Origin of the sequence: Pelagibius marinus (assembly GCF_014925385.1) — a bacterium.
Classification (GTDB): domain Bacteria; phylum Pseudomonadota; class Alphaproteobacteria; order Kiloniellales; family Kiloniellaceae; genus Pelagibius; species Pelagibius marinus.
In genome coordinates this window covers 54,627-112,297 of sequence record NZ_JACSDK010000011.1, presented here as the reverse complement: position 1 = coordinate 112,297, position 57,671 = coordinate 54,627, and the positions used below count along the sequence as shown (strand labels likewise).

Annotated in this window: 43 protein-coding genes and 2 pseudogenes (1 of these 45 only partly in view); 19 read left to right on the top strand and 26 right to left on the bottom strand. The window is 65.7% G+C overall.

Annotated elements, in window-relative coordinates:
• Positions 1-185: 185 nt before the first annotated feature.
• Positions 186-1,106, bottom strand: a complete 921-nt coding sequence (locus H7X47_RS14715; RefSeq protein ID WP_193369470.1) for a GntR family transcriptional regulator — start codon at positions 1,104-1,106, stop codon at positions 186-188.
• Positions 1,107-1,413: 307 nt separating this feature from the next.
• Between H7X47_RS14715 and H7X47_RS14710 the strand changes: the two genes are divergently transcribed.
• Positions 1,414-1,872, top strand: a complete 459-nt coding sequence (locus tag H7X47_RS14710; RefSeq protein ID WP_193369469.1) for an NAD-dependent epimerase/dehydratase family protein — start codon at positions 1,414-1,416, stop codon at positions 1,870-1,872.
• A gap of 256 nt (positions 1,873-2,128) precedes the next feature.
• Here the strand turns inward: H7X47_RS14710 and H7X47_RS26545 are convergent.
• From H7X47_RS26545 to H7X47_RS14695, 4 genes and pseudogenes are all read right to left on the bottom strand, one after another.
• Positions 2,129-2,281 (bottom strand): annotated as a pseudogene (locus H7X47_RS26545) (SDR family oxidoreductase); the annotation flags it as partial.
• Between the two features lie 34 nt (positions 2,282-2,315).
• Positions 2,316-2,600: pseudogene (locus H7X47_RS26540) on the bottom strand (SDR family NAD(P)-dependent oxidoreductase); the annotation flags it as partial.
• Between the two features lie 709 nt (positions 2,601-3,309).
• Positions 3,310-3,681, bottom strand: coding sequence for a PEP/pyruvate-binding domain-containing protein (locus H7X47_RS14700; protein ID WP_193369467.1), 372 nt, complete (start codon positions 3,679-3,681; stop codon positions 3,310-3,312).
• Positions 3,682-4,775: 1,094 nt separating this feature from the next.
• Positions 4,776-6,773, bottom strand: coding sequence for an ABC transporter ATP-binding protein/permease (locus H7X47_RS14695; RefSeq protein ID WP_193369466.1), 1,998 nt, complete (start codon positions 6,771-6,773; stop codon positions 4,776-4,778).
• 361 nt (positions 6,774-7,134) lie between these two features.
• Between H7X47_RS14695 and H7X47_RS14690 the strand changes: the two genes are divergently transcribed.
• Entirely contained in the window at positions 7,135-8,502 is a 1,368-nt protein-coding gene (locus H7X47_RS14690) for a glycoside hydrolase family 15 protein (protein ID WP_193369465.1), read from the top strand.
• Here H7X47_RS14690 and H7X47_RS14685 read toward each other — a convergent pair.
• The 3 genes from H7X47_RS14685 to H7X47_RS14675 form a co-directional block, all read right to left on the bottom strand.
• The gene (locus H7X47_RS14685; protein WP_193369464.1) at positions 8,453-9,742 is read right to left on the bottom strand and encodes a glucoamylase family protein; all 1,290 of its coding nucleotides are present in this window, start codon (positions 9,740-9,742) and stop codon (positions 8,453-8,455) included. The genes H7X47_RS14690 and H7X47_RS14685 overlap by 50 nt on opposite strands.
• Complete coding sequence (gene bglX, locus H7X47_RS14680) at positions 9,739-12,021, bottom strand: beta-glucosidase BglX (RefSeq protein WP_193369463.1); 2,283 nt, start codon at positions 12,019-12,021, stop codon at positions 9,739-9,741. Before bglX ends, H7X47_RS14685 begins: the two co-directional genes overlap by 4 nt.
• Before the next feature lie 764 nt (positions 12,022-12,785).
• The gene (locus H7X47_RS14675) at positions 12,786-12,947 is read right to left on the bottom strand and encodes a hypothetical protein (RefSeq protein WP_193369462.1); all 162 of its coding nucleotides are present in this window, start codon (positions 12,945-12,947) and stop codon (positions 12,786-12,788) included.
• A gap of 1,128 nt (positions 12,948-14,075) precedes the next feature.
• Here H7X47_RS14675 and H7X47_RS14670 point away from each other — a divergent pair.
• The gene (locus H7X47_RS14670; protein WP_193369461.1) at positions 14,076-14,651 is read left to right on the top strand and encodes a tyrosine-type recombinase/integrase; all 576 of its coding nucleotides are present in this window, start codon (positions 14,076-14,078) and stop codon (positions 14,649-14,651) included.
• A 121-nt stretch (positions 14,652-14,772) separates the two neighbouring features.
• Here H7X47_RS14670 and H7X47_RS14665 read toward each other — a convergent pair whose 3' ends face one another.
• Positions 14,773-16,065: an EAL domain-containing response regulator gene (locus H7X47_RS14665; protein ID WP_193369460.1), complete on the bottom strand. Its 1,293-nt coding sequence runs from the start codon at positions 16,063-16,065 to the stop codon at positions 14,773-14,775.
• 699 nt (positions 16,066-16,764) lie between these two features.
• Between H7X47_RS14665 and H7X47_RS14660 the strand changes: the two genes are divergently transcribed.
• The 5 genes from H7X47_RS14660 (at position 16,765) to H7X47_RS14640 (ending at position 23,007) form a co-directional block, all read left to right on the top strand.
• A complete protein-coding gene (locus tag H7X47_RS14660) occupies positions 16,765-18,258 on the top strand; it encodes a sensor histidine kinase (protein WP_193369459.1) in 1,494 nt (497 codons plus the stop codon).
• A 13-nt stretch (positions 18,259-18,271) separates the two neighbouring features.
• Positions 18,272-18,718, top strand: a complete 447-nt coding sequence (locus tag H7X47_RS14655; RefSeq protein WP_193369458.1) for a response regulator — start codon at positions 18,272-18,274, stop codon at positions 18,716-18,718.
• An 18-nt stretch (positions 18,719-18,736) separates the two neighbouring features.
• Positions 18,737-20,686: a hybrid sensor histidine kinase/response regulator gene (locus H7X47_RS14650; RefSeq protein WP_193369457.1), complete on the top strand. Its 1,950-nt coding sequence runs from the start codon at positions 18,737-18,739 to the stop codon at positions 20,684-20,686.
• The gene (locus H7X47_RS14645; protein ID WP_193369456.1) at positions 20,683-21,063 is read left to right on the top strand and encodes a response regulator; all 381 of its coding nucleotides are present in this window, start codon (positions 20,683-20,685) and stop codon (positions 21,061-21,063) included. Before H7X47_RS14650 ends, H7X47_RS14645 begins: the two co-directional genes overlap by 4 nt.
• A 438-nt stretch (positions 21,064-21,501) precedes the next feature.
• Positions 21,502-23,007: an aldehyde dehydrogenase gene (locus H7X47_RS14640; RefSeq protein WP_193369455.1), complete on the top strand. Its 1,506-nt coding sequence runs from the start codon at positions 21,502-21,504 to the stop codon at positions 23,005-23,007.
• Between the two features lie 28 nt (positions 23,008-23,035).
• Here H7X47_RS14640 and H7X47_RS14635 read toward each other — a convergent pair whose 3' ends face one another.
• From H7X47_RS14635 to znuC, 7 genes are all read right to left on the bottom strand, one after another.
• Positions 23,036-25,024: an adenylate/guanylate cyclase domain-containing protein gene (locus H7X47_RS14635; RefSeq protein WP_193369454.1), complete on the bottom strand. Its 1,989-nt coding sequence runs from the start codon at positions 25,022-25,024 to the stop codon at positions 23,036-23,038.
• 39 nt (positions 25,025-25,063) lie between these two features.
• Entirely contained in the window at positions 25,064-26,092 is a 1,029-nt protein-coding gene (locus tag H7X47_RS14630; RefSeq protein WP_193369453.1) for a type 2 periplasmic-binding domain-containing protein, read from the bottom strand.
• A 1,397-nt stretch (positions 26,093-27,489) separates the two neighbouring features.
• On the bottom strand, positions 27,490-27,786 hold the full coding sequence (locus tag H7X47_RS14625) for a hypothetical protein (protein WP_193369452.1): 297 nt from the start codon (positions 27,784-27,786) through the stop codon (positions 27,490-27,492).
• A gap of 94 nt (positions 27,787-27,880) precedes the next feature.
• A complete protein-coding gene (locus tag H7X47_RS14620; protein WP_193369451.1) occupies positions 27,881-28,672 on the bottom strand; it encodes an LCCL domain-containing protein in 792 nt (263 codons plus the stop codon).
• 295 nt (positions 28,673-28,967) lie between these two features.
• Positions 28,968-29,384, bottom strand: a complete 417-nt coding sequence (locus tag H7X47_RS14615; protein WP_193369450.1) for a Fur family transcriptional regulator — start codon at positions 29,382-29,384, stop codon at positions 28,968-28,970.
• Positions 29,381-30,220, bottom strand: a complete 840-nt coding sequence (locus H7X47_RS14610; RefSeq protein ID WP_322096491.1) for a metal ABC transporter permease — start codon at positions 30,218-30,220, stop codon at positions 29,381-29,383. The genes H7X47_RS14615 and H7X47_RS14610 overlap by 4 nt, the downstream gene beginning before the upstream one ends.
• Entirely contained in the window at positions 30,217-31,131 is a 915-nt protein-coding gene (gene znuC, locus H7X47_RS14605) for a zinc ABC transporter ATP-binding protein ZnuC (protein WP_322096490.1), read from the bottom strand. Before znuC ends, H7X47_RS14610 begins: the two co-directional genes overlap by 4 nt.
• Positions 31,132-31,271: 140 nt before the next feature.
• On the opposite strand from znuC, the gene H7X47_RS14600 reads away from it, so the two are divergent.
• Entirely contained in the window at positions 31,272-32,219 is a 948-nt protein-coding gene (locus H7X47_RS14600) for a zinc ABC transporter substrate-binding protein (RefSeq protein WP_193369449.1), read from the top strand.
• 16 nt (positions 32,220-32,235) lie between these two features.
• Here the strand turns inward: H7X47_RS14600 and gbd are convergent, their stop codons facing one another.
• Positions 32,236-33,348 (bottom strand): 4-hydroxybutyrate dehydrogenase, encoded by a 1,113-nt coding sequence (gene gbd / locus H7X47_RS14595; protein WP_193369448.1) that lies wholly within the window; start codon positions 33,346-33,348, stop codon positions 32,236-32,238.
• A gap of 128 nt (positions 33,349-33,476) precedes the next feature.
• On the opposite strand from gbd, the gene H7X47_RS14590 reads away from it, so the two are divergent.
• The gene (locus tag H7X47_RS14590) at positions 33,477-33,764 is read left to right on the top strand and encodes a GIY-YIG nuclease family protein (protein WP_193369447.1); all 288 of its coding nucleotides are present in this window, start codon (positions 33,477-33,479) and stop codon (positions 33,762-33,764) included.
• Between the two features lie 78 nt (positions 33,765-33,842).
• Here H7X47_RS14590 and H7X47_RS14585 read toward each other — a convergent pair whose 3' ends face one another.
• Entirely contained in the window at positions 33,843-35,162 is a 1,320-nt protein-coding gene (locus H7X47_RS14585) for an NAD(P)/FAD-dependent oxidoreductase (RefSeq protein ID WP_193369446.1), read from the bottom strand.
• A 93-nt stretch (positions 35,163-35,255) separates the two neighbouring features.
• A complete protein-coding gene (gene pcaQ / locus H7X47_RS14580; protein WP_193369445.1) occupies positions 35,256-36,176 on the bottom strand; it encodes a pca operon transcription factor PcaQ in 921 nt (306 codons plus the stop codon).
• 328 nt (positions 36,177-36,504) lie between these two features.
• On the opposite strand from pcaQ, the gene pcaD reads away from it, so the two are divergent.
• From pcaD to H7X47_RS14550, 6 genes are all read left to right on the top strand, one after another.
• Entirely contained in the window at positions 36,505-37,299 is a 795-nt protein-coding gene (pcaD, locus tag H7X47_RS14575) for a 3-oxoadipate enol-lactonase (protein ID WP_193369444.1), read from the top strand.
• Entirely contained in the window at positions 37,292-37,720 is a 429-nt protein-coding gene (gene pcaC / locus H7X47_RS14570) for a 4-carboxymuconolactone decarboxylase (RefSeq protein ID WP_193369443.1), read from the top strand. Before pcaD ends, pcaC begins: the two co-directional genes overlap by 8 nt.
• The gene (pcaH, locus tag H7X47_RS14565) at positions 37,717-38,430 is read left to right on the top strand and encodes a protocatechuate 3,4-dioxygenase subunit beta (protein ID WP_193369442.1); all 714 of its coding nucleotides are present in this window, start codon (positions 37,717-37,719) and stop codon (positions 38,428-38,430) included. Before pcaC ends, pcaH begins: the two co-directional genes overlap by 4 nt.
• A gap of 10 nt (positions 38,431-38,440) precedes the next feature.
• Entirely contained in the window at positions 38,441-39,043 is a 603-nt protein-coding gene (gene pcaG, locus H7X47_RS14560; RefSeq protein ID WP_193369441.1) for a protocatechuate 3,4-dioxygenase subunit alpha, read from the top strand.
• A gap of 10 nt (positions 39,044-39,053) precedes the next feature.
• The gene (gene pcaB / locus H7X47_RS14555) at positions 39,054-40,391 is read left to right on the top strand and encodes a 3-carboxy-cis,cis-muconate cycloisomerase (protein WP_193369440.1); all 1,338 of its coding nucleotides are present in this window, start codon (positions 39,054-39,056) and stop codon (positions 40,389-40,391) included.
• Positions 40,392-40,784: 393 nt separating this feature from the next.
• Positions 40,785-50,969, top strand: coding sequence for a Calx-beta domain-containing protein (locus H7X47_RS14550; RefSeq protein WP_193369439.1), 10,185 nt, complete (start codon positions 40,785-40,787; stop codon positions 50,967-50,969).
• Here H7X47_RS14550 and H7X47_RS14545 read toward each other — a convergent pair.
• The 5 genes from H7X47_RS14545 to H7X47_RS14525 form a co-directional block, all read right to left on the bottom strand.
• Positions 50,966-51,685 (bottom strand): hypothetical protein, encoded by a 720-nt coding sequence (locus H7X47_RS14545; RefSeq protein WP_193369438.1) that lies wholly within the window; start codon positions 51,683-51,685, stop codon positions 50,966-50,968. The two genes, H7X47_RS14550 and H7X47_RS14545, sit on opposite strands and share 4 nt — an antisense overlap.
• A gap of 77 nt (positions 51,686-51,762) precedes the next feature.
• The gene (locus tag H7X47_RS14540; RefSeq protein WP_193369437.1) at positions 51,763-52,374 is read right to left on the bottom strand and encodes a pyridoxamine 5'-phosphate oxidase family protein; all 612 of its coding nucleotides are present in this window, start codon (positions 52,372-52,374) and stop codon (positions 51,763-51,765) included.
• Positions 52,375-52,454: 80 nt separating this feature from the next.
• On the bottom strand, positions 52,455-53,012 hold the full coding sequence (locus H7X47_RS14535) for a putative pterin-binding protein (RefSeq protein WP_193369436.1): 558 nt from the start codon (positions 53,010-53,012) through the stop codon (positions 52,455-52,457).
• Positions 53,013-53,065: 53 nt separating this feature from the next.
• Complete coding sequence (locus H7X47_RS14530) at positions 53,066-54,112, bottom strand: L-idonate 5-dehydrogenase (protein WP_193369435.1); 1,047 nt, start codon at positions 54,110-54,112, stop codon at positions 53,066-53,068.
• A gap of 84 nt (positions 54,113-54,196) precedes the next feature.
• Positions 54,197-54,904, bottom strand: coding sequence for a DUF1194 domain-containing protein (locus H7X47_RS14525; protein WP_193369434.1), 708 nt, complete (start codon positions 54,902-54,904; stop codon positions 54,197-54,199).
• A gap of 136 nt (positions 54,905-55,040) precedes the next feature.
• Here H7X47_RS14525 and H7X47_RS14520 point away from each other — a divergent pair, with 136 nt between their 5' ends.
• From H7X47_RS14520 to H7X47_RS14510, 3 genes are all read left to right on the top strand, one after another.
• Positions 55,041-55,811, top strand: coding sequence for an SDR family oxidoreductase (locus tag H7X47_RS14520; RefSeq protein ID WP_193369433.1), 771 nt, complete (start codon positions 55,041-55,043; stop codon positions 55,809-55,811).
• Positions 55,812-55,945: 134 nt separating this feature from the next.
• Positions 55,946-56,428: a thiamine pyrophosphate-binding protein gene (locus H7X47_RS14515; RefSeq protein ID WP_227010505.1), complete on the top strand. Its 483-nt coding sequence runs from the start codon at positions 55,946-55,948 to the stop codon at positions 56,426-56,428.
• A complete protein-coding gene (locus H7X47_RS14510) occupies positions 56,425-57,027 on the top strand; it encodes a thiamine pyrophosphate-dependent enzyme (RefSeq protein ID WP_193369431.1) in 603 nt (200 codons plus the stop codon). The genes H7X47_RS14515 and H7X47_RS14510 overlap by 4 nt, the downstream gene beginning before the upstream one ends.
• A 7-nt stretch (positions 57,028-57,034) precedes the next feature.
• Here the strand turns inward: H7X47_RS14510 and H7X47_RS14505 are convergent, their stop codons facing one another.
• Positions 57,035-57,436, bottom strand: coding sequence for a RidA family protein (locus tag H7X47_RS14505; RefSeq protein ID WP_193369430.1), 402 nt, complete (start codon positions 57,434-57,436; stop codon positions 57,035-57,037).
• Between the two features lie 27 nt (positions 57,437-57,463).
• Positions 57,464-57,671, bottom strand: partial view of a LysR family transcriptional regulator gene (locus H7X47_RS14500; RefSeq protein ID WP_227010504.1) — the end only. 707 nt of this gene lie beyond the right edge of the window; only the last 208 of its 915 coding nucleotides appear in the window; its start codon lies beyond the right edge, outside the window — the gene reads right to left on this strand; it ends in the stop codon at positions 57,464-57,466.

Genomic DNA, 57,671 nt, shown 5'->3' with positions numbered 1-57,671 from the left:
CGTCCCTGTTGCCCCGCTGTTTTGCGGAGCCTTGCGGCGCCTCCGGCCGGTGAGCCCGGCTTCCCCGAGGGCGCCTCGCGAGATCACCATGCTGTATTGATTTGTGAAAAAGTACAATAGACATCAGGTGAAACGGCGGTGATTCTACCCTGGCGTGCAGTCGTGACGGCGGCACGCGCCTGTTGTCAAACCCGCGTCAGGCGGCGGTGTGCCAGGGCCCGAACCTTGTCGAAGTTGGGGCGGACCTCCTGCGAGACCTCGATGTGGCGGCGCAGCAGCTCGGCGGCGCGGGCTCGGTCGCCGGCCTCCAATGCGTCGAGGATGGCCAGGTGCTCGCGGCAGGAGTCGCGCAGGCGATCGCGGTCGTTGTAGTTCTCGTACTCGCTTAGCCGGCGCAGGCGGGTCTGCAGGCGGATGGCGTGGGCCAGGAAGCGGTTGCCGCAGAAATCGCCGACGGCCTCGTGAAAGTCGGCGTCGATCTCGAAGATCTCAGCCATGGGCGCGTTCTCGATGCCGCCGCTCAGAAGTTCCGCGTGCCGCGCGCGCAAGCGCTTCATGCGCTTGGGATCCGGGCGGAAACCCGGTTCCAGCACCGCCGCCGGCTCGACCAGCAGGCGGAACCTGTAACTCTCGTCGTAGGCGCGGGCGTCATTGAGCACCGGACCGAAGACATAGCCGCGCCCCGGCGCCCGCTCGATGACACCGTCCTCCGACATCTGCGCCAGCACGCGGTTGGCGGTGGCGCGGTCGCAGTCATAGCGGCGCATGACATCGCTGACCGCGACCTGCGGCGGGATGAGGTTGGCGAAGCGCGCGCGCACCAGGTCGCGGTAGATCGCCTCCTCGGCACTCTCGGGGAGGTCGATCGCAGCGAAATCGGAGCTGCCGGCATCCAGGGCGAGGAAATAGCCCTGCTTTGGCGCCGGCTCGACCACGCCGCGCTTGGCCAGCAGGGAAAGCGCCGCGCGCACCGGGGAGCGGGAAACGCCGAGGCGTTCCGACAGCTTCACCTCGGGCAGGTGAGTTCCCGCGGCCAGCCCTTCGCGCTGTGCAAACTGCATGATGCGCCGGGCCAAGGCCGCCGTCCTTGCACGAGGTGCCGTCATCGGCCGTTTCCAGACTCAGTTCCCGATTGAAGAAGGTCTTCCTGGCATGTGAACACATTAAGTCTGAAATTCAGCGGGGAACAAGTCCCGGGAGCACCGGGCCGGAACCCCGCCGGTTTCCGGGTTGAACCGAGGGACGCAGCGCCGGCCGGCAAAGGCCTGCCAGACCGGCCGGCCCGTTCGGGCCTGCGCTTTGCTAGCTGGCCTGTTCTTCGGCCTTCACCACCGCGCCCTGCTTGCGCTCGCGATAGGCGACGTAGCACGAACTGACGAAGAGATCGCACGGATCTACTGGCGCGATCATGGCGTGCCCTCCCTGGGTCTGCGTCCCTACATCGTCTACGGCGTCGGGCGCGACCAGGGAGAAACCTCGGCCTTCACGCGGGCGATGCACGCCGCCGCGCTGGGTGAAGCCTACGAGATTCCCTTCAGCGGCCGCTTTTGCTTTCAGTATACTAGCGACGTGGCGGAGATCTTCATCCGCTGCGCCGAGAACGCCATCGAAGGTGCCTTGACCAGCGACATCTCAACTAGACTGGAGAGCGTGGAAGACGTCGTCGCCGCCATCCGAACTGAGCTGCCGGAGGCGCGCATAAGCGTCGCCGACCGCTTCCGCCCGGGCCCGGAGGCGGGCTTTGACAACGGCCCGGTGGAGCGGTTGCTGGGAGAGGTGCCGGCAACGCCCCTGGCGTCAGGAGTCAAGGCCACCATCGACGGGTTCAGGAGAACCACGGCTGCTTCCGAGGCCGAGGCGCAAAGCCTCTGAGCGTCGGCAAGGATCATGGTGTTCCTCGAGCAGAATCAGGGGTTTCCCCGATTATATAGAATGTCGACCAGACACCTATGGAGATATCAGGTAGCTCCGCCGCCACTGGCGTTGATCATCTGACCCGTCACGAAGCGCCCGGCGGGCGAGGCGAGGAAGCAGACCACGGCGGCAATGCCCTCGGGTTCGGCCATGACACCGGCCGGGATCCCGGCCAAATGCTTGGGTCGTTGCCTGAGCGCCCTTCCTCCCGAGTCGAGCCGGGAGAGACGGCGTTGGCGGTGATGCCATGGCCGGCGAATTCCGTGGAGAGCGCTTTGGTCAGGCCCCAGAGGCCATGCTTGGCAGCGGAAATCGGCGCCCCTTCCGCATAGCCGCGAGTGGCCGTCATGCCGGCAATGTTGATCACCTACCCCCAACCGCGCGACCGTGCCCGGCAGATGGGCCCGGACAGTGATCAAGGCGGAGGTCAGGTCCAGATCTATGACCTTCTGCCGCTCGTCGTCGTCCAACTCCGGAAAGGGCTTGCGGGGACGGATGGCGGTGTTGTTGACCAGGAAATCGACTGTCTGAAAGCGGCCTAGCACTTCCTCTGCGATGACTTTTACCGACTCGACCGTGCTCAGGAGGAACGTTCCGGAGTCTTCCAGATAGTCGTGGCGGACCGCGAAGGGGCAGATGAGAGGTCGCCCTGGAAAATGCGGAGCTCTGTGCCATCGAGGTTCCATTGGTTACAGCACAAAGACCGCGCCGGGTCAGAAACAGCCCCTCTGCAGGCGAGGGACTATGGTCTGGTCACTACCAGTCAGTAGACATTTCAAGCGATGTGGGCCTGCAGTGTCGGCTAACCACTAAGAAGCAGAAACACCCACGAACCTTGCGGCACCGCCGCTTCGTGCCAATAGGAGAAGTTTACCAGCCGAAACGCCAGCGACGATGACAGGAAGGATCGCCCCTCTATCAGGGCAGGTCACTGGATAATGAGCCGCCAGGGTCGGCGGAAGACAACTTCTCCTGCCCCGCCTTCATCCCCGCGAGTTCGAACGAAGCCGCGAGAAACCCCAACGTCAGATTGGATGCGTTTTGCTCTCCCTGCAGAGGCGATACCTCTGCGGCCGACCTCAAAGCGACTGTCGAGTTGAAAAAACCATTACATCGCTGTCCCCGGCGGAAGAAGCGCCCCGCCAGCCGCCCGCGCCGCGGCCATATCCATACCCACAAAGCTGAAGCAGCCAGTGAAGACGCGGCCCAGTTGTCAGGACGAACCTGGAATCAGGGCTCGGAACGAATCGGGAAACTTGCGAAGTGTTCACCGAAGAAGTGGGAAGTAAAGACTTTCCAAACCCGTTCTCTTACTTGATTTTCAGGAAATTATGGCGCGCATGCAACGAGGGCCAACGTCCATAGCCTGATACCATTCGTCGTTGCCGGAAGCAGCTATTGAACTGCTGGCATGGCCAAGGTCCGCAGGTGCCATTCCGCCGCTTCTTCAACAGCATCCGACTTCTGCGCCTGAGGGCTTCGAAGCATCTCGGTCGTCGTCGAAGAGCAGACCTGCGCCCACTCTGCGTCCAGCGGATGGCCGTAATGCGCCTCGATCCTGGCGACCCAGCGGCTGAGTTGGCGGATATCCTCTGCGTCGAGGCAGAAGCGCGCAACCTGCTCCTTCGGCGTCTCGGCGACAAAGGACTGTCGGCAGCCGCTTTTTCCCTGCAGATCATCCTCTACTACTTGGCACCCAGATTCTTGGCGAAAATGCCACTTCATTGACTCTTCCGTTTGTCGGAAATCGCCGCTTAATTCGGCCATCGATGTATACAAGGCTGGATGGGCGATTGTATCAATCGCCTAGCAACACGGACTTGCGCGGTTCGAATAGAACTTTGCAATGTTTTCAGGGGTGAGAATTCTCATCGTTGAATATCTCCCCGCACCGCGTCAATGCAGGTCGTCAATTCGCCACATCGGCGAATTGCCGATCGGAATGCTCCTGAAATATGGCCATCGTGGAAGATTTGCCGGTTGCGAAGCAGGTGGCGGTGACACAGCCAGGGAGTTATGTCGTTTCGCTATCGAATTGGGCTGCGGCTACCTCCCGAGCCTTCTCGACAAGACGGCGTTGAAGGCGTGCCTACGACCTCCGACCGCAAGCTGTGCGAAGCTCGAAACCGGCGACCGGCATTCGGCTTGCCCTCATCGAACTGAATGCGGAGGCACCAAGGTACCGTCGAGCACAAAGCTGTCAGCAAGAACCCGACCTCGATCTGACGGAGACCCGGAACAACCTGTGGAAGCCTGCCAGATAGTGACTTGGCCGGACGCCGTCTCCCATCCAGGCGCAGGGAATGACGTCGTCATGCGGCCGCCGCTCCCTGCCGAGCCGACTCAGTGGGGGTTGGACGCCCGCATCGACCGCTATCTGCGAGCTGCCGGAACTTCCGATCAGGCCTTGCGGCGGCGCCTGACCGCCGTCGTCGTGCACGATCTGCTGAGCAGGGGCGCCGAAACAGATTGGGCAAAGATCGTAGCGGCCGTTGACCGCTGCCTAGCCAGCGAGTTCAACATGTCGGCCGGCAGCGAGGCGATGCCGAGTTCTCGTGGCCGCGTTGCCCTCGTCCTTGCCGGAACAACTACCGCCTGCGTGGCCGACGTCCTCGGCGCAGATTGGGGTACGCCACCACGCCGCCATCGAGATTTACGACCACAGGATCTCTCGCTTTGGCGTCCCAATGCCGACTGGCTTCTGCGCCTTCGGCCAAGCCGGTCGGTTCGGGGCATAGTCGCGTGTCTCTGCTCGCTCGCAGTGCTCATCTTCCTTTGAGCGAGCACCAACCAGAAGTCTAGCTGAGACGATCCGTGCCAAGGCGCGCTGCCGCGCGAGCCGGTTTCCGCGTGCTGATCGGTCAGCCGGCTGGCTCGGAGCGCCTCCATATGAAGTCCGGGAGTTCCTTCAGGATCGCGGAGCGCCATTCCACGCTCTCCTCTTGCGGTGCCTGCGGGTGTTTTTGGTGCAGCATTGCGCCGTCGGGCGTGCGCACCAAGTGAAGGGTTCGCGTGTGGAAGGCCTCCAGACCGGGGCGGTGTCCGATGCTCAGCACCGAAGCGTCGCTCAGTTCGTCGTCGAAAATGGACATTACGCGGCGCTGGCTTACCTCGTCCAATGCTGAGGTGGCTTCGTCCAGAAATACCCAACTCGGCTCGTGAAGCAGCAGCCGCGCGAAGCCGATAAGCTGCTGCTGGCCAAGCGAGAGGCTTTTGTCCAGCCGCGCCTGGACATCCAGCGCCTCCACGAAATCGGCCAGGCCGACCCGCTTCAGCACGTCTTCCATCTGTTCGGTCGTGAAATTGTCCGGCGACTCCGGGTAGGAGATCGCCGCACGCAGCGTGCCCAGCGGCAGGTAGGGCCGCTGCGGCATGAACATCATCTTGTCGGTACCAGGCAGCCGGATGGTGCCGCTGCCCCATTTCCAGAGGCCGGCGACCGCCCGGAACAGCGTGCTCTTGCCGGCACCGGACTCCCCAACGATCAGCACCCGCTCGCCGCGCCGAATCTCGACCGTCGCCTCGGCGATGACCACGCGCCCGTCGGACAGCAGCACGCTGACGTCCTCGAAGCCAAGCATTTCTTCCGAGCCCCGGGTCACGTGGATGCTCTCGATGCTGTCGTCGATCTCTTCCAGCTTCGCGACCGCCGCCTTGAAGGCACTGACACGCTGCAGCGTCGCGCGCCAGTCGGCGATCGGCGGAAAATGGTCGACGAACCAGCGCAGCGATGCTTGCACTTGATTGAACGCGCCGACCACCATCATCAGACCGCCCAGCGTGAGGCCGCCGCTGAAGTAGCCGGGCGCGGCCACCACGATCGGCACCACGATGGCGATCCAGCCGTAGCCCGAGGTGATCCAGGTCAGGCGTGCCAGCTTGCCCGAGAGCTGGCGCATCGACAGGATGACACGGTCCAGGTTGCCCTCCAACTGGCGCCGCTCGTCCGGCTCGCCGCCGAACAACGCGATACTCTCGGCGCTCTCGCTGACCCGCACCAGGGCGAAACGGAGGTCGGCTTCCCTGGCATAGCGCTCGGCATTGAGGTTAATCAGTGGGACTCCGACCCGCCAGGTCAGGAAGGAACCGATGAAGGCGTAGAGCAGGGCGCACCAGACCATGTAGCCCGGAATGGAGAAGCTGGTGCCCTCGTAAGTGAATACGACGTCGTCCGACAGCACCCAGAGGATGCTGATGAATGTGACGAGCAGCATGCCGGCCTGCAACAGACCGACGCCGAGTGTCGTCGAGAGTTCGGTCAGCTTGCGTGTGTCCTCTTCAATCCGCTGATCGGGATTGACGCCGATCTGCCCGGCGAGGCCGAGGCGGTAGGCACGTCCGGCGACCAGCCACTCGTCGAGCAGGTGGTGGGTCATCCACTGCCGCAGGCGGACCTTCAGCATCTCCTGCATCCAGGTCTGCCCCACGACGAGGGCCAGCAGCGCCCCAACGATCCCGAGGAAGATCAGGAGTTGGTTGCCGAAGACGCCGAGGTTCTGCTGCTCAAGTGCGTCGAAGAAGGCGCCATGCCACTCGTTGAGCTTGATCTGACCGATCATGTTGCCGACCAGCAGCACGATGATCCCCGCGGCCAGCAGCCCAATGCGGCCACGAAAGGCCGAGCGCCAAAGCGGGCGCAGCAGCGCCCAGCACTCGGCAAAAGCGCTCTTACCCCTGTATTCGTAGGCCGGTGGCTGATACTCGCCCGGTAAGGTGGAGCCCGAGACATCCGCCGATCCCGCCCCGGCATGCCCGTTCGCCGCGGCAGCCGCCGTCACCTTGCGCGACCGCCGAGGCGCAGGAGGCGCCTGCTCTGCTGCCGATGATTTTTCGATATCGACGTTCTCGCTCAGTGACACTTGCTCATCCCACTCAAAGTCTAGAGAGACCAACGGTGCGATGGAGGCTGCAGCGCCATCCGATCCATCCTGCACCGGGGAACCACCTGATCCCCGGCCTCGATTGTTAACCACCATCGGTTACGGATTTCTTAACGTGTGTTAAAATTGTGTCGCCATTTTGGCCGTCGTTAGTCAGCGCTAAACTTTCTCCGTGCTCTGTGACCGGACTCACAAAAATCTCCGATCTTTCAGGGAGTAAGATGAATGTCAGCGGGCCGCCAGGACCTGCCTGCGACTGGCCTGCACCGACCTGCAGCCCACCGTTGTTAAGAAAGCCCGATAACCATTTTCCTTAACTTTCCCGACTGATAGTTCAACCATGGATTACAGTGCCGATCTGGAAGCCTGGGTCGAAAAACAGGCGCACATCAGCGCCGCCGCCATGGAGCGCGCGATCTCCGCAACCGGGCTGATCCGGCGGCGCCGCGTCTTCGGCCAAGTGGTGGTGCCGGCGCCGGGATCGGTGCTGGCCTCGCCGGTCATCGCGGACTGGGATCCTGAGCCCGACTACTTCTTTCACTGGGTACGCGATTCGGCCATCGTCATGCGCACGGTCGCCGACCTGATGGCGGCCGCGACAAGCGGCAGCGAACGCGATCGCTGGCGCCGGCACTTCGAGAACTTCGTGCGGTTCAGCCTGCAGCTCTGCAGCCTGGACGGCGGCGCCTTCCTGGCCGCGAGCCATCATCGCCAGGCGACACAGCGGGACTGGAAGAAGCACCTGCGCCCCGACGCCGAGATCCGCCGGCTCTCGGGGGACAGCCTGCTGGGAGAGCCGCGATTCAATGCGGACGGCACGCTCGACGTCCTCCGCTGGTCACGGCCGCAGTACGACGGCCCGGCGCTGCGGGCCCTGGCCTGCCTGACCTACCTGGCGGCCGGCGCGCAGCCTGACGCGGATCTGCGGCGCCTGCTGGACATCGACCTGCGCTTCACCCTGCGCCACGCCGACCTCCCTTGCATCGGCCCCTGGGAGGAGTTTGGGCAACAGGCCCACCACTACTACGTGGCGCTGGTACAGCTCGCCGCGCTGGTGCACGGCGGTGACCGGGCGGGTGATGCGGCGGAGGAATGGGAAGCCGCCGAGGACCGCCTCCGCGCCGGACTCGCGCAGCACTGGTCGTCCCGCTGCAGCGTCTACGCCGCAATCCGGGATGCGCCCGGCGAGTCGGCCGAGGATCTCGTCGACGCCGCACAGCTGCTGGCCGTGCTCGATGCCGACCTGCCGGGCGGCCCGCACAGCGTGCAGGACCCGAGAGTTCAAGCAACCCAGGCCGCCCTCGAGCAGCTTTTCGCACGAGACTTCCCGATCAACCACGACCTTCCCCCGGGACGGGCGCCGGCTCTCGGCCGGTCACGCGCCGACCGCTACTTCGGCGGCGGCGCCTGGTACCCGACGACGCTTGCCGCGGCGGCGCTGAACTACCGCCTGGCTCTATGTCCCGGCCAGGACCGGGCGGCGTTGCTGGATCGCGGCGATGCCTTCATGGCGACTGTACGGCACCTCACTCCCGAAGATGGCGAGCTCTCCGAACAGGTCGACCGGGAGACGGGCAGTCAGACCTCGGCGCGGCACCTGACCTGGAGCTACGCGGCATTTCTCGGCGCCGCTCGGCTGCGCGACAAGGCGAAGGAAGCTAGGTCTCCGACCCTTCCAGCCGCGGGCTCTCGAAGCCCAGGCGGCTGAGCCCCGCGCGGACTTCGGGGCAGCTCATGAAAAGCTCCCAGAACAGCCCGGAACGGTGGTTCTCGATCATCACCACGATCGGCCCCTGATCGATGCCGATGTTGCCGTCGGCGACCCACCCCCGCGTGCGGTTGAAAGAGTCGACGAAACCATGCCGCCCCCAGATCTCCTCTCCCAGGTCCTCGTAGAAATGCCGCAGCGCCGCCATGGACTCCTGCGGCGTGTAGGGCATGGCCGACAGAGCCGCCGTGGGCGCGATGACGCCGTGGTCGTTCTGCGGAGAGAAGGCGCTGTAGCCGGCATCGCCGTCGCAGGCGGTGAGTCCCCAGCAATCCGGGCCGTAGCCGTCGTGGCCCTTCGGATTGGCGATGCAGTGCGCGCGGTTGATCCGTGTGTGGGCGACGTTCTGGGCCCAGTAGTCGGCATAGCGGTCACGCAGGCCGCGCGGGTCGAGCCCGAGGAAGGAATATTGGGAGAAGAACAGGGGCCCGCCGGCGGGCGGCCCCAGGGGCAGTTCGATGCCGTAGTAGCTGCGGCCGTTGCGGAACTCCGGACTGTCGGTCCAGCCGTTGTGATAGGCCGAGGGCGCGACCGGGTGGGTCGGCGAGGCCGCGGCCAGGACGTAGGTAATGAGACACTCGTTCCAGCCGCGGATTGCATGATCCATCGCCCAGCCGTGACGCGGGCTCCAGTGCCAGTAGAGGACGTCGCGGCCGCCGCGGGTGTGCCAGCCCCAGTCAACGGCCTGCCACAGCCGGTCGACCCCTTCGCGCAGCCGCCTCTCCCGCGGCGCCGGCCCGGCGAAGTACTGCCGCGCGCAGAGCAACCCCACGATGAGGAACGACGTCTCGACGAGGTCGGGACCGTCGTCCCTCGGGGCAAATGGCACGATCGCGCCGCTGCCGCCGTGCAGGAAATGCGAGAACACGCCGTGATGGCTTTCGGCGCGATCGAGGAAGCCGACGATGCCCTGGATACGGTCCAGCACTTCAGGGCGCGGCAGAATTCCGCGCTCGGCTCCCGCCAGCAGCGCCATGATCCCGAAGCCGGTGCCGCCGGTGGCGACTGTTTCCAGATAGTCATAGTCGTAAACTCGCACGCTGTTGCTGCGCTCGCGCGCCATGCCGCTGACCGGATGCGCGAAATCCCAGAAGTACCGCAGAGTCTGCTGCTGGACGATGTCGAGCAGTTCGTCATCAGGCAAGCCTCGCCGGATCGCCGGATCGGCCGCGTTGCTCATGCCTCCGCCTGCCACTCGATGGTCCCGGCGCAATGAGTCTGCGAGCTCGGCCCGACCTCGACAACGAATCTTCCCGGCTCCCATAGGGATTCAGGCGCACCCAGGCGCTCGGCGCGGAAGAAGCGCAGCTCGGCGACGGTGATCTCGAAGCGCACACGCTGAACCTCCCCCGGCTGGAGCGAGATTCTCTGGAAGCCCTTTAGTTCGCGCACAGGGCGCGACCGGCTGGCGACGGGATCCCCGATATAGAGCTGAACGATCTCCTCGCCGGCGAAGGACCCGCCATTGCGCAGCATGACGGTCGCCGTCAGCACATCACGCGCACCGCGCAACTTGGTCTTGTCCAGCTCCAGCGGGCCGTACTCGAAGGGGCTGTATCCGAGACCGTGGCCGAAATGATAGAGCGGCGTGTGCGGACCTTCCAGCCGGCAGGCCGTGGTGAACTTCCGGAAGACGTGCCCCCCCTCTTTATTGACCTCGCTGTCGCCGGCGACATCGATGCCGATCTTGTCGATGGGCCGGCCCGTCGGCGCCTCGGCATAGCTGAGCGGGCACTGCCCGACACTGCGAGGGAAGCTCATGGCGAGCTTGCCCGAAGGGTTGACGTCGCCGAAGAGGACATCGGCAATGCCGTTGCCGGCCTCGCTGCCGCCGAACCAGGCATGCAGGATCGCGTTGGCGTGCCGGTCCTCCCACTCCAGCGCCAGGGGCCGCCCGCTCATGGTCACCACCACCAGCGGCTTGCCGGTCCCCTGCAGCGCCCGCAGCAATTCTCGCTGGCTGCCGGGCAGGCCCAGTTCGCTGCGCGTCGACGATTCTCCGGAATGCTCCTTCGCTTCACCGACGCAGGCGATCACCACGTCGGCACCCGCGGCGATGGCGACGGCTTCTGCGATGAGGTCGGCCGGCGGCCGGGAGTCGATCGTGACGGTCTCCCCGAACACATTGAGGCGCGCGGCCAAGTCCGGGTCATCGACGATGTTCGCGCCGGGCGCGTGAAGAATGCGGCAACCTTCGCCCGCCACGGCTTGCAGGCCTTCCAGCAGGGTAATGCTGTCCTCCGGCCGCGCGGCCGGCGCCCAGGTCCCCTGCAGGTTCGAGCGGTCCTCGGCCAGCGGGCCGATCACGGCAAGGGTGCGGCCATCCCGAGCCAGCGGCAGGACGCCGTCATTCTTCAGCAGGACGCAGGCCTTGGCCGCGGCGTCACGCGCCAGGCGGCGGCTCTCGGCGGGCAGGCCCGCGGCATGGGACTGCCCTTCTTCGAGACGCTGGAAAGGGTAGTCGAAGAGGCCGAGCCGCTGCTTGGCCCGCAGCACGCGCCGGCAGGCCGCGTCGATCTCCGGCTCGGCGATGCGGCCTTCGGCCAGCAGTTCGGGCAGGAAGCGCAGATAGAGGCCGCTCATCAGGTCGATATCGACGCCGGCCGCGAAGGCGAGGCAGGCCGCCTCTTTTTCGTCCGCGGCCACGCCGTGGTGCATCAGTTCCAGGATCGCCGTGTAGTCGGAAACGATCAGTCCGTCGAAGCCCCAGAGGTCCCGCAGCAGCTCGCGCAACAGCTCGCGGTGCGCGGTGCAGGGGATGCCGGCAAGGTCGTGGAAACCGACCATGACGGCGCCGACGCCGGCATCGACGGCCGCCTTGAACGGTGGCAACACAATGTTGTGCAGGCGATAGGAACTGGCGTCCACGGCATTGTAGTCGCGCCCGGCCTCCGAAAGGCCGTAACCGGCAAAGTGCTTGGCCGTCGCCATGACGCTGCCCGGCCGGGACAGGTCACTCTCTTGGTAGCCTTCGACCATGGCCCGGGCGAAAGCGGCGGCGAGCAGAGGGTCTTCACCCGGGCTCTCGGCGCAGCGGCCCCAGCGGGCGTCGCGGGAGACATCCAGCATCGGGGCCCAAGCCAGCGATATACCCTCGGCCGCGGCCTCCGCGGCGGAAAGGCGCGCGGTACGACGCACCAGCGCCGGATCCCAACTACAGGCGAGAGCCAGCGGTAGCGGAAACACCGTGCGATGGCCGTGGATCACGTCGAAAGTGAACAGCAGCGGTATCCCCAGGGGCGACTCCTCGACTGCGATTCGTTGCAGTTCGCAGAGGTAGGCAAGGTCGCCGCCGCCGGCGAGGCTGCCGACCTCCCCGCGACGAATCCGGCTTTCGATATCGGCCACAGCGCCACCGGCGCCCGTGGTCACATTGCCCTGCGCCTGCGGATGATTAAGCTGCCCGACCTTATCGGCCAGACTCATGCGTTGCAGCAGATCCTCAACGAAGTCAGGCATTCCGTTCCATCGTCAATCGCGCCCGGAGCATAGTCTAGTGCGCTCACCGCGGCATCAAGGACTGTCAACAGATTGCCATCCGATAACACAAGGGCGTAGTCGAATGCTTCCCGATCGTAGCGGCGCACGTAATCCGCCCTTGTCGCGTTTCACGGGCCCTGCGGTTCTGGAGAAAATGGAAAGTGAAGACTCTTCTACCCTGTTATCTTTTCGACTGTCAGGGAGTTTGGCGCGCTCGGGAAGGTTCGAACTCCCAACCTCCCGCCGTAATCAGACACGGAAGAGCCGAATGTTCGATAATCTACAGTCTAAATCATGCGGTTATGAGAATTCAGTTTCTACTCCAGGCCTCTCATTCCCTCTTAATCATTCCAATCGGTTATCAGGCGTAGCGGAAACCACATGGGGCGCAATGCGCCCCTTGCCTGACAACTCCTCCGCATCAGAAGCGGGCACCCCAGTCCACTTGGCGACAACTCTGCCCCGCGGCGGGTGGTGGCCACGCGGTGCACCCTTTGTCTCAGCTGTGTCGGACAACCCATGACGTGCGTTCAGCCGCTATGCGCCAGTGACGGAAAAGCAAGCAGGCCGACCGCCCGGCCCTCACGGCAAACCTCGAAGTGCAGGTGGTGGCCGCAGCGCTCAAGGGCGCCGGGTGGCTATTCCTTGTGCGCTGAATAACCGGCTTCCTCCAGGCCGCCGGCCCCATCAACGAGAATGTCAATGAATACCAGCAAAGCTAGCGCGTGGTGCGGGAGGAAACCCTATAGCGTGACAACGATGAAGAATACGCCGATTGCGCCGAGAATGCCGAGCAGCACCCAAAGTGGCGCCTTATCGCCAGCCGGCAGCTCGGCATCATGGCGATACTGGTGCCTATAATCATCGGATAGTGGCCCCGGATTGAATGGATCGGGCATGGACATGAGCTTTCTCCTCCCCGCCGATTGTGAAGCGGGCTTGGACTTCTTGCCTTACCCGCTACGACGATTGACTCCGCGCTTTATTCCACGCCGCCACTGAGACCCTGCCTCCCCTTCTGGAAACCGCGGCTTGATCTGAAGAAAGGACCCCACCCAGTCCAACGTTCCTGCCTGCCCCCCGCCAGGCCGCAGAACCGAGGCTCAATGTCCAAAAGTCTCCTTTGGGTCAGCAGCGGACGTTTAGAAACGCAACATTCGGGGTCCGCTTCGTGCCGATACCGGCAGTCGGAGCGATCCATGAGATTGAGCTTCCTCAGCGTCCGTCTATCCCTTCCCGCACAATCACCCGGCTGCCTCAATCGTCTAACTCAACAACCGGACTTGGCTAAGGGGGTATAATCCAACCCAATTCTTTGGATCGCCAGAAGTTGGAGTTTCCGGCACTCGCACTCAATCGGCGGCCGGCGGTGGTTCGACAGCCGACAGGAACACGTAGCTAGCCCGTGTTGCTGATCAAGGCCGGAAAACGCTGACGCTCGACGTCGAGACTGTTACAAAGCTAAAACCAATGGATTCCCAGCAGTGGCAGCACCCGCTGAAGGATCGCCCCCAAACAGACCAGCACCACGAGCAATTTGAGAAGATTTCTCAGACGGCCATCATTGACGAACTTCTCGATAGCCCAAAAGCAAATTGCGCCGACGACGCAAATAATCAGAACTCCGATTAAGACATAAAGCATGGCAGATACCTATGTTGGTTTTGCAGCGCGCCTCAATCGGCAAAGTTACAACACTAACCATAGATTTTGCGCTTCGATAACTCAACTCCTCGATGGGCCTTCGACGCCGTGCCGCACAGACCACTCGGCCACAGGCCGCCGGCGCCGGCTGCAATCGTGGCCAATACCTTAAAACCTCCATACCCTGAAAACGTCCGGACTCTCTCACGGCAATCGGGCCACTGATCGGGCGCAGGTCAATGCAACGAAGGTCGCCTGCGGGTCAGGTTGTGACATTGGTCTATCACGACCTATCCCCGAGATGTCTGAAATGACTTGAAAGCCGACTTCTCGAGCCTCGGCAGTCAGCGCGACGTCATCCTTTCGCACTTCAAGAGAAGGAGGCAACCATGACTGAACTCAATGATTCAGGTGCAACAAGCGCGCCGACCAGCCCCTGGAACAAGGGCAAGCTCATAGGCCCAAAGCCGCTGCTCCAGCCGAAACACGTCTGGTCGATCCGCACGCGTCTGCAACTGGACGGCCGTGTCCGTGACCTGGCCCTCTTCAACCTCGCTGCAGACAGCAAGCTCCGCGCCTACGACCTGGTCCGGCTCCGCGTCGAGGACGTGGCACCTCACGGCTACGCCGCCCAACGAGCCACCGTCCAGCAGAGGAAGACCGGCAGGCCGGTTCGGTTTGAGATCACAGAGCAGACCCGAGACGCAGTAGATGCCTATCTGGCTTCGACCAAGAGGAAACCCGGGCTTTGGCTGTTTCCCGGGCGTCGCGGCCAGCCCATGAATACCCGCCAATATGCGCGCCTGTTGGATCACTGGCTCGCAGAGATCGGGCTGGAGCCGGCCCTCTTTGGCACACATTCCCTCAGAAGGACCAAGGCGACCTTGATCTACCGGCGCACGGGCAATCTCCGGGCCGTCCAGCTCCTGCTTGGTCATGCCAAAATTGAGGGCACCGTCCGCTAGCTAGGTGTGGAGGTTGATGACGCCCTCACCATTGCCGAGCAGGTCGACGTCTGATTCCTGGAGCAGAGCCGACATGCTCTGCCCTCCTCTCTAGCTCCGGGTCGTGCCAGAAGCAGCTCTTTCATTCGCCGCCTAAAACTCTTCCTTTGGCGCTCTTTGTATCGGCTATCCAGCCAGGAAGATCAGCTGCCGGCATTGGCCGCACGATGTAGTACCCTTGGACGGCATCGACTCTCCGCGCGGCAACAAGGCGCAGTTCGCTTTCGGTTTCAACCCCCTCGGCGACGATTCCCAGTTTGAGGTTTTTGGCAAGCCTGATGATCGACGCCTGCATCGTACGCGTCGCCTTGTCTTCCGGCGCGCCTGAGACGAATTCCCGGTCTATCTTCAGTTCTGTGAAAGGAATGCGCTTCAGCTGCTGCAACACCGAGGCCCCGGTTCCAAAATCGTCGATCGCCAGGGCGACGCCCTTCAATCGCAGGCGGCTCAGGGTCTCCAGGGGTCGTGCGATATCGGCCATAATCTGGGTCTCGGTGACTTCCAGGGTGATCAAAGAAGGCGGAACGCCGGCGCTTGAAGCGGTATCCAGAACGAACTCGGGAAAGTCATACTGGTAGAGATCGAGAAGAGAGACGTTGATGGCAAGGCTGAAGTTGTGACCATCGGCCAGCCAATTGCCATGCTGCGCGAGAGCCTTCCTGACAACAATCTCGGTCAGCTTATTCATGAGATTGTGCTGTTCCGCGACAGGAACCACCGACGCCGGGTTGACTAGGTCTCCGCTGCGATCCCGCCATCGCAACAGAGTTTCCACGCCCGTTACTTCGTTGGCGCCGATCGACACCTTTGGCTGGAACGCCAGTTCGACCGCATCGTTATCCAGGCCATAGTGCAGGGCGTCGGGCGTGAGCGGCTGAAAACTGAGGCGTGGACCGCTGTTGGAAGCGGGAGCCGACTGGGCCAGCAATTCCCTCAGCGCCGCAAACGTGAATGGCTTGGAAAGGGAGCCGACAATCCGCAGCCCATGCGCCCGGCCCAAGCGGACCGCGGTGCTCAGGATACTCATGTCGTGCCCGCTCAGCAGGACAACGGTTGGCGACGCCTCCCGCTCTGCGAGGTGACGGAGGAACTCGATGCCATCCATCCCCGGCATCTCGAGATCGCAGAGCACGCAGTCAATCGCATTGGAGTCGAGGATCTCGAGGGCCTGCTCGCCGTCGTGAGCCTCGAAAACATCCGCAGCATCTAGCTTCTCGGAGTAGCGCCTCAACAAACCGATAAGGGGCTCATTGTCGTCGACAATGAGAATCCTGGCATATCCGAAGTCGGACTGCCGGTCACCTTGCCGTGGGCGCCCCCGTCGGCCGGATCCGTTTCGCCGCTGCGCGTTCTTGCCATCCGTTGGCCTATCCATCACCGGCTTTCTCCTTGGATTCCTCACTCAGGAGAACTGCCCCTCACTTCCCAGTCTACGACCCTGCCGCCCCACAATCTACTGGTGTGCAAGCCTTTCTATTACTACCGGCTTGGCGGCTGTCAGCGCCTGCTTCGTCTCGCCATGGCACCCCCCGGGCCAGCAATCCCGTGCTGCCGCGAGGGTGTGCAGCAGTCGGCGCTTGCCGGTCGTGCCCGGCTGTTCCGGCATCTGCCACAGCGATTACACAGCTCTCCATGCGCTCCAGCGTGCCGAGGCCGGCGCTGCCGTGCCAGCCGTCCGTTCGGCGAAGCAGTAGCGCGCTTCAGGCTGCCCGTGGCCCTCTTGGCGCGGACCATCGGCCAACTAGCGATAGCGTCAGCTTTGATCAGAAAAATGATTGACGAGCAGGGATGAATTCCTCCAAAAATAGTAAAATTGACCCTGCCTCTCCAAGAGGTTGCTGCCGGTGGGAGCTGTGAAAACATAGGGTGACGACGCCAAGTCGGAGTTGCTGGGTAACCGACCTGGAGTGTGTATGTTCGACGACCAAAGACCGCGCGGCAGTCCGATGGCTTTTCCGGCGCCGCGGCATTGGACGATTTCACTTTCGGCTGCTCCGCGCCTACGCGGAAGCCGGTCCTTTCTGTGGGCAGGGGTCGTCCGCCGCCCTGCTGCGCTTGCTGAGAGCCAGGCTTCATGACCCAGGCACCGAGTCGGGAGGCGTACTTCCGTGCCTTGCTGGAGTCCGCGCCCGATGCCGTGGTGATCGCCGACGTCGCCGGCCGCATCGTTCTGGTGAACGCTCAGACGGAGCGTCTCTTCGGGTATCCGCGGGCGAACCTCATCGGCGAGCCCGTCGAAGTCCTGGTGCCGCAATCCCTGCGCAAGCGCCACGTCAACTACCGCGACACTTTCATCGCCGCGCCGCGCGTGCGTCCGATGGGTGAAGGCCTCGAGCTTTCCGGACGCAGGGCCGACGGCAGCGAATTCCCGATCGCCATCAGCCTCAGCCCCGCGGAGACGAGTGACGGCGCTCTCATTATCGCCGCTATCCGCGACGTGACGCATACCAAAGAGGCGGAAAAGGCGCTGCGCGACCGCGAGACGCGCTTCCGGGCACTGCTCGAGGCGGCGCCGGATGCCATCGCGATCGCCGACACCGAGGGGCATATTGAGCTGGTGAACGCGCAGACCGAGCGTCTGTTCGGCTATTCGCGCGACCAGTTGATCGGCCAGAAGGTCGAGGTTCTCGTGCCCGAGCGCTTTCGCGAACGCCACGTCTTCCATCGCACCGGCTACGTCGATGAGCCGCATGTCCGTTCCATGGGCGAAGGACTGGACCTGCACGGCAGGCGCGCGGACGGCAGCGAGTTTCCGGTGGCGATCAGCCTCAGCCCGCTGGAGACCGCCAAGGGCATGCTCGTCATTGCGGCCATCCGCGACGTTACAGAGCGCGACAGGATTGAGCGCGAAGTGCAGAAGCTGAACGAGCAGCTAACGCGCGACAACAGGGAGTTGGCCGCCGTCAATCGCGAGCTCGAGTCTTTCAGTTATTCGGTTTCCCACGACTTGCGGGCGCCGCTGCGCGCCATCGACGGCTTCAGCCAGGCGCTGATGGAAGATTGCGCCGACGCGCTCGACAATACCGGCCGGGATTATCTCAACCGGGTCCGGCGGGCAGCCCAGCGCATGGGAGGGTTGATCGACGACCTCATCATGCTCTCCCGCGTCACCCGCGCCGACACCCACATGCAGGACGTCGACCTCAGCGCCCTGGCTGAGCGCATTGCCCAGAATCTGCGGGAAACCGAGCCGAACCGCCAGGCGGACTTCGCCATCGCACCCGCCCTCCTGGCGCACGGCGATGCGCGTCTGCTGCAGATCGTCCTGGAGAATTTGATGGGCAACGCCTGGAAGTTCACCGCCGGGCGGGTGCCGACCCGCATCGAGATTGGTCGCTGCCGGCACGACGGAGCAGATGCCTTTTTCATCCGGGACAACGGCGCCGGTTTCGACATTGCCCATGCCGATCAGCTCTTCCGCGCTTTCCAGCGCCTGCACGACGCGCAGAGCTTCCCGGGCACTGGAATCGGCCTCGCCACGGTGCAGCGCATCATCCACAAGCACGGCGGCCGCATCTGGGCCACCGGAGAGGTCGACAGGGGCGCGACCTTCTACTTCACCCTGTAGCGGAGCAACGCGCATGTCGGAAAAGACAATTCTGTTGGTGGAGGACAATGCGGACGACGAAGCGCTCACCTTGCGCGCCTTCGCCAAGAACAACATCAAGAACGAGGTCGTGGTGACCCGCGACGGCGCTGAGGCGCTGGATTATCTCTTCGCGCAAGGCGCCTATGAGGGCCGCGATGTCTCGATATTGCCGCAGCTCGTGCTGCTCGATCTCAAGCTGCCGAAGATCGACGGCCTGGAAGTCCTGCGCCGGATCCGCGGCGCTGAGCGGACGAAGTTCCTGCCGGTGGTGATCCTTACCTCCTCGCGCGAGGATCAGGACCTCGTGGAGGGATACCGGCTTGGCGCCAACAGCTACGTGCGCAAGCCGGTCAACTTCGACGAGTTCCTCGAGGCGGCCCGTCAACTCGGCCTCTACTGGCTGCTGCTGAACGAGGTTCCGCAGCGGACGTCGGGATAGAACCACGAAGGCGGGCGCATGGGTAGGGACATAAGCGTTCTCCTTGTTGAGGATTCGCAGGATGATGCCGATCTGCTGATCTGGGAGCTCAAGCGAGGTGGCTACAACCCGCAGAGCCGGCGCGTCGCCTCGGCGGCGGAGTTCACCGCCGCGCTCGACGGTCAGGCCTGGGACGTCATCCTCTGCGACTACACGATGCCGGGATTTAGCGGCGCCGACGCGCTGCGGCTGCTACATGAGCGCGGCCTCGACATTCCCTTTATCTTCGTGTCCGGCACGCTTACCGAGGAGATGGCGGTGGCGGCAATGCGGGCCGGCGCCCACGACTACATCGTGAAGGATCGCATAAAGCGGCTGGTGCCGGCGGTCGAGCGTGAGCTGCGTGACGTCGCGGCTCGCCGCGAGCAGAGGCGCGACAGAGCCGAGCGGGAGGCCGCAGAAAGGCGCTTCCGCGAGGTGCTCGCCATGGCACCGGATGCCATCGTGGCCACGGACGAGAGCTTTCGCATCACCATCTACAACCGTGCGGCCGAGACGCTCTTCGGCTACGCCAGCGAGGAAGTCTTCGGCCAGCCGCTCGACCTCCTGGTGCCCGCGCGCTACCTCGACGCCCATCGAGGCCACATGGCCGATATCGCCGCTGCACAGGGGGCGACGCGCCGCATGAACGAGCGCATCGACATCGTCGGCAAGTGCAAGGACGGCAGAGAGTTCCCCGCCGAGGCGGCCATCTCGAAATTCGCGGAGGCCGGCAGTTCGACCTTCATGACCGTGATCCGTGACGTCAGCGAGCGCCGGGCCATGGAGGCGCAGCTGCGCCAGTCGCAGCGGATGGAGGCGGTGGGACAGCTTACCGGCGGCCTGGCACACGACTTCAACAATCTACTCACCATTGTGATCGGGAACCTCGACCTGGTGACCGAGAGCCTCGACAAGCCGGAGGAAGCCGCCAATCTTGCCCGCACGGCGCTTGATGCCGCCCTGCGGGGCGCCACGCTCACCCGCCAACTCCTCGCCTTCGCGCGCCGTCAGCCGCTCGAGCCCAAGGCCTTCGACATGAACAGGCTGGTCGAGGAGACCCTGGCGCTGCTGCGCCGCACGCTGGGCGAGCAGGTGGAAATCGAAACGAAGTTCTCGCCGGACCTTCACCCCGTACTTGCCGATCGGGCGCAGATCGAGTCGGCCCTGGCCAATCTGGCCATAAACGCGCGCGACGCCATGCCGAACGGCGGATGTCTTTGCATGGAGACGGCCAACAAGATGCTCGACGAAGACTATGCGGCCGTCAATCCGGGCGTGGAGCCGGGCAGCTACGTGATGCTGGCTGTCTCCGACAGCGGCACGGGAATAGATCCGGACGTCGTGGAACGGGTTTTCGACCCCTTCTTCACGACCAAGGCTGCCGGACAGGGGACCGGCCTCGGGCTCAGCATGGTCTATGGCTTCGCCAAGCAGTCCGGCGGCCATGTGAAGATCTACAGCGAACTGGGGCACGGTACGACAGTGCGCCTCTACCTGCCCCGCGCCGATGCGTCGGCATCCCCGTCCGACACTCCCGAGCCGGCGGAACCCGCGGTAAGAGCGACCGGCATCAAGGTTCTCGTGGTCGAGGACAGCGAGCAGGTGCGCAAGGTGGCAGTCAACAACTTGGCCGGGCTCGGCTACATCGTCACCGAGGCGTCCGGTGGCCAAGAGGCCCTGAATTGCCTCGAAGCCGACGAGACAATCGACCTTTTGTTCACCGACGTGGTGATGCCCGGAGGCATGTCGGGACCGGAGCTCGCAGAAAAGGCCCGCGTGCTGCGCCCTGGCCTGAAGGTGCTCTTCACATCCGGCTATGCAGAGATCGCAATCGAGAACGGATCGGCCTTCGGCTTGAAAGGTCACCTGTTGAGCAAACCATACCGAAAGAGAGACTTGGCGCTAAAGCTGCGGGAGGTAATCGAAGCCGAGGACGATTTAGCATGACAGAACGCCAGCTCCTGATGTGTGACGACGAACCGGAAATCGGCGCTTTCGTGCGGCGCATCGCCGAGGATCTTGGCTACCGAATGCACTTCACATCACGAGCGGACGACTTCGGCGCGCTCTATCGCGAAATCCGCCCCGATGTCGTTATCCTCGACCTGGTGATGCCTGGAATCGACGGCATCGAGCTGCTGCATTTTCTGGCGGCGGAGCAATGTCGCGCGCGCATTCTGCTGATGAGCGGCTTCAACCCAAAGATGCTCGAGGCCGCCCAGCTTCTGGGCGAGGCACATGCCTTGGAAATGGTGGGCGTGGTATCGAAACCCGTGCGCGTCAGCGAGCTGCGCGCCCTGTTGCAGGATATAAGAAGCTCATAGCTATGGGTTAGCCGAAGGTACAGCAGTTCACAGGATTCTGCCGGGCCGGGAACTCCGGTTCGCTGGTCCGCATTCAGCACTCGGACAATCGACCGCTTTACCGGCAGATTTGTTAGAGAGTTTCCGCACCGGGTCACTCAGCGACCTGGACGCTGGCGTCGGTGACGTCCGCTGCCGGTGAAAACCCGGAAGTCAGTCGCCGGTGCTGAAGCTGCCGGAGTGAATGTTTGAGAGAAATGCCCAGGTACGCCTTCTTAGGCAATCGACCCCGCCGGAGCGATCTGCCTCCGCTTGGGGCGGAGAAAAGGGGGGATGAGCTACTTCTTGACCTCCTCCGCTCCGGGTGTTCGGATTTGAGGCAGAGAAACGGTCGTTTTACGGGAGCCTCGGCACCATCGAGGCCCACGGCGAAAACGGCGCCTTGACGGGGAGGAAATCATGACGGCGACGGGTGTGGCGGCGGCGGACCAGGAGGCGACCCTTTATCGCCATTACATCGACGGGGACTACGTCGATCCGGCCGGGGGGGCCTGGCTGGACAGCGTCGACCCCTACCGCAACGAGGTCTGGGCGCGCATTCCCCGCGGCAGCGCCGAGGATGTGGACCGGGCGGTAGCCGCCGCCAAGCGCGCCATGACGACCGGGCCCTGGGCCGGGATGTCCGCTTCGGCGCGCGGCAAGGTCATGCGCCGGATCGGCGACCTGGTGGCCGAGAACGCCGAGCGGCTGGCCGAAATCGAGGTGCGCGACAACGGCAAGCTGATGACCGAGATGCTGGGGCAGCTGCGCTATCATCCGGAGTGGTGGTATTACTTCGCGGGCCTCGCCGACAAGATCGAGGGCGGGGTCGTGCCGATCGACAAGCCCGACCATTTCGCCTTCACCGATCACGAGCCGGTGGGCGTCGTCGGCGCCCTGACGGCCTGGAACTCGCCGCTGATGTTCATCGCCTGGAAATGCGCGCCGGCCCTGGCCGCGGGCTGTTCGGTGGTGGTCAAGCCATCGGAATTCACCTCGGCCTCGACGCTGGAGTTCGCCGCGCTGACGCGCGAGGCGGGGCTGCCGGACGGGGTCTTCAACGTGGTGACCGGGCTGGGCCAGGAGGCCGGCGCGGCCCTGGTCGAGCATCCCGACGTCTCCAAGATCACCTTCACCGGATCGGACGCGACGGGGAAGAGGATCTATGAGGCGGCGGCCAGGACCATGAAGCGGGTGAGCCTGGAGCTCGGCGGCAAATCGCCGAACATCATCTTCGCCGACGCCAATCTCGACGCCGCCGCCGCCGGGGCGGTGTCCGGAATCTTCGCCGCCACAGGGCAGACCTGCATTGCCGGATCGCGGCTCCTGGTCCAGAACTCGATCAAGGAGGAAGTGACCGAGCGCCTTGTCGCCATGGCGCAGACCGCGAGGATCGGCGACCCGATGCAGCCCGACACCAACATCGGGCCGGTGACGACGCCGCCGCAGTACCGCAAGATCCTCGACTATATCGAGATCGCCAAGGGCGAAGGCGCGCGGCTGATCGCCGGCGGCGGGCCATCGGATGCGGGCCCGCAATTCGTCCAGCCGACGATCTTCACCGACGTGACCAACGACATGCGGATCGCGCAGGAGGAGGTCTTCGGGCCGGTGCTGTCGATCATCGGGTTCGACGACGAGGAAGAGGCCATCCGCCTCGGCAACGACGTCATCTACGGTCTCGCCGCCGGTGTCTGGACCAAGGACATCGGCCGGGCCCACCGCATGGTGAAGGCGCTGAAGGCCGGCACGGTCTGGGTCAACACCTACCGGGCGATCAGCTACATGATGCCGTTTGGCGGCATGAAGCATTCCGGGCTGGGACGCGAAAGCGGGATCGAGGCGATCCGCGAGTATCTCGAGACCAAGTCGGTTTGGATCAACACCTCCGACGAGGCCCCCGGCAACCCCTTCGTGATGCGCTGAGCCCCCGCCGGGACGCCGCGCCGGGACGTCAATCCTCCGCGCTGCCGTCTTCGGCTTCCGATCGCCGCCCGCTCTCGGGTTGGCTGTCGAGAAGCCGCAACGCCTGGGTCAGGCTTTTCCGGGCGGCCTCGCGATCCGCGGCGGTCATCGCCGCCAAATCTATGTCCAGCCGGAGATGGCTGTGCATCTCGTGGACGCCGCGCCGGGCGCCTTCCGGCCCGTCTTGCGAATCGAGTACGGAGTAGGTCGCGACGGGATAGGCAATGCCCTTGACTTCGACCTCGCCGCGCTCCTCGCAGGCGATCTGCGCATTCACATGCGCGAAGGTTTCGTAGGAGATCAGTAGTTCGCCCGGCGCCGCCAGGGTCTGGAGTCGCGAGGCGATATTCACCGCGCCGCCGATGATCGTGTAATCCAGCCGGTCCTCGCTGCCGAAGTTGCCGACGGTGCAGTAGCCCGTATGGATGCCCATGCGGACCTGCAGGGGGTTCTCGATCCCGGCCTCGCGCCACAGGTCGTGAAGCTCCCGCATCCGCCGCCTCATATCGATCGCCATTTGCAGGCACGCCAGGGCATCCTCCCGGACGCCGCGCGTCTCGGGGTCTCCGAAGAAGGCCAGGATGGCGTCGCCGATATACTTGTCGATGGTGGCGCCATGCTTCAGCGCGATTCGCGACATCTCGGTGAGGTAGTGGTTCAGGAGCTGCGTCAGCTCCTCGGATTCCAGCCGGTCCGCCGTCTCGGTGAAGCCCACGATATCGGAAAAGAAGACGGTCAGCTTTTTGCGGCTGCTGGCGACCTTGACTTCCTGGCGGCCGGCAAAGATGGAATCGTAGACTTGGGGCGAAAGGTATTTCGCCAACTGCTTGGACAGGCGTTCGAGCGCCGTTGTCTTCTCCGCCAGTTCGGCTTCGCGCTGATCGATGACGCCCATGTAGTGCGCCATCGCACCGGCGATCTCGCCGATTTCGTCGGGGTAGGGATCGGAAAGTCCGTGCTGCCGGTCTTCGGCATAGTGCAGGAGAGACTGCCGCATCCTGTCGAGCCGCCGGAACACCCGCTTCCGCAGGACTTCCCAAACCAGGAGGGCGCCTGCGCCCAGCACGATGACGATACCCAGGATAACGAAGAGCGTGATCCTGGTGGTCTCGTTGACCAGCCGGACCTGGGCCTCCAGCTCCGAGCCCGCACGCCAGAACTCGTTGCTGGCACTGCTGAGCAGCCGGTTGGCGATCAGCGAGTTCTCTTCGGCCAGCGCTTTGATCTGAAAGGCGTTCGACAGCTGGGCGGATTTCTCTTCCAGGATCTTCTGACGCGATGCCTGCCACAGCTCGGTGATCGCGCGCGCCGCTGCCGCAGGCCCGGAGGGGTCGGTCATGGCGTCCGCCGGAAGCGCCTCCAGCCGCCGCGTCAGGGCTTCAATGCCGGCCTCCACCTCACGCCGGTTGCGCGCGAAGCGGGCCCGGTTCACGTCCAGCAGCAGGGCGCTGACCTGCGAGATCGCCTGGGTCGCCAGGGCCGCGGTTTCCGCGTCCTTGGCGTTGTCGCCGTCACGCAGGGAATTGAGGATCTGCGTGAACTTCTCGCCCTGCGCTTCGAGGCGCCTCCCGACGGCAATCTGATTGTCCACCGCAGCGGTCAGGCCCGCCAGGTTGGAGATGAGCAGATCGGCGCTCCGCCGCAGGGCCTCGACGCGCTCCGGCCGGGTGAAGAGCCTGTCCAGCTCCTCGATCAGCGCCCGCTGCGAGCTCTCCTTGTCGCGGATGCGCGCCAGCAGCGTATCGAACTCCGAGCGCGTCGGGTTCATGCTGAGCGCCGGCGCGATGGAGCTGGTGGCCGAGGCGTCCTGCGAGAGCTGGGCGAGCTTGACCAGCCGCGGCAGGGATTCCTCGCGCAGGCGGTCGAGTTCCCGTTGAATCTCGAAGAGCCGGAGGCCGATCAGAATCAGGCCCAGCGCGAAGACCACGACGATGCCGGTCAGGATGGCGAACAGCAGGGTGGAGATCCGCTGACGCATTTTGATCGGCACTCTTACCGGATCTTCCACCGGCCCGGCCTATCGGAACGGCGGTGCGTAGATCAGGCCTCCGTCGCGCCACAGCCGGTTGAGCCCGCGATCGATCTTCATCTGGCTGCCTGCCCCGAGATAGCGGTCGAATATCTCGCCGTAATTCCCGGCCCCGGCGATGACCTGCCGGGCCCAGTCCGGCGCCAGGCCCGCCGCGGCGGTGCCCTCCACCTCGTCCACGCCGAGAAGCCGGCGGACTTCCGGGTCGGGACTGTCCAGGTGATCCTTGTAGTTGGTCCGGGTGATGCCCTTCTCCTCCGCCACGACGGTGGCGAAGATCGCCCAGCGCACGATATTCGCCCAGGTCATGTCACGGGTCGACACATAGGCGACCAGGGGCTCTTTCGAGATGATCTCGTCATGCAGGACATAGCTGTCCGGGTTGTCGAAGGCCGAAGAACGCATCGTCGCCAGCGCGAAGCGGTCGGTCGTCAGCAGATCGCAGTGGCGGGAAAAGAAGGCATCGTTGCGCCCCTGCGATGACTCGAACGGCAGGACCTCCCAAGCGAGACCGTGCCGCGCGATGAAGTCGTTCAGGTTGCCGATGGTCGTCGTCGCCCGGGACACGCAGACCGACGCGTCTGTGAGCTCGCTCAAGGCCCCATCGACGGCGCCGCGATGAGACATGAAGCCCTGGCCGTCGTAATACAACACGGCCGCCGGCGTCAGCCCGAGCGAGAGATCCCGGGAGAAGGTCCAGGTCACGTTCGAGACGTAGATATCGGCGTCGCCTTCGGCGACGCTCTGCAATCCGACGCGGATCAAGGTCGGCGACATTTCGACGGTTGTCCTGTCGCCGAAAACCGCGAGCGCAACCACTCTGCAGAATTCCGGAAAGAAGCCCTCGTAGCCTTCCGGGCCGATGCGGGTATCGCCCACCAGCCGGTTGCCGATCGAGCACTTGACGTAGCCCCGCGCGCGCACCGCGTCGAGAACGCTTTCGGCAGCAGGCGCGTGGTTTGCGCCGAGCGAGACAGCCAAAGCGGTCAGGGCGATGAAAACTGCAGGCGTTTTCATGGCGGTTCCCCTCGATGCAGCGACGATATCATGAGCCGCCATGCCTGCGAACCGGGCAAACCGCCGCTGCCCGGATCACGCGAGTCCGGGACCGGCTTGCGACCCTGTATCAGACCTGCGTGCGAGGCCGGCCGGACCCCGAAAGCACTGCGCCGGCACGGGGGGCCGGCGCCGGACCCCAAAAGCGAAGCGCCGGCAAAGATGCCGGCGCTGAAGCTGTCGGAATGAAAGTCTGAGAGAAGTGCCCGGGCGCGTCTTGGCTTGGGGTCGGCGCCCGGGGCGGCTCTTCGGACTAAACGATGGCGTAGACCACCATCAGCACGCCCCACACCGCGAAACCGGCGATGAACTGCTCGACTGTGGTCCGTGTGCTCGTCTCGTATGTTTCGCTGGTCATTGTCTTCTTCCCGTTTCGGCGGGGGCCCTGGCCTGCGAGGATTTCTCTCCTCGGGGGGCGCGGCCCACCGGATGGCTCGCTGTCCTGACTATGAATATAGGCAGCGGCCGCCCGAGCCGGTGTGCGGAACCCCACACTCCGCGGAGATTGCCGGGGAAGCCATTGATTCGGCGGAAGATTTTTCGGGATCTTTAATGCCGATTGCGCGCAGAAAGTGATGTGCGCCCCGAGGCAGGAAGCCGGAGGTTTTGAAGAAGCCCGTGGCCGCTGCTCGCGCCAGCCGGCACGATCTGCGGGTCGCTTCGACGAAAGCGGGACGTCTCGTTGCGGTGGGCCTGGTCTGATGGACTTCAGTCCAGCGGATGCGATGCTGACCTGCCCCGGGTCTGGCCCCGCTCGTTCGTTCAGATCGCGGTTGTTCCGAAAACGACCTGGCGCCAGGTGCCAAAAGCGAAGCGCCGGCATTTCCTGCCGGCGCTGAAGCTTTCGGATTGAAATTTCGAAGAGGTGCCCGGGCGCGTCTTGGCTTGGGGTCGGCGCCCGGGCGGCTCTTCGGACTAAACGATGGCGTAGACCACCATCAGCACGCCCCACACGGCCAGGCCGGCGATGAAGTGCTCGACTGTGATCCGTGTGTGCGTCTCGTGTGATTCGCTGGTCATTGTCTTCTTCCCGTTTTCGGTGGGGGCTCTCGGTCCTGGAGGATTTTCATCCTCGGGAGGGGCTCGGCCCACCGGATTGCTCGCTCTCCTGATGATGAATATAGGGAGGGGCCGCCCCTGACGATGTGCGGAACCCCACACTCCGCGGAGATTGCCGGGGAAGCCATTGATTCGACGGAAGATTTTTCGGGATCTTTAATGCCGATTGCGCGCCAAATCTGTTGTCCGCCGGGGCCGATGAACCGCCGGTAGCGGCGCCCTGCCGTCCCCGCGCCCGCTAAAGTGGCGCCGCGGCCGGGCCGGTCCACCGGGCCGCAAGCCCGGCCGGGCCGGGCGCCTCAACGCACCGAACTGAGGAGGCCGCGGTCCGCGAAGGGGAACAGCACCGCCAGGGCGACCAGGCAGACCAGGCCGAAGGCGATCGCCGCCCTGGCGCCGGGGCCGCGGCTGCCCAGCCGGTAGACCACCAGCAGCAGGACCACCGCCAGCAGCGCCACGGCCAGGCTGACCGCGTTGGCGAGGGGCACGCCCAGGGCGGTGGCGGCGCTGGGCTCCATCTGGTTATGGACGATGGCGGCGGCCGTGATGCCGAGCGCCCCCAACAGCAGAACCACGCCGACGACCACGCCGATCATGGCGCGCTTCCTTGTCCCAAGTCGCCCGGGCGTTGAGATCTTGAAGCGGCTTGCCCGGCCGGCGCTCCGCGCCGGCCGGATAACGTCCCTTCGATCACTGCGCCACCGGCGCGTCGACGAAGGAGATCGTGGTGTGGCCGCCCGGGCCGTCCTTGCTCTCCACGCCGTTGCGGATGCTGCCGACCAGCTTGTCCTTGCCGGGATCCATCTGCACGGTGACCAGGCCGCCGTCGGTGGTGATCTTGCCGGCATGCAGCGCCGCCACGCAGACGAAGCTGGCGAAGGCGTAGGAATCCGTGCCGGAGATGCGGCGCAGCTTCTTGCCCGCCGGGGCCGAGGCGCAGTTGAAGGTGAACTGCTGGCCGACCAGGTCCTTGTTGGCGAGACCGGTGGAGGTGAACTTGGTGTTCCAGTCGATCCGCTGGATGTAGGGCTGCTGGGCCGCGTCGGCGGCAGCCGCCGTCTTCGCGTTCACGAAGACGATGCTGCGCTTCGTGCCCGGCAGATCGGCGCTGGCGATGCCGTTGCGTTCGGAGCCCTGGTAGGACTCGAGACCGGGATTAAGCTGCAGGGTGATAAGGCCGCCGTCCGTGGTGATCTCGCCGGCGTGCAGCGCCGCGACGCAGATCGGGTTGGTGCTGGGATAGGCGTCGGTGCCCTGGATCGCCTCGTCCTCGTCGCGCAGGCTGCGCGGCGGGCACTTGGCGGTGAAGCGCTGGCCGACGAACTTGTCGCTGTCCATCTGGAAGTGCTTCAGCGGGGTATTCCATTCCAGTTCCGGAACCATCGGCGACTGGCTCTGCGCGGCGGCGCCGTTCGCAAAGCTGAGCGCCAGGGTCAGACCGACCGTGGAAGCGGCGGCAAGGGCGGTGAATTTCCTGTTCATTGGACTCGGATCTCCTTTTGGATTTCGGCAATTGGGCCGGCGGAGCCTGAGTGCCATCCGGAAAGTCGCCCTGAAACCTCGTCACCGACGGCCGACCGGCGGCCGCGCTGGCGCGCCGCCTTAGGCTGGTCGTATCGGCGAAGGATTCGGTTCAAAGAAACTTTCTGGACGGACGCACCAATTGCACGTTCATCCACCCCTGCGCGCGAAGATAGCGATCCCCGCGGCGATGACTATGGGAAAAGTCACACGACGCTGTTGGGAAAATGCAGGAAGCGATTTCGGGGTAGCGGCGCTAATCCCGCCCGGCGCAGTGTGCGCAGCGGCCGTGCAGTTCAACCGTCATGCGGCGGGTCTGGAAACCGTTGCGCCCGACCTCGGCGGAAAGCCTTTCTTCCGAGGGCAGCGAGAATTCGGCCACCTCGCCGCAGTCGTCGCAGATCGCGAAGCCGGCCGCCGCGTCCGCCTCGTGGGCGCGGTCGTGGTGGCAGCAGGCGACGAAGGCGTTGAGGCTCTCGATGCGGTGCACCAGCTCGCGCTGGCCCAGCGTCTCCAGGGCCCGATAGACCTGGACGGGCGCGCGCAGGCCCTCGCCGCGCAGGGCATCCAGCAGCTCGTAGGCGGTCATGGCCTTGCCGGAAGCCTGCAGGCGCTCCAGCACCAGTTGCTGGTTGCGGGTCAGCTTGCGGCCCGGGCTCTGCGCCGCCGTCATCGCGCGCCCTCCCGCCCGCCGCCGCGCCGGCCGCCGGAGCGGTTCAGGGCCAGCGGCAGCAGGCCGCCCAGGAACAGCAGCAGCGCCGCCACCACCACCGAGGGGCCCGAGGGCGTGTCGAACTGCAGCGAGCCGAAGAGGCCGAGCGCCACCGCGAGGGCGCCGAAGCCCGCGGCCAGCAGGGCCATCCGTTCCGGGCCGCCGGCAAAGCGCCGCGCCGTCGCCGCCGGGATGACCAGCAGCGAGGTGATGAGCAGGATGCCGACGATCTTCATGGCGATGGCGATGACCGCCGCCATGAGCACCATGAAGGCGAGGCGCGTGCGCTCGGGATGCAGCGCCTCGGCGGCGGCCAGCTCCTCGCTGACCGTGCCGGCGAGCAACGGCCGCCAGATCAGCGCCAATATGCCCAGCACCGCGGCGCCGCCGCCGTAGATCAGCGCGATGTCGAAGCGCGAGACCGCCAGCAGGTCGCCGAAGAGATAGCTCAAGAGGTCGATGCGCAGCCAGGCCATGAAGGCGACCAGCACCAGGCCCAGCGCCAGCGTCGAGTGCGAGAGAATGCCCAGCAGCGCGTCGGTGGGCAGGGCCACCTGGCGCTGCAGCAGCACCAGCGCGAAGGCCACCGTGGCGGTGATGGCGAAGACGCCGAGGGTGATGTGGATGTCGAAGAGGAAGGCCAGGGCGACGCCGAGCAGGGCCGAGTGCGCCATGGTGTCGCCGAAGTAGGCCATGCGCCGCCAGACGATGAAGCAGCCCAGCGGGCCCGCCACCAGCGCCACCCCGATGCCGCCGATCAGGGCGCGGGTGAAGAAATCGTCAAGCATGGGCGTCATCCGGCATCGCCGCCGCTCCCCTGCCCCTGCCCGTGGCTGTGCCCATGGTCGTGATCTTGGCCGCAGGACCCGTGATCATGATCGTGTTCGGGCACGACGCGGCCCCCGTCCGCTGTGCGGACCACACGCCCATCTTCCAGGTGGACGTGGTCATGGTGGTGGCGGTAGATGGCCAGGGCCGAGGCCGCCTGGGCGCCGAATAGCGCGCGGTACTCGGGGCTCTCGGTCACCACCTGGGGCGTGCCGGAGCAGCAGACGTGGCCGTTGAGACAGACCACGGTATCGGTCTGCCCCATGACGATGTGCAGGTCGTGGGAGATCATCAGGATGCCGCAGCCCAGGCGCTCGCGGATGTCGTGGATCAGCTGGTAGAGCGCGATCTCGCCGGCGAAGTCGACGCCCTGCACCGGCTCGTCCAGCACCAGCAGCGCCGGGCGGCGGATGATGGCGCGGGCCAGGAGGGCGCGTTGGAACTCGCCGCCGGAGAGCTGCTGCACCGGCGCCTCGGCCAGGTGCTCGATGCCCACCTCCTGCAGCGCCGCCCGGATCTCCGCCGCGCCGTGGCGCCCGGTGAGCGTCATCAGCCGGCGCACTGTCAGCGGCATGGTCCAGTCGATGGTGAGGCGCTGCGGCACGTAGCCGATGTTGAGGCCGGGCCGGCGGATCACCTCCCCGGCGCTGGGCTCCAGGATGCCCAGCAGGGCGCGCACGGTGGTGCTCTTGCCGCTGCCGTTGGGGCCGATGAGGGTGACGATCTCGCCGGGGCGGATCGCCAGGTCGACGCCGCGCACCAGCCAGCGGCCGCCGCGCTGCACACCGAGCCCTCTCACCTCGATCAGAGGCGCAGCCGGCGCGGCGGCAGGCTGCGGGACGGTCTGGCCCGGCGTTTCATTGCTTGCGGTCAGCGACACGGTTTGAACCTCTGGCACGGGTGCCGACGACCCAGAGGGATCCAACAGGTATTGGCCCAATAGGTCATTGTCAGGCTGGACTCCGAACGTTATATCATTACATTTTCTGTCCGCCCAGAACTTTATCGAGAAGGGTTCCCATGCGTCGACCCCGCCTTTGGTCCTGCTTCCCCGCCGCCCTCGCCGCCCTGGCCCTGGCCTCCGTCCTGCCCGCGTCCGCCGCGCCGGTCACGGTGGTCACCTCGATCAAGCCGGTGCATTCCCTAGTGGCCGCGGCCATGCAGGGCGCGGGCACGCCCCACCTGATCGTCGAGGGCGGCGCCTCGCCGCACAGCTACAGCCTGAAGCCCTCCGACGCCGCGGCGCTGGAAGAGGCCAAGGTCGTGGTCTGGGTCGGCGAGAGCCTGGAGACCTTCCTCGCCTCCTCCATCGCCACCCTGGCCCAGGACGCCGAGGTGGTGGAACTGTCCGGGATCCCCGGCCTGAAGCTCCTGCCCTACCGCGCCGGCGGCGCCTGGGAGGCCCACGAGGAGGAGGAAGAACACGACGAATCGCACGGCGACGGTGAGCACGGCGAGACCGACATGCACCTCTGGCTCGACCCGGACAACGCCAAGGCCATCGTCGCCGCCGTCGCCGAAGCCCTGACCCGCGCCGATCCCGACAACAGCGGCATCTACCTCGCCAATACCAGGATCATGTCCTACCGCCTCGACCAGCTGGTCCAGGAGGTCGAATACGACCTGGCGCCGGTGAAGGACGCACCCTTCGTCGTCTTCCACGACGCCTTCCAGTATTTCGATACCCGCTTCGCCCTCAACAATGTCGGCTCGGTCACCGTCGACCCGGACCGCCAGCCGGGCGCCGCGCGCCTGAAGCAGATCCGCGCCAAGGTCGCCGAACTGGGCGCGCGCTGCGTCTTCGCCGAACCGCAGTTCGAGCCGCGGCTGCTGGAAGTGGTGACCGAAGGCACGCAGGCGAAGGTCGGCCTGCTCGACCCCCTGGGCGCCGACATCCCCGACGGCCCGGAACTCTATTTCGAACTGCTGCGCCGCAACGCCGCCGCCCTGAAGGACTGCCTCGGCTGAGCCGGATGAAGGGGGGCTAGAACGCTTCCTGCAGCAGGGCGAAGTAGTCCGCCTCGCTGGCCAGGCGCGGGTTGGTGGCGTGGCAGTGGTCCTTCAGCGCCGCCTTGGCGATCGCCGGCAAGACGGCCTCGCCGACGCCCATGGCCGAGAGCGTCGCCGGCAGGCCGATCTCGGCGTTGAGCCGCGCGATCACCTCGTCCGGCGCGCCGCCCAGCAGCACCGCCAGCTTGTCCCACTTGGCGCCGATGGCCGCGCGGTTGAAGCGCAGCACCGCCGGCAGCAGCACGGCGTTCAGGGTGCCGTGGTGCAGCGACAGGCCGGGCAGCGCGCCCAGCGGGTGCGACAGCGCGTGCACCGCGCCGAGACCCTTCTGGAAAGCCATGGCGCCTTCCATGGCCGCCATCATCATGTCCCAGCGCGCCTCCTTGTCGCGGCCGTCGGCGACGGCGCGGCGCAGGGCGCCGAATCCGCGCGCGAGACCTTCCAGCGCGATGGCCTCGGCCGGCGGATTCACCGCCGGCGACATGTAGGTCTCCAGGCAGTGCGCCAGGGCGTCCATGCCGGTAGCCGCGGTCAGCTGCGGCGGCAGGCCGTAGGTCAGCTCCGGATCGCATACGGCAATGCTGGGCAGCAGCAGCGGCGAGAGCACGCCGAGCTTGCGGCCGTCCTCCATGATGATGACCGCGCCGCGGCCGACCTCCGAGCCCGTGCCCGCCGTGGTCGGCGCCGCGATCATCGGCGGCAGCGGCCCCTTGATCTTCGCCACGCCGCCTTCGACGGCCGCGTAGTCCGCCAGCGGCGGGGCGTGCACCGCCAGCAGACGCAAGCCCTTGGCGAGGTCGATCGACGAGCCGCCGCCCAACGCGACGATGCCGTCACACTTTTCCGCCTTGTAGCGCTCCAGCGCCTCCAGCACCGCCGCCTCGGTGGGATTGGCCGGCGTGCCGTCGTAGACCGCCGGCATCGTGGCGAAATACCCGCCGATCTGCGCGGTCAGACCCAGGGCGGTCAGGCCCGCGTCGGTCACCAGCAGCGGGCGCGTCATGCCCAGCTCGGCGCAGAAGTCCGGCAGCTTCTTCGCCAGACCTTCGTCGAACTCGATGCGCGTCAGGTAGGAGATGGTCGCCATTACATGGTCTCCGGTTGGCGTTCTCGTGGCTTCGTGCTTCTCGCGTAGCGGCACTGCGAAGGTTATACCTATACATCTTCGTCGTCCCGGGGCTTGTCCCCGGGACCCATTGGCAGCTACGCGTGGCAATGCCCTACTATGTTTACATCCTTGCAAGCCGCAAGAACGGAACGCTCTATATTGGCGTAACCAACGACATCGCCCGAAGGGTGCGGGAACACCGACAGGGCCGAGGTTCGCGCTTCGTCCAGAAATACAATGTCACGCGACTTGTCCATGTCGAGACACACGAAGCGATCGAGCGGGCGATTCAGCGCGAAAAGACAATGAAGGAGTGGCCTCGCGCCTGGAAAGCCCGGCTAATCGAACGTGGCAACCCCGAGTGGGAAGACCTTTACGACCATCTGAACGGATAGGGCAATGGGTCCCGGCAACAAGTGCCGGGACGACAGCTGTACAGGTGAGAAGGTCGTGCATCAATTGCTCGGCCAGACCTACCCCAGCACCGAGAAGCTGCTGTCGGGGTTGATCTCGCGGCGGCGCGAGAAGGTCGCGGTGTCGATGGTGCGGTCCAGGTGCTTCAGCTGGAAGGCCAGGGGCTTGCCGTCCTGGTCGCCGCCGCCTTCGACGTAGCCGATGAGCGCGGTCATCAGCCGCCCGGCGACGCCGGCGTTCTTGAACTGATTGCCGCTGGTGCCGATGGCCATGTAGAAGCCGTCGATGCAGGAGCGGTCGTAGATCGGGATCCAGTCCTCGGTCACGTCGTAGAGATCGACCACGCCCTTGGGGCTCTGCGACACCGGCACATTGGGCAGGCGCTGGGCGTAGCGGTAGGCCTGGGTCACCGCCTGGTCGGTGAGGTCGCGGTTGTAGTCGTCCGGGTCCACCACCTCGCGCGGGTCGCACTCCGGGTCCTCGCTGCCGACCAGGATGTGGTTGCCGGTCTCCGGGCGGATGTAGCAGGCGATGTCGCTGTCGGAGACGACGATACCGTCCTTCTCGAAATTCAGGCCGTCGGGCGAGTCCAGGTGCACCACCTCCTGGCGCAGCGGCTTGGTGGTGATGCGCATGTCGGCGTCGGCGCCGACGAGTTTGTTGATCTGGGAGGAGTGCGGCCCGGCGACGTTCACGACGACGGGCGCGGCGATGCGCGTGCCGTCGTCCAGCACCACGCCTTGCACCCTGCCGTTCTCGACCGGGATCTCCACCACCTTCCTGTTGAAGAGGAAGCTGCCGCCGGCGGCTTCCGCGGCGCGCTGCAGGTTGTGGCTGGCGAGCTGCGGGTCGCTGATGTAGCCGGCGGTGGGAAAGAACACGCCGCCGTCAATGGCGCCGCCGCTGGGCTCGCCGAAGTTCGGGTCCTCCATGCGCCGCGCCGGCCAGAAGGTCTTGAGATCGTAGCCGGGAATGGCCTGGCGGATGCGGTCGGCGTCCCAGTGCTCGTGCGGGATGTCCAGCGCCTCGACGTGCTTCAACACCGCGGCCAGGCCCTTGTTCTGCTCGGTCTTCATGATCAGGCAGCCGCAGTGATGGAAGATGGCGTGGCCGCGCTCGTCCGCCACGCCCAGGTAGCCGGGCCAGTCCTTCCAGTCAAAATAGCCGTCGTAGGCCATGGCCGTGCCGTCCAACGTGGAGTAATGCACGCGGATGATGGCGCAGGAGTTGGAGGTCGGGCCGTAGCCCGCCGCCGGCAGGGCGTCGACGTTCAGCGTCTTGTACCCGGCGCGGGCCATTTCCATCCCGATGGCGGCGCCGATCACCCCGGCGCCGATGATGACGGCATCGTAACTCCTAGATTCGCTACTCGCTGGCATGTGCATCCCTGCTTTTTCTGACGCGGCTCTATCTCACCCTGCCACTAGCCACGGCGGCCGGGAGCGGTCAAGCGCAGGAGCGACGTGATTTTCTCACCCCTGCTCCGCCGCGACCTCGCGGATCGCCTTCATGAGGATCTGCAGGCTTACCGAGGCGGGCATCTCCGCGCGCTGGGTGAGGCCGACGGGGCCTTGCGCCGGGGTGGCGTTGACCGGCAGGCGGGCCAGCAGGCCCTCGGCCAGGTCATCGGCGACCACCCCGTAGGAAATGATCCAGACCGCCTCGGTGGTTCGGGTGTAGCGCCGCGAGAAGTCCGGCGAGACCGACTCGATGACCTCGGGCAGGCGCGCCACCCCTTGGCTGACCAGCAAGCGGTCGACCTCCGGGCGGATGATCGAGCGCAGGGTTGGCAGGATCACCGTGAAATCGGCGAGCTGGCCCAGTTCCACCGTCTCGTGCGCCAGCAGCGGGTGGCCGGGACGGACGACGAAGACCACCTCCTCCGAATAGAGGTATTCGAAGGCCAGGGCCTGCATGGCGCGCGGCGCGGCCAGGCGGCCGACCACCAGGTCCAGGTCGCCCTGGCGCAGCTCGTTCAGCAGCAGCTCATTGGGGCCGGTTATGATGCGCACCGTGGCGCCCAGGCCCTCGGCCTTCGCGCGCAGCACCGCCTGGGGCATGATGCGGTTGGCGCTGGTCGGCAGGGCGCCGATCGCCAGGGTATGGCCGCCGCGCGCCTGGGCCTGGGAGACCGAGTCGACGCCCTGGCGCAGGGCGGTCAGCGAGGCCCCGGCATAGCGCTGGAAAGCCTCGCCGTAGCCGGTCAGGAAGACGCCGCGCCGTGAGCGCTCGAAGAGCGCCACGCCCAAAATGTCCTCAAGATCGGCGATGGCCTTGGAGACCGCCGGCTGGGTGATGGCCAGGGCCTCCGCCGCGCCGCCGAAGCTGCGCCGGGCCGCGACCTCCAGGAAGCAGGCCAGGTGGCGGATCTTGATGCGGCTGTCGGGCGCCACTTTTCATATCCATTTGGTTATGAATGAATGAGAACATAGCATTTTAAATATGGAAATAGGTATGGAATGATCGCGTTCAGGAATGGACGAGCGGTGTTCCCCCTCACCCTCCCGCCCCAGGGGGTTCGTTGGGCGGGGCCCTCCCTCTCCCACCAGGGGAGAGGGCACTCTCAAGCGGCCTCGCCTTACTTTCCCTCTCCCCTTCGTGGGAGAGGGTTGCGAAGCCTTAGCGAGATCGAAGATCGAGCTTAGGCGAAGCTGGGTGAGGGGGATCTTCAGCCCGCAAGCCCCCTAAGAGGGACTGCAGGCATATGCGGAGGAGATAAGTATGGATTTCAGGGTGCTGAACGGTGTCGTCCTGCACGTGGAGGACCTGGGCCCGGCCGACCGGCCGGCGCTGGTCTTCGCCAACTCGCTGGGCACCGACTTCCGCATCTGGGACGACGTGGTGGCGCGGCTGATCGAGCGCTTCCGCATCGTGCTCTACGACAAGCGCGGCCACGGCCTGTCGGAGACCGGCGACAGCCCCTACAGCATCGACGACCACGTGGCCGACCTGGCGGCCCTGTTGGACGACCTGGCGGTGGAAAACGCCATCATCTGCGGCCTCTCCGTCGGCGGGCTCATCGCCCAGGGGCTCTACGCCAGCCGCCCGGACCTGGTCGCCGCCCTCATCCTCTGCGACACCGCCCATAAGGTCGGCACCGCCGAGGCCTGGGCCGAACGCATGGCCGCCGTCGAGGACGGCGGCATCGCGAGCATCGCCGATGCGATCCTTGAGCGCTGGTTCACGGAGGAATTCCGCGAGAGCGATCCGATCGCGCTGCAGGGCTGGCACGCCATGCTGACGCGCACGCCGGTGGAAGGCTACCTGGGCACCTGCGCGGCGCTGCGCGACGCCGACTTCACCGAAGAGGCGAAACAGATCGCGGTGCCGACGCTCTGCGTCGTCGGCGAGGAGGACGGCGCGACGCCGCCGGAGCTGGTGCGCCAGACGGCGGACCTCATCCCCGGCGCGCGCTACGAGGTGATCGCGGGGTCCGGGCACCTGCCCTGCATCGAGCGGCCCGCACAGCTGACCGAACTGATCCTCGACTTCACAGAGGGCAACAATCTTGTCTAAGAGCACAGGTTCTGACGACACGCGCAGGAGCGCCGGCCGCAAGACCCGCAGCGAGGTGCTGGGCGAGGCCTACGTCGCCGCCTCCGACGCCAAACGCAGCGGCTTCAACGCCGACTTCCTGGACTTCATCACCGAAGGCGCCTGGGGCTCGGTCTGGTCGCGCCCCGGCCTGACCCGGCGCGAGCGCAGCATGATCACCATCGCGCTGCTGGCCGCCGGTGGCCACTTCGAGGAAGTCGCCATGCACGTGCGCGCCAGCGCCAACACCGGGGCCAGCCCCGAGGACATCAAGGAAGCGCTGCTGCACGTCGCCGTCTATGCCGGCGTGCCGGCGGCCAACCAGGCCTTCAAAGTGGCACAGCAGACGCTCGAAGAAATGGGTGGGGACAACAAACAAGGCAAGCAGGAGACCCGGAAATGACCACGCCCCCCAAACCCTACTCACCACGCGATTGGAGTTCGCACCCTCCGATCATCGCCCCCGACTACAAGTCCACGCCCCTGCGCGGCGCCACCAAGCCGCTGATTCCGATCCGGCAGAGCCTGTCCGAGCTGACCGGCCCGGTCTTCGGCCAGGATTCCCTCGGCGAGCTGGACAATGACCTGACCAAGAACGGCCGCAAGGACGGCGAGCCGCTGGGCGAGCGCATCATCGTCTCCGGCAAGGTGGTCGACGAGCTCGGCCGGCCGCAGCCCAACATGCTGGTCGAGGTCTGGCAGGCAAACGCCGCCGGGCGCTACGTCCACAAGGTGGACCAGCACAACGCGCCGCTGGATCCCAACTTCTTCGGCGGCGGGCGCTGCGTCACCGACGACCAGGGCGTCTACCGCTTCTACTCCGTCAAGCCCGGCGCCTATCCCTGGGGCAACCACCCCAACGCCTGGCGGCCCAACCACATCCACTTCTCGCTCTTCGGCCCCAGCATCGCGACGCGGCTGGTGACGCAGATGTACTTCCCGGGCGACCCGCTGCTGGACCTCGACCCGATCTTCCTGTCCTCGCCGGAGAAAGCGCGCGACCGCCTGATCTCGGAGTTCGACCTGTCGCTGACGGAGGAGGAGTTCGCGCTGGGCTACCGCTTCGACATCGTGCTGCGCGGGCCCTGGGAAACCCCGATGGAAACGGCGTGAGGCAAGACCAATGACCAAAGGACAAACCCCTTCGCAGACCGTCGGCCCCTACTTCGCCTACGGCCTGACCCCGGAACAGTACGGCTACCCGCTGGCCTCCATCGCCTCGCCGGACCTGCGCACCCCCGATGTCGAGGGCCGGCAGATCCGCATCGAGGGCCGCGTGCTGGACGGCAAGGGCGAGGCGATCGACGACGCCATGATCGAGATCTGGCAGGCCGATCCGCAGGGGCGCTACGCCCACCCGGCCGATCCAAGCTACAACAAGGGGCGCGGCAACATCGCCTTCAAGGGCTTCGGGCGCTGCGGCACCGGCACCGACCCGGAAAATCGCTTCATCTTCGACAGCGTGAAGCCCGGCGCGGTCGATGACTCCCAGGCTCCGCACATCAACGTCATCGTCTTCATGCGCGGACTCTTGAGCCACCTCTACACCCGCATCTACTTCGCCGACGAAGCCGATGCCAATGCGAAGGATCCAGTGCTGCTAAGCGTGCCCGAAGACCGCCGCGACACCCTGGTCGCCGCACGGGAAGAGTCGGGCGGCACCGTGGTCTACCGCTTCGACATCCACATGCAGGGCGAAAACGAAACTGTCTTCTTCGACGTGTGACGAGCCCTCGATGAGCCTCCTGCCTTTCGACAGCGCCTTCCTGGCCCCGCTGCTCTCCGACGCGGAGACGGCGGAGCTGCTGGACGACCGCGCGCAGCTTCGCGCCATGCTGGTCTTTGAAGCGGCGCTGGCGCAGGCCGAAGGGCGCAGCGGGATCATCCCGGAAGACGCCGCCGCGCGCATCGCGGCGGTGGCCGAAAAGCTGGAGATCGACCCGGCCGCCCTGGCCGAGGACTCGGCCCGCGACGGCATCCCGGTACCGGCCCTGGTCGCCGAACTGCGAAAGGCGGTCGCCGAACAAGAGGGGGGCGGAGAGGCGGCACACTACGTGCACTGGGGGACGACTACTCAGGACGTCATGGACACGGGGCTCGTCCTGCGCCTGCGCCGCATCCTAGACATCTTCGACAAACGGCTCCTGGAGCTGGGCGACAGCCTGGCCAAGCTGGCCGACGCCGAGCGCACCACCGTCATGCTGGCGCGCACCCGCGGCCAGCAGGCGACGCCGACGTCCTTCGGCCTCAAGGTCGCTGGCTGGCTGGCGCCGCTCGACCGTCACCGCGCGCGTCTGGCCGAACTGCGCCCACGCCTGGAAGTGCTGAGCTTCGGCGGCGCGGCCGGCAATCTCTCCGCGCTCGGCGAGCGCGGCACAACCGTGGAAGCAGCGCTCGCCAAGGAACTGGGCCTGGCGCTGCCGCCCCTGCCCTGGCACAGCCAGCGCGACGGCCTGGTGGAACTCGGCAACTGGCTGGGCCTGGTCAGCGGCAGCCTCGGCAAGCTGGCCGGCGATATCCTGCTGCTGTGCCAGAACGAGGTGGGCGAGCTGCGCGAAGGAGCCGGTGGCGGCTCCTCCACCCTGCCGCAGAAGCAGAACCCGGTGCGCTCGGAAGCCGTGCTCTCCCTCACCCGCCACGTGGCGGGCCTGACCGGGCAGATGCAGATGACATCCTTCCACGCCCACGAGCGCGACGGCGTCGCCTGGCAGATGGAATGGCTGGTCCTGCCGCAGATGCTGGTCGCCACTGGCGCGGCCCTGCGCCGGTCGCTGGAGCTGCTGGACGGCCTGCAGGTCGACCGCGCGAAGATGCGCGCCAATATCGAGGCCACCGGCGGCCTGACCCTGGCGGAGGCGGCGAGCTTCGCCCTCTCGGCCCACCTGCCCCGCCCCGAGGCCCAGGCCCTGGTGAAAGACGCCTGCAAGGAAGCCATCGCCTCCGGCCGGCCCCTCATGGAGATCCTCGCCGAGCGCAGCGAGGCGCCCGTCGAGTGGCAGGCCCTGGCCGATCCGGCACTGCAGCTTGGCGCCGCCGAGGCCTTCATCGACCGCGTCCTGCACCAGCGGCGCTGACGCCCCTCACGACATCACCCTTCACAGCCTCCCGTTAACCATATATGGGCGGCCCGAAGCGCTTCTCGATCACGTCCAACGATATAACCGATTGTGAGTTTTCTCCGGAAACCCACCAATTACGCGAGCGTCACGGAGATTTCTTCAATTGAAGTCTTCAATTACAGATTGCGGACCGTTAAGCTTTCCTTAGCCATACGTCGGCACAAGGGGGGAGCGACGTTGATCGGGCGATATCCACGAATTCCGCCTGGCGGAGGCCGCTGTGCGGGTCTCCGGCCCGGCCACACAGGCTGTGCTGCGGCTTGCCCGCCCGCCGCCCGCGAAACCGTGCGCTTCCAGCCCCCTACCTCCCGGATCTTTGCCCAGTCTTTTGAAGGTCAGTCGTAGTCCATGAAAAAGCTCTTCAGTTCCTCCGATGAAGCCAGCAGCGCCCTTGGTACCCGCGGCGAATTCCTCGAGGAATTGAGGGAGTCTTTTGCCGAAAGCTTCGCCTACGACCTCTTTGACTGGCTCAGCCTGCCGGGCTCGCAAAGCGTCACCTTCAACCCGCCGCGCTTCATGGCGGCCGCGAAGGAGGCTGCTCGCGGGCAGGACGAGACGGACGATCCCGTCAGCCAATACACCAGCAACGCCGATATCCCGATCTATCTGACCGGCGAGGTCGTCACCGTCGGCGATCCCGGCAGTGTCAGCCCGCAGACCGCGGTCTCGGGCCCGCTCGTGCAGGTCGACGACTTCCGCCTCGATGCCCGCTTCGCCGGCATCGACGGCAGCGGCTACACCATCGCGGTGCTGGACACCGGCATCGACCTGGACGACCCCTTCTTCGGCCCCGACCTGAACAACGACGGCATCTCGGACCGCATCGTCTACCAGTATGACTTCGCCGACAACGACGGCAACGCCGGCGACTTCGACGGCCACGGCAGCAACGTGGCCAGCATCGCCGCCTCCTCCGACTCCACCTACACCGGCATGGCGCCGGGCGCCAACATCGCCGCCCTGAAGGTCTTCAGCGACGCCGGCGGTTCCGGCGACTTCGGCGACGTCGAAGCGGCCCTGCAATGGGTCATCGCCAATGCCGAGGCCTACAACATCGTCAGCGTCAACATGTCGCTGGGCAACTTCGCCGCCTACGACATCCCGCAGCAGCTTTTCGGCATCAGCGACGAGATGGCGACCCTGGCGGCCATGGACGTCATCGTCGTTTCGTCCTCCGGTAACGACTTCTTCCCCTTCAACTCCGTGCAGGGCGTTTCCTACCCGGCGGCCGACCCCAACTCGCTCTCCGTGGGCGCGGTCTACAGCGCCGACACCGGCGGCTGGGAATATCAAAGCGGCGCCATCGCCTATAGCACCGGGCCGGACCAGATCACCCCCTTCAGCCAGCGCGACGCGGAACTGAGCGATATCTTCGCGCCGGGCGCCGCCATCACCGGCGCCGGCGCCGGCGAGGAACTCGTTCAGGTTCACGGCACCAGCCAGGCCGCGCCGCACATCGCCGGCATCGTCGCTCTGGTCCAGGAACTGGCGGTGCAGGAGGTCGGCCGCAAGCTGAGCTTCGACGAGATCCAGGCGCTGCTCGACGGCACCGGCGACACCATCATCGACGGTGACGACGAGGACGACAACGTCACCAACACCGGGCTCGCTTTCCAGCGCGTGAACGTGCTGGCCCTGGGCGAAGCGATCCTGGACCTGGCCGCCCCCGTCGACGGCGAGCGCGATCCCACCTATTTCCAGGTCACCGCCCTCGACAAGTCGCAGGCCGAAGGCGACAGCGGGGGCACCAGCTACAGTTTCCTCATCACCCGCAGCGGCGACCTGAGCGAGGGCGACAGCATCGACTACAGCGTCGCCGGCAGCGGGGGCGACCCGGCCGATGCCGGCGACTTCCTGGGCGGCAGCCTGCCCGGCGGCAGCGTCTTCTTCGGCGCCGGCGAAACCAGCAAGCTCGTCACCATCCAGATCGCCGGCGACATCGAGGTCGAGGCGGACGAGACCTTCGAGCTGACCATCAACAGCGTGCCACCCAACGGCCAGGTCATCCTGCCCAGCGACGAGGCCACCATCGAGAACGACGACAGCGCAGGCGGCGGCCCGGTCGTCCTGCTGCAGGCCGATTTCGACGGCAGCGGCGACACCGGCGGGTTCGTCTACCGGGACGACCTCTTCGGCGGCAACAATGGGGCCTATGCCGACGGCGGCTGGGAGGACCAGGGGCTGACCGTCACCCTGGGGGGCATCAACAACTCCGTGATCACCGGCATGACCGGCGGCTGGGAGACCAGCATCACCCTGGACGAGGACATGGAGGTCAACCTCTCTTTCCTCTACGAGATGATCATGGAGGAGCAGTACGAGGCCGACGAGTACTCCCAGGTGCTCGTCAGCATCGACGGCGGCACCCCGATCGTGGTCGACGAGATGGCCGGCAACGGCAACGGCGGCCCCGACGAGACCACCGGCCTGCAGACCTTCATGGCCAGCCTCGGCACCCTGGCCGCCGGCGATCACACCCTGGCGATCGGCCTCTACAACAGCAAGAAGACCTGGCGCGACGAATCGAGCTACCTCACCATCGACGACGTGACGGTGACCGGCACGGCGTCCGCGCCCGCAGTGGCGACGGCCGCGACCACCTTCGACAGCTTCTTCGCCATCGCCGCTGACGACGCCGTCAAGGCCGAGGGCGATGCCGGCACCACGGCCTACAGCTTCACCGTCACACGCAGCGGTGACACCAGCGGGGCCGCCAGCGTCGACTACAGCGTCACCGGCAGCGGCATCAACGCCGGCGACTTCGTCGGCGGAACGATCCCCAGCGGCAGCCTGGCCTTCGCCGCCGGCGAGACCAGCAAGACGCTCACCATCGAGGTGGCCGGCGACATCGCCATCGAGACCGACGAAGGCTTCGGCGTCGTGCTTTCCAACCCCTCGGCGGGCGCCGCGATCACCACCGCCGGCGCCGTGGGCATCATCCTGGACGACGACGATCCGGCAGCGGCCGCGACCTCCTACGCGATCGCCGCGCTGGATGCCGTGAAGGCCGAGGGTGACGCCGGCCTGACGGACTTTACCTTCACGGTGACGCGCAGCGGCGATGTCTCCAAGGCCGGCCTGGTCAGCTATGAAGTGACCGCCGGCGACACGGATGCCGGCGACTTCGCCTACGGCATCCTGCCGCACGGCGCGCTGTTCTTCGCCGCCGGCGAAACCAGCAGAACCATCACCGTGCAGGTCGCCGGCGACGTTGAGTCGGAAGGCAGCGAAGACTTTGCCGTCGCGCTCTTCGATGCGCTGGGCGGCGCGGACATCACCGCCGCGACGGCCAACGGCACGATCGTCAACGATGAGCCGGGCACTTTCTACGAGATCAGCGCCCTGGATGCCGTCAAGGCAGAAGGTGACCTCGGCCCCAAAGCATTCACCTTCACAGTGGCGCGCAGCGGCGACACAGCAGTTGAAAGCTCGGTAGATTACGGCGTCTACGGCACGGCCGGCACGGCGGATTTCCTCCTTGGTCGCCTACCCAGCGGCACCCTAAACTTTGCGGCGGGCGAAGCGAGTAAGACACTTACCATCAACATTGTCGGCGATACCGACTTCGAGTCGGACGAAGTGTTCAACGTCACGCTCAGCAACCCGTCGCTTGGCTCGGAGATTATTTCAGGGTCTGCGCAGGGCACGATCCTGAACGACGATCCAGCGCCCCCGGCGAGCACTTTTTCTATCCATACCCTTGTGGGCTCGACCAACGACGAAGGCGACGTCGGCACCACGCCCTTCACCTTCATGGTTCAGCGCTACGGTGACACATCGAGCGAACAGTCAGTGGACTATGCCGTAACCGGCGGCGTTGCGGACTTCTATGACTTCCCGGGCGGTATCCTGCCCAGCGGGTCCGTCACCTTTGCTGTCGGCGAAACCCAGAAAACGATCACCATCGATGTTGCCGGCGACGTGACGCTGGAAAGCCAGGAGACCTTCACGGTCTCTCTCAGCAATCCTACGGGCGATGCCGGGATCTCTTCTTCTGCCGGCAGCGCCAACGGCACGATCCGCTCAGATGAGACTATCGATACACCATCGTTTGCGATCCAGGCCGACAGCCCCTTCGACGCAGAAGGAGATAGCGGCTCTTCGGCCTTCACCTTCACCGTCACTCGCAACGGCGATCCGACCGGCACCGTTTCAGTCGACTACCAGGTATCCAGCAGTGAAGCGGACGCAAGCGATTTTGCCGGTGGCCTCCTGCCCGCCGGCACGCTTATCTTCGTTCCGGGCGAAATCAGCAAGACACTGACAATCGACATCGCCGGCGACGCGGCCGTCGAGAGCCATGAGGCCTTCACGGTTACGCTGGTCAATCCGTCTGCCGGCACCGGTATCGCGCGCGGCTTAGCGAGCACCATCATTGTTAATGATGACGCAGTCGCTCCCTCCGCCGCTGCTGTCGAAGAGACAACAGGCGACGGAGCAGCGGCAACGCCTGACGCGGAGATTCAGGCCACCGCAACCACCTACATAGGCTTGAACGTTGCCGCCCCCGTGGAAGAGGGCAACGAAAGCAACTCCTTCTACGAGGTGACGGTGACGCGCAGTGGCGACACCTCCGCCACCGACCTCGTCGACTACGTCGTCCGCGGCATCGAGGCAGACGCCGCAGACTTTCCCGGGGGCGTTTTTCCCAGCGGCACGATCTCCTTTGCTCCAGGAGAGATCAAGACAATTCTCCGCATCGAGATAGCCGGCGACACTACCCTCGAGATGGACGAGACGTTTCAGGTCGACCTCTTCCCTCAGACGCCAACGACAGTCTTCAACTACAACTACGGCACCGGGACAATCGTCAATGATGACCCGATTTCCGCCTCGGTTGCGCTGTCCATTGAAGTTTCGAGCGGCTGGACGCCAGAGGGGAACTCAGGCCTCGTTGAGCACAAAGTTGAGATCACACGCTCCGGTGACTTGAGCGAAGCCGGTTGGGTCGACTACGCCGTTTCGGGTTACGGGGCCGATCCTGCGGACCCGGATGACTTCGTCGGTGGCTTCCTCCCGCAGGGGCGGATCTACTTCCTGGCGGGCGATGAATCCAAGACCTTCTCCCTCTATACCGTGGGCGACCGTACTGAGGAGGCGCTAGAGGAGTTCTCCGTTACGATTGTCGATACGTCAGGCGACTGGTTCCTGCTGAACAACAATGCGGTCGGGGGCATCTTCAACGACGACCCGCCGCCGCTGCTGAACACCCTGTCAATCGCTCCGCTGGATGCCGTCAAGGCAGAGGGTGACGCGGGCGCCACGACCTTCACCTTCGAGATCACACGTGGCGGCGCGGCCGAGGGTACGACAACCGTTCACTACCAAGTCTACGACAAGCAGTTCTACGGCGACGTCGAAGCCAACGATTTCGCCGGCGACATCCTGCCAGCAGGGACCGTAGTGTTCGCCGATGGCGAGACCAGCAAGACCGTCAGCGTTGAGGTCTCCGGCGACACGCTTTTCGAACTCTTCGAGGACTTCGTCATCCGGATCTACGCCGATGAGGGCGACACGCGCGTGCTTGACAGCCAAGCCGTCGGAATTATCCAGAACGATGATGCGGCACCAGGCATTTCAAGCTTTGCCATTGCGGCTACCGATGCGGTCAAGGCCGAAGGCAGCTCCGGCACGACGCCCTTTACATTCGAGGTAACGAGGAGCGGCGACACCACGAGCAGCGGGTCCGTGGACTACCGCTTTTCGAGCTCGTCCCAATCGCTCGATGCCACGCGAGATGACTTTGCCAACTTGCCGACACAGGCCCAGACGATCTACTTCGACCCGGGAGAAACGAGTAAGACGATCACGCTGGAAGTCAATGGCGACACCGACGGTGAACGTGACGAGAACTTTGCACTTGAGCTCGTCAATCCCTCGTTCAATGCCTCGATTACGACCGCGACCGCCAGCGCCACCATCCTGAATGACGACGTTTGGGTTCCAGATTCGTACTTTTCCATTGCCGCGACGAATGCCGTCAAGGTCGAGGGCAACGCGGGCCTCAACACCTTCACCTTCACTGTGACCCGGAGCGGCGATACATCATCTCTCGAATATGTCGACTATGCCGTAACGGGCGGGCCCGCTGACGCTGAGGACTTCTACTATGAGCCGAGCGGCACTCTTGCTTTCTCGCCGGGCATTACCAGCCGCACCATCTCGATCTCCGTCGCGGGCGACACCCAGGTTGAAAATAGTGAGGATTTCATTGTCAGCCTTTCGAACCCGTCGCCTGATGCCGGGATCGATGTTGCATCCGCCACAGGCACCATTCTTAACGACGACGGCCTGCCGCCGGGAGACACATATTTCGCAATCGTGGCCAACGGCACTTCAAAATCTGAAGGCAACTCCGGGTCCACTCCCTTCACATTTACCGTCTCACGCATCGGCGACGTGAGCGCCGCAGGCTCAATAGACTATTCCGTCATCGGTTCAGACGTCGATGGAAGCGACTTTGTCGGGGGGACTTTGCCCAGCGGCACCCTAAGCTTCCTCGCCAATCAAACGAGCAAGACGCTGACCATCTACGTTCAAGGCGACAGTGTCGCCGAATACAGCGAAGACTTCTCCGTTTTGCTTGAAAACCCCTCTTCCGGCAGCGAGATATTGTTGGGCGTCGCCAACGCTACGATCATCAACGATGACATTGGCGGCCCGCCGACCTCCTTCCTCTGGATCCGTGCCACCGATCCAGCCCATGAGGAAGGCGACGCTGACACCACTACCTTCACCTTCGGCATTGAGCGGAGGGGTGACTATCACCCGGCAGGCTCTGTCGATTACTATGTGTCCGCAAGGACGGCCGACGCCTCCGATTTCCCCGGCGGCGTGCTGCCGAGCGGAACGGTTTTCTTCGCCGAGGGCGAAACCTTCAAGACCATCACAATCGAGGTTGCCGGCGATACGGATTTCGAAAGCAACGAGGAATTCGGTATTACGTTGACCAACCCCTCGGATGGCCTTGATGTTGCCCTGGACTCTGCCCGGGGGACCATCTTCAACGACGATGCGCCGCCGCCCGGTGAGAGCGCCGTACTCCTGGAAGCCGATTTCAATACCGGCTCCGGAGGCATGGACGGCTTCAACTATTTCGACGGCGCCTTGGGTATTTCCGGCGGCTCAAACTATGTCCATGGTAACTATACCGGCGAGGACCTCCGGATTTGGCTGGGCGGCGTCGACAACAACGAGGTGAACGGCGCCTCCGGCGGTTGGAAGAACGATTTCTACGTGCCTGAGGCGATGGAGGTCACGCTCACCTTCGATTATCGGATGGCGCAGTCGGGCGAAATGGACACCGGCGAGTTCACACAGCTGCTGTTCAACATCGACGGTGGGCCCGTTCAGCTGGTTGACCAGCTGGATGGCGACAGCGGCAGCTCCGACAACGACTTCGTTGACCCGACGACCTATCAGGTCAGCCTGGGAGTGCTGGAGGAAGGCTATCACACTCTGGTTCTCGGTGGGTATCTCAACCACAAGGACGCGATCAACGAAGAGAGCGAGATCTTCTTCGACAACGTAGTGGTCACGGGTGATTTCCCACAGCCGGTGGCAACCTCCTTCGCCATCGCCGCCGAGGACGCGGTCAAGGCCGAGGGCGATGCCGGCAGCACCGCCTTCACCTTCACCGTGACCCGCTCCGGCGACACTTCCGGGGCCGGTTCCGTCGATTGGGCGGTGAGCGGCGCGGCCGTGGACGGCGCCGACTTCGGCGGCAGCCTGCCGAGCGGCACCGTGGGCTTCGCCGCCGGCGAGGTCAGCAAGACGATCACCGTCAACGTCGCCGGCGATACCGACTTCGAGGGCGACGAGGTCTTCACCGTTACCCTCTCCAACCCCTCGGCGGGCTCCGAAATCACCATCGCAACCGCCGACGGCACCATCCTCAACGACGACCCGGCCCCGCCGTCGACCTTCTTCGCCCTGGCCGCCGAGGATGCGGTCAAGGCCGAGGGCGATGCCAGCAGCACCGCCTTTACCTTCACCGTGAGCCGCTCCGGCGATTTTTCCGGGGCCGGTTCCGTCGATTGGACAGTCACCAGCAGCGAGGCCGACGGCAGCGACTTCCTCGGCGGCAACCTGCCGAGCGGCACCGTAAGCTTCGCCGCCGGCGAGGCCAGCAAGACGATCACTGTCAACGTGGCCGGCGACACGGATTTCGAGGCCGACGAGGACTTCACCGTCACCCTCTCCAACCCCTCGGCGGGCTCCGAAATCACCACACCGAGCGCCGGCGGCACCATCCTCAACGACGACCCGGCCCCGCCGTCGACCTTCTTCGCCCTGGCCGCCGAGGACGCGGTCAAGGCCGAAGGCGATGCCGGCACTACCGCCTTCACCTTCACCGTGACGCGCTCGGGCGACACCTCCGGGGCCGATTCCGTCGACTACGCCGTGCAGGCGCCCACCACGGCGCTGGAGGCCGGCGCAGACGATTTCCTCGGGGGCGTCTTGCCGAGCGGCACCGTGAGCTTCGCCGCCGGAGAGACCAGCAAGCTCATTACGCTGCAGGTCGTCGGCGACACCGACATCGAAGCGGACGAGCTGATTTGGATCCGGCTTTCCAATCCTTCGGCAGGCGCGCAGATCATCTCCGTCAGCGCCGAGGGCACCATTTTGAACGACGACAGCGCCCCGCCGCCGACCGTCCTCGCCATCGCCGCCGAAGACGCGGTCAAGGCCGAGGGCGACGCCGGCACGACGGCCTATAGCTTCACCGTCACCCGTTCCGGCGACACTTCGGGGGCCGAGTCCGTCGACTGGGCGGTCAGCGGCAGCGATGTCAACAGCGCCGACTTCGGCGGCAGCCTGCCCGGCGGCACGGTGAACTTCGCCGCCGGCGAGGTCAGCAAGACCGTCAACGTCAACGTTGCAGGCGATACCGACTTCGAGGCAGACGAGACCTTCACCGTCACCCTCTCGAACTCTTCGGCGGGTTCCGCCATCACCACCGCCAGCGCCGAGGGCACCATCCTGAACGACGACACGCCGCCGGTGGGGCCCGTCACCGTCATCGACGAGAGCTTCGACAGCGACAGCGGCAGTTTCACCTACGCGGACAACAGCTTCGGCGGCTCGGCCGGGGGCGACGCCGACGGCAGCTGGGACAGCGGCGCGCTGCGGGTCGATCTCGGCGGCGGCAGCAACACCACGGTCACCGACATGTCCGGCGGCTGGACCACCAGCTTCACCCTGGACACGGAAAGCGAGGTCTCGCTGTCCTTCCTCTACGAGCTGACCCAGTCGGAGCAGTACGAGGCGGACGAGTACAGCCAGCTGCTGGTCAGCATCGACGGCGGCGCGCCGATCCTGGTCGACAGCCTGACCGGCAACGGCAACGGCGGCGGCGCGCAGAGCACCGGCCCGCAGACCTTCAGCGCGGTGCTCGGCGTCCTGGCGGCCGGCGACCACAGCCTGACCATCGGCGGCTTCAACAACAAGAAAACCTGGTCCGACGAGTTCACCGACCTCACCATCGACGACGTGACGGCGACGGCCACGCCGACCGCGCCGCCCGAGCCCATCGACACCAGCTACGCCATCGCCGCCGACAACGCGGTGCTGAGCGAGGGCGACGCCGGCACCACGATCTTCACCTTCACCGTGACCCGTAGCGGCGACCTGGTGCAGAACGGGAGTGTCGATTTCACCGTCGTCGGCTCCGGCGGCGCCGCGGCCGACGCGGACGACTTCCTGGGCGGCCTGCTGCCCGGCGGCAGCATCATCTTCGACACCCCCGGCGTGAGCGAAGCGACGATCTCCATCGAGGTCGTCGGCGACACCGACTTCGAGGCCGACGAGGGTTTCACCGTGATCCTCTCCAACCCGGCTGTGGGCGGCGAGATCACCGGCGCCTCCGCCGGCGGCACGATCCTGAACGACGATCCCGAGCCGACCGGGCCGGTGACCCTGGTCGAGGCCGACTTCAATGCCGGCGGCGATACGGGGGGCTTCGTCTACAGCGACGGCGTCTTCGGCGGACCGGCCTCCCAGTCCGACGCGGACGGCAACTGGTCCGGCGGCGCCCTTACCATCGACCTCGGCGCGGGCAGCAACAGCACGGTAACCGACATGTCCGGCGCCTGGGAGATCGACTTCTCCCTGGCGGCCGATATGGACGTCTACCTGACCTTCAGCTACGAGCTGCTGATCTCCACCCAGTACGAGGCCGACGAGTACAGCCAGGTTCTGGTCAGCATTGACGGCGGTGCGCCGATCACCGTGGACGAACTCTTCGGCGACGGCAACGGCGGCCCCGACCAGACGACAGGTCTGCAGGCGGCGGCGCTGGACCTGGGCAGCCTGGCGGCTGGCGACCACAGCCTGGCCATCGGCGGCTACAACAGCAAGAAGACCTGGTCCGACGAGTACACCGAGATCACCATCGACGACGTCCTGGTGATCGGCACGCCCCCGGCCGGCGGCAGCGAGGCGGCCCCGGCGGGCCTGGTCACCGGCGGCGGGGCCGAAGCCCAGCCCCTGGGTCTCTCCGAGACGGAACTGTTGGCGACGACGGGGTTCTAGGGATCAGGATTGTCGTGTATTTTCGCGCTGAGCAGAACCTGCTCAGCTACATCGGCGTTGCTCGCATCCCGGAATTTCCGCCACTTCTCTTCCGGGGGCATCTGGAGGAAAGCTGCTCCGGGTCCCTTCTTCTCGAAGATCAGCGCCTCGACAAAATCCAACCCGGTCACAACCACAAGCGTGTCTCCGACCCATCGCTCGAAAGCGCTGACGAAAGCGCCGGCATAGTTCACACAATGTCCGATTCCCAGTTTCGAATCGAACAGGGAAAATCCGGACTCCCCCCAATAGCCAGCAAAGCTCCTGCAGAAATGTTCGTGAACAGCCCGAGCCGTGGCGTTGCGCGGCACGACCAAGGCCTGGCTGCGGTCCTCCCACTCACCCGGCTCGCCTTCCGGTATCAGCTCGACGATAAAGACCAGTATATTCGCTTGCACGTCCTTGCCGGCAAAGCCGTCGAGAAATGTTTCGCCGAAGGGATGATCTGGGAATTTCCGACGAAGTGCCTCGTTGCCACCAAAGCGGACAAACTCCACCTGCCGCCTCTCCGGCGCATCTTCGGGGAGGTCGCGGAACTGCGGGCGCTCGTAGAGCGAATAGCTGTTGGGGATCGACACCTCGAGCTTGCCGCCGAAGAGCTTATGCACCGTCGTGGGACGCTGGACGCAGGCGGTGATCCCCGCGAGGATTACAGCGAAAACGAAGAAGCGCAGCATGTATCCCCCGCAACGGCTGGCGGCTTCAGAACGTCGCTACCTTGCCGGGAGAATGCGGCGGAACTACGGCGGGGCCGTTACCACAGCGTCTTCTGCGCCCGCGCCGGCCATTCCTCGTCGTAGGCGGCGCCGCCGACGCGGTCTTCGCTCTGGGCGGCGAGGATCTGGCCGGGGGTCGGCAGGGACCTGGGGTCGACGTGGCGCTCTGGGTGCCACAGCTCCGAGCGCAGGATGGCCCGGGCGCACTGGAAAAACACCGTCTCCACCGTGATCACCAGCACGCTGCGCGGCGCCTTGCCCTGCGCTGTGAAACGATCCAGCAGGGCCGGATCGACGCTGATCACGGCGCGGCCGTTGACGCGGATGGTGGAGCCCGAGCCGGGCACCAGGAACAGCAGGGCGACGCGCGGGTCGTGCAGCACGTTCCTCAGGGAATCGATGCGGTTGTTGCCGCGCCGGTCCGGCAGCATCAGCGTCTTCTCGTCCTCGATGTGCAGCACGCCGCCCAGCTCGCCGCGCGGCGAGCAGTCGAGGCCGCCGGGACCGCTGGTCGCCAGGGCAACGAAGGGCGAGGCCTCGATGAAGCGGCGGTACTGCGGCGTGATGCGGTCGGCCTCCTTGACCAGCGAGGCCTCGCCGGGCCGGCCATAGATTGCTTCCAGTTCTTCAGGGGTGGTGATGGTGGACATAGCGGTCTTCCGGACAAGTGAAGAGGCGCACTAAAGCACCGCCGACGTCCCTGGCGGCATGAAGGTTTCGTGAAAGAGGCCTACTTGATCTCGATGTAGAAGGTCGCCCAGGGCCAGCGCAGCTCGTCGTCGGCGGTCAGCGCCCGGCCATCGGGATAGGTGTAGACAACCCAGAGCGGGCCGCGCTGTCCCAGGCCCAGGGGCCTGCCGTCCTGGCGGAGGCCGACGACCCAGTCCAGGCCCTGCAGGTCGTCCCAGGAAATCTCGCTGGCGTAGCCGTCCAGCGCCACCAGGGTGACGGTCTTGCCGGCACCGCCGACCGCACCCACCAGGTCGCGCAGGTAGGGCCCCTGGACGTAGACGGGCTCCGGCCAGGCGTCGAGGTTGATCTCGACCGCGTGCATGCCCAGGGCCGCCAGCATGGCCGTGTCGAATTCGACCGCCTTCTCGAAGCTGCGCTCGTGGTACTTCAGAAAGAAGTCCTTGTTCGCGTCGAAGGCCGGCCGGTTGGTGTTTTCGATGGCCCCGGCGACGGTCACCACCACCGCGCCCTCGGGCCGCTCCAGCTCCGCCGCCTGCGAGGATCCACCGAAAAGCACGAAAACACAGAGCACCGCGAAAGCGCGCAGCAGCAGCATTCTCTTTTCCTCTCTCATCACGGCCTTGCCAGAAAGCTGTCAATTGAAGGTGTTCAGTTGAAGGCGATCTGGGCCTTCATCACCTGGCTGCGGTCGCCGGCCAGCTCGAAAGCGGCCACCGCGTCGTCGAACTTCAATGTGTGGGTGATCAGCGGCTTCACGTCGATGAGGCCCTTGGCGATCATCTCCACCGCCAGGGCGAACTCCTCGTGGAAGCGGAAGGAACCGCGCAGCTCCAGCTCCTTGCCGGTGATCTGCATCATCGGCAGCGTCATGTCGCCGCCCATGCCCAGCTGCACCACCACGCCGCGTGGTCGCAGCGCGCCCAGGCCCGCCACCAGAGCCGCCTGGGCGCCCGAGGCCTCGTAGAGCACGTCGAAGGTGCCCTTGTCGGCACCGTAGGCGGCAAGGGCGTCCTGTTCCTTGACGACGTTGATGGTGCGCTCGGCCCCGGCCCTGGCCGCATGGACCAGCGGCTGGTCCTCGATGTCGGTGGCGACGATCTCCGCCGCCCCGGCGCGCCGCGCGGCCAGGATGGCCAGTACCCCGATGGGCCCGCAGCCGGTCACCAGCACCCGCTTGCCCAGCAGCGGTCCGGCCCGCCGGGTGGCGTGCAGGGCGACCGACAGGGGCTCGGCCATGGCGGCCTCGCCGGGGCTCACCCCTTCGGCCTTCACGCATTGGCTCGCATCGACCAGCAGCGCCTCGCGGAAGGCGCCCTGGATGTGGGGGAAAGGCATGGCCGAGCCGTAGAAGCGCATGTCGAGGCAGTGGTTCGGCGCCCCTTCCAGGCAGTAGCGGCACTTGCCGCAGGGCCGCGAGGGGTTGACCGCCACCAGATCGCCCACCTCAAGGCCCCCAGGAACCATATCGGCCACGCCCGGGCCCAGTTCGGCGACGCGGCCGGAGACCTCGTGGCCCAGCACCATGGGCTCCTTCAGGCGCACCGGCCCGAAGCCGCCGTGGTTATAGTAGTGCAGGTCGGAGCCGCAGATGCCGCCGGCAGCGGTGCGCAGCAGCACCTGGCCGGGGCCCGGGGCTTCCTCGCGCCAGTCGTCGGCGCGAAGATCCTTGGGGGCGTGAACTACGAGCGCGCGCATGGCCATGGCTTTCGCGGTTGGCAGGGGGGTCCACGAGAGTGCCCAAGCCCCGGCCTCCTGGCAAGGGGATGCGTCGTCTCCGGCCTAAGGAGTCGTCGTCATTTCCATCCGGCTGATCTGCTGGTCGCCGATCTCCCGCAGCAGCTTCAGCCGCATGGCACGGGCGAAATCGTCAAAGTCCCAGGCCGTCTCGACAAAGGCGCCGGGCCCGCCGATCACGTGGGCCCGGAAGAAGGACGTCAGGTCGGCCTTCAACTCCTCGATGGCCAGCCCGTTGATGACGACGCCGCCCGCGACAATGTCGTCGCGCACCGCCAGGGTCGGGGGAAGATTGTCCGCCTCTCCATTGCCCGCAAGGTCGATGACCCGCCGTCTTCCCATGACGGGAGAGCTGTCGAACAGGCGGTAGGCGAAGGCCAGGGCGGCATGGATCGTCGTGCTGCCGCGGAAGCTCCTTCGTGGCATTCGCGCGACCTCATCCGCGAAGGCATCCATCGATTCCCGGCTTTGCAGCCGCCTCCAGGGAACGGCGACAAACTGATGCTCCGGGCCGGCCCAATGAAAGACGGTAACGACAATTCCGCCCCGCGCCTGCGATATGGTGTCCCGTACCGCGGGGTCGCGGAAGGCGGCGGCCGTGCCCGATCGCTGCAGGGCGTATTCCTCGTCGTCCACGCTGGCCGAGACATCGACCGCCAGAACCAGCTCCAGCTCGACCGAGGTCGCCGCAGCCGGCGGTGACGGCAGCGTCAGCGACAGAACGACGAGTGCAACGATGGCGACGCGCCACACAGTCCGGCTCCGTCCGACTGTCCGGGGACCCCACCATCATCCGCCCAGGCCGCCGGCGCGTCTACCAACGGCCGGTTGACGGGCCGGCGCCGATGCCCGACAACAACCGCCTGCCTTCCGGAACAGGATACCCGCCATGCAGTCCCTCGCCCTCTTCGATCTGACCGGTAAACGCGCCCTCATCACCGGCTCCAGCCGCGGCATCGGCTTCGCGCTGGCCCAGGGCCTGGCGGGCGCCGGCGCCCAGGTGATCGTCAACGGCCGCGATGCGGCGCGCCTGGGCGAAGCGGCGGAAGCTTTGAAAGCGGAAGGTGCGACGGTCCACCTGCTGGCCTTCGATGCGACCGACCACGGCGCGGTGAAGGCCGCTGTCGACGGCTTCGAGGCGGAGACCGGCGCCATCGACATCCTGGTCAACAACGCCGGCATGCAGCACCGCACGCCGCTGGAGGACTTCGAGCCGGCGGACTTCGAGCGCCTGATGCAGACCAACGTCACCACGGTGTTCAACGTCGGCCAGGCCGTGGCCCGCCACATGATCAGGCGCGGCGCCGGGCGCATCATCAACATCTGCTCGGTGCAGTCGGCGCTCGCACGCCCCGGGATCGCGCCCTACACGGCTTCGAAGGGCGCCGTCGCCAATCTGACCAAGGGCATGGCCACCGACTGGGCGAAACACGGCCTGCAGGTGAACGGCCTCGCCCCCGGCTACTTCGAGACCGAACTGAACTCGGCCCTGGTCGCCGACCCGGAGTTCTCCGCCTGGCTGGCCAAGCGCACCCCCGCCGGGCGCTGGGGCAAGGTGGAGGAACTGGTCGGCGCCGCGATCTTCCTGGCGGGCGAGTCCGCCAGTTTCGTCAACGGCCACATCCTCTACGTGGACGGCGGCATCACCGCCAGTCTCTAGCCCTTCCCTTGCCAGGGCGACAGCCGCCGGGGCATGATCGGGGCAACAACAAGAGCAGATGCCCCGGGACAGAAACATTGGTCGCCCAGCCCCATGAAGCGTCCGGGCCGCGCTGGCCGGACGAGGTATTCTCCTTGCTGAAAGAGTTCGACGTCCGCCAGGTGCCCTACGTGCCCGACGGCGGGCTGGCCGAGCTGATCCTCGCGGTGCAGGCCGAGCCCAGCATGCGGGCCATCTCGCTCACCACCGAGGAGGAAGGCGTCGCGCTCTCTGCCGGCGCCTGGCTCGGCGGCCAGCGCAGCGCGCTCCTCATGCAGTCCAGCGGCGTCGGCAACTGCGTGAACATGCTCTCGCTCATCAAGACCTGCCGCTTTCCCTTCCTGAGCCTGGTGACCATGCGCGGCGAGTGGGGCGAGTTCAATCCCTGGCAGGTGCCCATGGGGCAGGCCACCCCCGCCGCCTTCGAGATGATGGACGTGCAGGTGCTGCGCGCCGACCACCCGGAGGAGGTGGGCGCGGTGGTGCGCGCCGGCGCCAAGACCGCCTACGAGGGCGGCTCGGCGGTCGCGGTGCTGCTGTCGCAGCGCCTCATCGGGTCAAAAGAGTTCGTGAAATGAGGGGAGGTCGCAAAATAAAAGGCCGCCTGGACCGACGCGAAGCCGTCGCCGCCCTGCTGGCGCCACGCCGCGACACCCTGGTCGTCACCGGCCTGGGCGCCGCCACCTACGATGTCGCCGCCGCGGGCGACCACGAGCGCAACTTCTATCTCTGGGGCGCCATGGGCGGCACCCTCGCCCTGGGCCTCGGCCTCGCGCTGGCGCAGCCGGAGGTGCCGGTGCTGGTGGTCACCGGCGACGGCGAGATGCTGATGGGCCTGGGCAGCTTCGCCACCCTCGCCCAGCAGGTCCCCGGCAACCTGACCGTCGTCATCCTGGACAACGGCCTCTACGGCGAGACCGGCCAGCAGGAAACCCATACCGCCGGCGCCACCGACCTCGCCGCCGTGGCCAAGGCCTGCGGCATTGCCGACAGCACCACGCTCACCACCCTGGCCGAGGTCGGGACGCTGGCGGCGCGCGCCCATGCGGTGGGCAAGCAACCGACGGTCGCCGTGGTCAAGATCGCCCGGGAAGACGCGCCGCGCGTGGTGCCGGTCCGCGAGGGCGCCTACAACAAGTCGCGCCTGCGCGTCGCCCTGGGCCTCAGCGCCGACTAACCCCCACCTAACCCTTGTAGACCACCAGGTCGATCTCCACCCGGGCGTCGCGGGCCAGCGCGGTGACGCCGACGGTGGTGCGCCCCGGCAGGCGGGCGTCGTCGGGGAAGTACTCGGCGTAGATCTTGTTCATGCCGGGGAAGTCGCGCTTAAAATCGGTGAGGTAGACCCGCGCGAAGGCCGTGTCGGCCAGGCTGTAGCCGCAATGGGCGACGATGCGCTCCAGGTTCTTGAAGACCAGCCGCGTCTGCGTCTCGATGGCCTCGGGCATGGGCGCCTCCATGTCGTCGGGGTCCACCGGCAGCTGCCCGGTGACGTAGAGGAAGGGCCCCGCCTCCACGGCGTGGCTGTAGCGCGCGCCGGGCGGCGCCGGGGCGGCATCGGGGGCGTTCAGGTGCTTCAGGGCCATGGCTTCAACCTCTCTCGGGTGGAATTGCTAGGATGCCGTCTGCTTCGCGACGCTGCGCAGAGCCTTCAGCACCAGGTCGGTGACCTCGGGATCGCCGGCGGCCGGGTAGACCACGTAGGCGGGATAGTGGAAGACCGGCGCCTGGGGCACCAGCTTCAGATGCCCCTCGACCAGCGGCGCGGTCAGCAGGCGGCGCGGCAGGTAGGCCGAAGCGCGGTTCTGCAGCAGGTATTTC

Bases quoted from the DNA above. Each gene is read 5' to 3' on its own strand.
- H7X47_RS14675 (WP_193369462.1), bottom strand. From the start codon at position 12,947: ATGTCCATGCCCGATCCATTCAATCCGGGGCCACTATCCGATGATTAT.
- H7X47_RS14645 (WP_193369456.1), top strand. From the start codon at position 20,683: ATGACAGAACGCCAGCTCCTGATGTGTGACGACGAACCGGAAATCGGC.
- H7X47_RS14620 (WP_193369451.1), bottom strand. From the start codon at position 28,672: ATGAACAGGAAATTCACCGCCCTTGCCGCCGCTTCCACGGTCGGTCTG.
- H7X47_RS14660 (WP_193369459.1), top strand. From the start codon at position 16,765: ATGACCCAGGCACCGAGTCGGGAGGCGTACTTCCGTGCCTTGCTGGAG.
- pcaH (WP_193369442.1), top strand. From the start codon at position 37,717: ATGACCACGCCCCCCAAACCCTACTCACCACGCGATTGGAGTTCGCAC.
- H7X47_RS14625 (WP_193369452.1), bottom strand. From the start codon at position 27,786: ATGATCGGCGTGGTCGTCGGCGTGGTTCTGCTGTTGGGGGCGCTCGGC.
- H7X47_RS14610 (WP_322096491.1), bottom strand. From the start codon at position 30,220: ATGACGCCCATGCTTGACGATTTCTTCACCCGCGCCCTGATCGGCGGC.
- H7X47_RS14530 (WP_193369435.1), bottom strand. From the start codon at position 54,112: ATGCGCGCGCTCGTAGTTCACGCCCCCAAGGATCTTCGCGCCGACGAC.
- gbd (WP_193369448.1), bottom strand. From the start codon at position 33,348: ATGGCGACCATCTCCTACCTGACGCGCATCGAGTTCGACGAAGGTCTG.
- H7X47_RS14640 (WP_193369455.1), top strand. From the start codon at position 21,502: ATGACGGCGACGGGTGTGGCGGCGGCGGACCAGGAGGCGACCCTTTAT.
- H7X47_RS14700 (WP_193369467.1), bottom strand. From the start codon at position 3,681: ATGGCCGAATTAAGCGGCGATTTCCGACAAACGGAAGAGTCAATGAAG.
- H7X47_RS14550 (WP_193369439.1), top strand. From the start codon at position 40,785: ATGAAAAAGCTCTTCAGTTCCTCCGATGAAGCCAGCAGCGCCCTTGGT.
- H7X47_RS14590 (WP_193369447.1), top strand. From the start codon at position 33,477: ATGCCCTACTATGTTTACATCCTTGCAAGCCGCAAGAACGGAACGCTC.
- H7X47_RS14715 (WP_193369470.1), bottom strand. From the start codon at position 1,106: ATGACGGCACCTCGTGCAAGGACGGCGGCCTTGGCCCGGCGCATCATG.
- H7X47_RS14585 (WP_193369446.1), bottom strand. From the start codon at position 35,162: ATGCCAGCGAGTAGCGAATCTAGGAGTTACGATGCCGTCATCATCGGC.
- H7X47_RS14635 (WP_193369454.1), bottom strand. From the start codon at position 25,024: ATGCGTCAGCGGATCTCCACCCTGCTGTTCGCCATCCTGACCGGCATC.
- H7X47_RS14685 (WP_193369464.1), bottom strand. From the start codon at position 9,742: ATGAGCAACGCGGCCGATCCGGCGATCCGGCGAGGCTTGCCTGATGAC.
- H7X47_RS14545 (WP_193369438.1), bottom strand. From the start codon at position 51,685: ATGCTGCGCTTCTTCGTTTTCGCTGTAATCCTCGCGGGGATCACCGCC.
- H7X47_RS14505 (WP_193369430.1), bottom strand. From the start codon at position 57,436: ATGGCCCTGAAGCACCTGAACGCCCCCGATGCCGCCCCGGCGCCGCCC.
- H7X47_RS14630 (WP_193369453.1), bottom strand. From the start codon at position 26,092: ATGAAAACGCCTGCAGTTTTCATCGCCCTGACCGCTTTGGCTGTCTCG.
- H7X47_RS14535 (WP_193369436.1), bottom strand. From the start codon at position 53,012: ATGCTGCTGCTGCGCGCTTTCGCGGTGCTCTGTGTTTTCGTGCTTTTC.
- H7X47_RS14690 (WP_193369465.1), top strand. From the start codon at position 7,135: ATGGATTACAGTGCCGATCTGGAAGCCTGGGTCGAAAAACAGGCGCAC.
- H7X47_RS14665 (WP_193369460.1), bottom strand. From the start codon at position 16,065: ATGGATAGGCCAACGGATGGCAAGAACGCGCAGCGGCGAAACGGATCC.
- H7X47_RS14670 (WP_193369461.1), top strand. From the start codon at position 14,076: ATGACTGAACTCAATGATTCAGGTGCAACAAGCGCGCCGACCAGCCCC.
- H7X47_RS14540 (WP_193369437.1), bottom strand. From the start codon at position 52,374: ATGTCCACCATCACCACCCCTGAAGAACTGGAAGCAATCTATGGCCGG.
- H7X47_RS14600 (WP_193369449.1), top strand. From the start codon at position 31,272: ATGCGTCGACCCCGCCTTTGGTCCTGCTTCCCCGCCGCCCTCGCCGCC.
- H7X47_RS14650 (WP_193369457.1), top strand. From the start codon at position 18,737: ATGGGTAGGGACATAAGCGTTCTCCTTGTTGAGGATTCGCAGGATGAT.
- H7X47_RS14510 (WP_193369431.1), top strand. From the start codon at position 56,425: ATGAGGGGAGGTCGCAAAATAAAAGGCCGCCTGGACCGACGCGAAGCC.
- H7X47_RS14655 (WP_193369458.1), top strand. From the start codon at position 18,272: ATGTCGGAAAAGACAATTCTGTTGGTGGAGGACAATGCGGACGACGAA.
- pcaD (WP_193369444.1), top strand. From the start codon at position 36,505: ATGGATTTCAGGGTGCTGAACGGTGTCGTCCTGCACGTGGAGGACCTG.
- pcaG (WP_193369441.1), top strand. From the start codon at position 38,441: ATGACCAAAGGACAAACCCCTTCGCAGACCGTCGGCCCCTACTTCGCC.
- bglX (WP_193369463.1), bottom strand. From the start codon at position 12,021: ATGCCTGACTTCGTTGAGGATCTGCTGCAACGCATGAGTCTGGCCGAT.
- H7X47_RS14615 (WP_193369450.1), bottom strand. From the start codon at position 29,384: ATGACGGCGGCGCAGAGCCCGGGCCGCAAGCTGACCCGCAACCAGCAA.
- pcaB (WP_193369440.1), top strand. From the start codon at position 39,054: ATGAGCCTCCTGCCTTTCGACAGCGCCTTCCTGGCCCCGCTGCTCTCC.
- H7X47_RS14520 (WP_193369433.1), top strand. From the start codon at position 55,041: ATGCAGTCCCTCGCCCTCTTCGATCTGACCGGTAAACGCGCCCTCATC.